The sequence below is a fragment of the Streptomyces sp. NPDC059169 genome (genome assembly GCF_042755225.1).
GTDB lineage: Bacteria > Actinomycetota > Actinomycetes > Streptomycetales > Streptomycetaceae > Streptomyces.
In genome coordinates this window covers 808,646-863,951 of the sequence record NZ_JBHZCF010000001.1, presented here as the reverse complement: position 1 = coordinate 863,951, position 55,306 = coordinate 808,646, and the positions used below count along the sequence as shown (strand labels likewise).

Annotated in this window: 56 protein-coding genes (1 of these 56 only partly in view); 37 read left to right on the top strand and 19 right to left on the bottom strand. The window is 70.5% G+C overall.

Annotated features, from left to right (window positions below; genetic code table 11):
* The 7 genes from ACFXOM_RS03930 to ACFXOM_RS03900 form a co-directional block, all read left to right on the top strand.
* Window positions 1–714, top strand: partial view of an MFS transporter gene (locus tag ACFXOM_RS03930; RefSeq protein ID WP_385036865.1) — the 3' portion only. Its footprint begins 513 nt before the window's first position; only the last 714 of its 1,227 coding nucleotides appear in the window; its start codon lies off the left edge, out of view; its stop codon occupies window positions 712–714.
* Complete coding sequence (locus ACFXOM_RS03925) at window positions 665–1,840, top strand: acetoin utilization protein AcuC (protein WP_384940968.1); 1,176 nt, start codon at window positions 665–667, stop codon at window positions 1,838–1,840. The genes ACFXOM_RS03930 and ACFXOM_RS03925 overlap by 50 nt, the downstream gene beginning before the upstream one ends.
* A 197-nt stretch (window positions 1,841–2,037) precedes the next feature.
* Window positions 2,038–2,853, top strand: coding sequence for a phosphatase (locus ACFXOM_RS03920; RefSeq protein WP_384948131.1), 816 nt, complete (start codon window positions 2,038–2,040; stop codon window positions 2,851–2,853).
* Window positions 2,854–2,981: 128 nt separating this feature from the next.
* Entirely contained in the window at window positions 2,982–3,191 is a 210-nt protein-coding gene (locus tag ACFXOM_RS03915) for a helix-turn-helix domain-containing protein (RefSeq protein WP_158687078.1), read from the top strand.
* Window positions 3,192–3,301: 110 nt separating this feature from the next.
* Window positions 3,302–3,400 carry a 30S ribosomal protein bS22 gene (locus ACFXOM_RS03910; RefSeq protein ID WP_003948845.1) on the top strand — a complete coding sequence of 33 codons (99 nt, stop codon included), beginning with the start codon at window positions 3,302–3,304 and terminating at the stop codon, window positions 3,398–3,400.
* A 251-nt stretch (window positions 3,401–3,651) separates the two neighbouring features.
* On the top strand, window positions 3,652–4,713 hold the full coding sequence (locus ACFXOM_RS03905) for an NAD-dependent epimerase/dehydratase family protein (RefSeq protein WP_384940964.1): 1,062 nt from the start codon (window positions 3,652–3,654) through the stop codon (window positions 4,711–4,713).
* A gap of 15 nt (window positions 4,714–4,728) precedes the next feature.
* A complete protein-coding gene (locus ACFXOM_RS03900; RefSeq protein WP_384940962.1) occupies window positions 4,729–5,826 on the top strand; it encodes a lysophospholipid acyltransferase family protein in 1,098 nt (365 codons plus the stop codon).
* A 107-nt stretch (window positions 5,827–5,933) separates the two neighbouring features.
* Here ACFXOM_RS03900 and ACFXOM_RS03895 read toward each other — a convergent pair whose 3' ends face one another.
* From ACFXOM_RS03895 to ACFXOM_RS03885, 3 genes are all read right to left on the bottom strand, one after another.
* The gene (locus tag ACFXOM_RS03895; RefSeq protein ID WP_384940960.1) at window positions 5,934–7,139 is read right to left on the bottom strand and encodes a DUF5667 domain-containing protein; all 1,206 of its coding nucleotides are present in this window, start codon (window positions 7,137–7,139) and stop codon (window positions 5,934–5,936) included.
* A 298-nt stretch (window positions 7,140–7,437) separates the two neighbouring features.
* A complete protein-coding gene (locus ACFXOM_RS03890; protein WP_384940958.1) occupies window positions 7,438–8,286 on the bottom strand; it encodes an ECF subfamily RNA polymerase sigma factor, BldN family in 849 nt (282 codons plus the stop codon).
* Window positions 8,287–8,693: 407 nt separating this feature from the next.
* Entirely contained in the window at window positions 8,694–9,641 is a 948-nt protein-coding gene (locus ACFXOM_RS03885; protein ID WP_384940956.1) for an HAD family hydrolase, read from the bottom strand.
* 126 nt (window positions 9,642–9,767) lie between these two features.
* On the opposite strand from ACFXOM_RS03885, the gene ACFXOM_RS03880 reads away from it, so the two are divergent.
* From ACFXOM_RS03880 to ACFXOM_RS03850, 7 genes are all read left to right on the top strand, one after another.
* On the top strand, window positions 9,768–10,043 hold the full coding sequence (locus ACFXOM_RS03880) for a glutaredoxin family protein (RefSeq protein ID WP_384940954.1): 276 nt from the start codon (window positions 9,768–9,770) through the stop codon (window positions 10,041–10,043).
* A gap of 271 nt (window positions 10,044–10,314) precedes the next feature.
* A complete protein-coding gene (locus ACFXOM_RS03875) occupies window positions 10,315–11,103 on the top strand; it encodes a redox-sensing transcriptional repressor Rex (RefSeq protein WP_384940953.1) in 789 nt (262 codons plus the stop codon).
* Window positions 11,100–12,455 (top strand): glutamyl-tRNA reductase, encoded by a 1,356-nt coding sequence (locus ACFXOM_RS03870; RefSeq protein WP_384940951.1) that lies wholly within the window; start codon window positions 11,100–11,102, stop codon window positions 12,453–12,455. Before ACFXOM_RS03875 ends, ACFXOM_RS03870 begins: the two co-directional genes overlap by 4 nt.
* A complete protein-coding gene (hemC, locus tag ACFXOM_RS03865; RefSeq protein WP_384940950.1) occupies window positions 12,452–13,429 on the top strand; it encodes a hydroxymethylbilane synthase in 978 nt (325 codons plus the stop codon). Before ACFXOM_RS03870 ends, hemC begins: the two co-directional genes overlap by 4 nt.
* A complete protein-coding gene (locus ACFXOM_RS03860) occupies window positions 13,426–15,084 on the top strand; it encodes a uroporphyrinogen-III synthase (protein WP_384940948.1) in 1,659 nt (552 codons plus the stop codon). The genes hemC and ACFXOM_RS03860 overlap by 4 nt, the downstream gene beginning before the upstream one ends.
* Before the next feature lie 180 nt (window positions 15,085–15,264).
* The gene (gene hemB / locus ACFXOM_RS03855) at window positions 15,265–16,263 is read left to right on the top strand and encodes a porphobilinogen synthase (RefSeq protein ID WP_384940946.1); all 999 of its coding nucleotides are present in this window, start codon (window positions 15,265–15,267) and stop codon (window positions 16,261–16,263) included.
* 210 nt (window positions 16,264–16,473) lie between these two features.
* A complete protein-coding gene (locus tag ACFXOM_RS03850) occupies window positions 16,474–16,746 on the top strand; it encodes a DUF1876 domain-containing protein (protein WP_384940945.1) in 273 nt (90 codons plus the stop codon).
* A gap of 67 nt (window positions 16,747–16,813) precedes the next feature.
* Here the strand turns inward: ACFXOM_RS03850 and argS are convergent, their stop codons facing one another.
* Window positions 16,814–18,580, bottom strand: a complete 1,767-nt coding sequence (argS, locus tag ACFXOM_RS03845) for an arginine--tRNA ligase (protein WP_384940943.1) — start codon at window positions 18,578–18,580, stop codon at window positions 16,814–16,816.
* Between the two features lie 201 nt (window positions 18,581–18,781).
* Between argS and lysS the strand changes: the two genes are divergently transcribed.
* Window positions 18,782–20,518 carry a lysine--tRNA ligase gene (lysS, locus tag ACFXOM_RS03840; protein ID WP_384940941.1) on the top strand — a complete coding sequence of 579 codons (1,737 nt, stop codon included), beginning with the start codon at window positions 18,782–18,784 and terminating at the stop codon, window positions 20,516–20,518.
* A 157-nt stretch (window positions 20,519–20,675) separates the two neighbouring features.
* Here lysS and ACFXOM_RS03835 read toward each other — a convergent pair whose 3' ends face one another.
* The 3 genes from ACFXOM_RS03835 to ACFXOM_RS03825 form a co-directional block, all read right to left on the bottom strand.
* Complete coding sequence (locus tag ACFXOM_RS03835; protein ID WP_384940939.1) at window positions 20,676–22,070, bottom strand: DUF2637 domain-containing protein; 1,395 nt, start codon at window positions 22,068–22,070, stop codon at window positions 20,676–20,678.
* Between the two features lie 202 nt (window positions 22,071–22,272).
* Window positions 22,273–23,007, bottom strand: a complete 735-nt coding sequence (locus ACFXOM_RS03830) for a DUF3558 domain-containing protein (protein WP_384940937.1) — start codon at window positions 23,005–23,007, stop codon at window positions 22,273–22,275.
* Between the two features lie 161 nt (window positions 23,008–23,168).
* A complete protein-coding gene (locus ACFXOM_RS03825; protein WP_385036863.1) occupies window positions 23,169–23,993 on the bottom strand; it encodes a DUF3558 domain-containing protein in 825 nt (274 codons plus the stop codon).
* Between the two features lie 196 nt (window positions 23,994–24,189).
* Between ACFXOM_RS03825 and ACFXOM_RS03820 the strand changes: the two genes are divergently transcribed.
* Entirely contained in the window at window positions 24,190–25,383 is a 1,194-nt protein-coding gene (locus tag ACFXOM_RS03820; RefSeq protein WP_385036861.1) for an RtcB family protein, read from the top strand.
* A 195-nt stretch (window positions 25,384–25,578) separates the two neighbouring features.
* Window positions 25,579–25,983, top strand: a complete 405-nt coding sequence (locus ACFXOM_RS03815) for a hypothetical protein (protein ID WP_384948142.1) — start codon at window positions 25,579–25,581, stop codon at window positions 25,981–25,983.
* A gap of 192 nt (window positions 25,984–26,175) precedes the next feature.
* Here the strand turns inward: ACFXOM_RS03815 and ACFXOM_RS03810 are convergent, their stop codons facing one another.
* From ACFXOM_RS03810 to ACFXOM_RS03800, 3 genes are all read right to left on the bottom strand, one after another.
* Entirely contained in the window at window positions 26,176–27,561 is a 1,386-nt protein-coding gene (locus ACFXOM_RS03810; protein ID WP_385036885.1) for an alpha/beta hydrolase, read from the bottom strand.
* Between the two features lie 93 nt (window positions 27,562–27,654).
* On the bottom strand, window positions 27,655–27,810 hold the full coding sequence (locus tag ACFXOM_RS03805) for a hypothetical protein (protein ID WP_385036859.1): 156 nt from the start codon (window positions 27,808–27,810) through the stop codon (window positions 27,655–27,657).
* 612 nt (window positions 27,811–28,422) lie between these two features.
* Window positions 28,423–29,190, bottom strand: coding sequence for an SDR family NAD(P)-dependent oxidoreductase (locus tag ACFXOM_RS03800; protein ID WP_385036857.1), 768 nt, complete (start codon window positions 29,188–29,190; stop codon window positions 28,423–28,425).
* Window positions 29,191–29,566: 376 nt separating this feature from the next.
* Here ACFXOM_RS03800 and ACFXOM_RS03795 point away from each other — a divergent pair, with 376 nt between their 5' ends.
* Window positions 29,567–30,109 carry a hypothetical protein gene (locus tag ACFXOM_RS03795; RefSeq protein WP_384940916.1) on the top strand — a complete coding sequence of 181 codons (543 nt, stop codon included), beginning with the start codon at window positions 29,567–29,569 and terminating at the stop codon, window positions 30,107–30,109.
* 67 nt (window positions 30,110–30,176) lie between these two features.
* Here the strand turns inward: ACFXOM_RS03795 and ACFXOM_RS03790 are convergent, their stop codons facing one another.
* Window positions 30,177–31,634: an FAD-dependent monooxygenase gene (locus ACFXOM_RS03790; RefSeq protein ID WP_384948148.1), complete on the bottom strand. Its 1,458-nt coding sequence runs from the start codon at window positions 31,632–31,634 to the stop codon at window positions 30,177–30,179.
* A 113-nt stretch (window positions 31,635–31,747) separates the two neighbouring features.
* Here ACFXOM_RS03790 and ACFXOM_RS03785 point away from each other — a divergent pair, with 113 nt between their 5' ends.
* Window positions 31,748–32,320: a TetR family transcriptional regulator gene (locus tag ACFXOM_RS03785; protein WP_384940976.1), complete on the top strand. Its 573-nt coding sequence runs from the start codon at window positions 31,748–31,750 to the stop codon at window positions 32,318–32,320.
* Window positions 32,321–32,677: 357 nt separating this feature from the next.
* Here ACFXOM_RS03785 and ACFXOM_RS03780 read toward each other — a convergent pair whose 3' ends face one another.
* Window positions 32,678–33,412 carry a Mut7-C RNAse domain-containing protein gene (locus tag ACFXOM_RS03780; RefSeq protein WP_384940912.1) on the bottom strand — a complete coding sequence of 245 codons (735 nt, stop codon included), beginning with the start codon at window positions 33,410–33,412 and terminating at the stop codon, window positions 32,678–32,680.
* Between the two features lie 492 nt (window positions 33,413–33,904).
* A complete protein-coding gene (locus tag ACFXOM_RS03775; protein WP_384948151.1) occupies window positions 33,905–34,738 on the bottom strand; it encodes a DUF6597 domain-containing transcriptional factor in 834 nt (277 codons plus the stop codon).
* Window positions 34,739–34,801: 63 nt separating this feature from the next.
* Between ACFXOM_RS03775 and ACFXOM_RS03770 the strand changes: the two genes are divergently transcribed.
* Window positions 34,802–35,374, top strand: coding sequence for a TIGR03086 family metal-binding protein (locus tag ACFXOM_RS03770; protein ID WP_384940909.1), 573 nt, complete (start codon window positions 34,802–34,804; stop codon window positions 35,372–35,374).
* Here ACFXOM_RS03770 and ACFXOM_RS03765 read toward each other — a convergent pair.
* Complete coding sequence (locus ACFXOM_RS03765; RefSeq protein ID WP_385036855.1) at window positions 35,289–35,687, bottom strand: hypothetical protein; 399 nt, start codon at window positions 35,685–35,687, stop codon at window positions 35,289–35,291. The genes ACFXOM_RS03770 and ACFXOM_RS03765 overlap by 86 nt on opposite strands.
* A gap of 369 nt (window positions 35,688–36,056) precedes the next feature.
* On the opposite strand from ACFXOM_RS03765, the gene corA reads away from it, so the two are divergent.
* The 5 genes from corA (at window position 36,057) to ACFXOM_RS03740 (ending at window position 40,006) form a co-directional block, all read left to right on the top strand.
* Window positions 36,057–37,157, top strand: a complete 1,101-nt coding sequence (gene corA, locus ACFXOM_RS03760) for a magnesium/cobalt transporter CorA (RefSeq protein WP_384948157.1) — start codon at window positions 36,057–36,059, stop codon at window positions 37,155–37,157.
* A 349-nt stretch (window positions 37,158–37,506) separates the two neighbouring features.
* Window positions 37,507–38,445: a MarR family transcriptional regulator gene (locus ACFXOM_RS03755; RefSeq protein WP_384940903.1), complete on the top strand. Its 939-nt coding sequence runs from the start codon at window positions 37,507–37,509 to the stop codon at window positions 38,443–38,445.
* 41 nt (window positions 38,446–38,486) lie between these two features.
* The gene (locus tag ACFXOM_RS03750; RefSeq protein ID WP_384940901.1) at window positions 38,487–38,861 is read left to right on the top strand and encodes a roadblock/LC7 domain-containing protein; all 375 of its coding nucleotides are present in this window, start codon (window positions 38,487–38,489) and stop codon (window positions 38,859–38,861) included.
* Between the two features lie 5 nt (window positions 38,862–38,866).
* Complete coding sequence (locus ACFXOM_RS03745) at window positions 38,867–39,295, top strand: hypothetical protein (RefSeq protein ID WP_384940899.1); 429 nt, start codon at window positions 38,867–38,869, stop codon at window positions 39,293–39,295.
* Between the two features lie 360 nt (window positions 39,296–39,655).
* Window positions 39,656–40,006, top strand: coding sequence for a hypothetical protein (locus ACFXOM_RS03740; RefSeq protein ID WP_384948162.1), 351 nt, complete (start codon window positions 39,656–39,658; stop codon window positions 40,004–40,006).
* An 8-nt stretch (window positions 40,007–40,014) separates the two neighbouring features.
* Here the strand turns inward: ACFXOM_RS03740 and ACFXOM_RS03735 are convergent, their stop codons facing one another.
* Entirely contained in the window at window positions 40,015–40,590 is a 576-nt protein-coding gene (locus tag ACFXOM_RS03735) for a hypothetical protein (RefSeq protein ID WP_384940883.1), read from the bottom strand.
* Window positions 40,591–40,714: 124 nt separating this feature from the next.
* On the opposite strand from ACFXOM_RS03735, the gene hemL reads away from it, so the two are divergent.
* The 8 genes from hemL to ACFXOM_RS03695 all read left to right on the top strand — a co-directional run bounded on the left by hemL (window position 40,715) and on the right by ACFXOM_RS03695 (window position 48,934).
* The gene (hemL, locus tag ACFXOM_RS03730; protein WP_384948165.1) at window positions 40,715–42,031 is read left to right on the top strand and encodes a glutamate-1-semialdehyde 2,1-aminomutase; all 1,317 of its coding nucleotides are present in this window, start codon (window positions 40,715–40,717) and stop codon (window positions 42,029–42,031) included.
* The gene (locus tag ACFXOM_RS03725; protein WP_384940879.1) at window positions 42,028–42,708 is read left to right on the top strand and encodes a histidine phosphatase family protein; all 681 of its coding nucleotides are present in this window, start codon (window positions 42,028–42,030) and stop codon (window positions 42,706–42,708) included. Before hemL ends, ACFXOM_RS03725 begins: the two co-directional genes overlap by 4 nt.
* 115 nt (window positions 42,709–42,823) lie before the next feature.
* Complete coding sequence (locus ACFXOM_RS03720; RefSeq protein ID WP_384948168.1) at window positions 42,824–44,068, top strand: hypothetical protein; 1,245 nt, start codon at window positions 42,824–42,826, stop codon at window positions 44,066–44,068.
* Window positions 44,069–44,145: 77 nt separating this feature from the next.
* Window positions 44,146–44,754, top strand: coding sequence for a TlpA family protein disulfide reductase (locus ACFXOM_RS03715; protein ID WP_384940875.1), 609 nt, complete (start codon window positions 44,146–44,148; stop codon window positions 44,752–44,754).
* Between the two features lie 43 nt (window positions 44,755–44,797).
* On the top strand, window positions 44,798–45,535 hold the full coding sequence (locus tag ACFXOM_RS03710; RefSeq protein ID WP_384940873.1) for a cytochrome c biogenesis CcdA family protein: 738 nt from the start codon (window positions 44,798–44,800) through the stop codon (window positions 45,533–45,535).
* Window positions 45,536–45,538: 3 nt separating this feature from the next.
* On the top strand, window positions 45,539–47,287 hold the full coding sequence (locus ACFXOM_RS03705) for a cytochrome c biogenesis protein ResB (protein ID WP_384940871.1): 1,749 nt from the start codon (window positions 45,539–45,541) through the stop codon (window positions 47,285–47,287).
* A complete protein-coding gene (gene ccsB / locus ACFXOM_RS03700; protein WP_384940869.1) occupies window positions 47,284–48,366 on the top strand; it encodes a c-type cytochrome biogenesis protein CcsB in 1,083 nt (360 codons plus the stop codon). The genes ACFXOM_RS03705 and ccsB overlap by 4 nt, the downstream gene beginning before the upstream one ends.
* Before the next feature lie 37 nt (window positions 48,367–48,403).
* Window positions 48,404–48,934, top strand: a complete 531-nt coding sequence (locus tag ACFXOM_RS03695) for an SRPBCC domain-containing protein (protein ID WP_384940867.1) — start codon at window positions 48,404–48,406, stop codon at window positions 48,932–48,934.
* Here the strand turns inward: ACFXOM_RS03695 and ACFXOM_RS03690 are convergent.
* From ACFXOM_RS03690 to ACFXOM_RS03680, 3 genes are read right to left on the bottom strand one after another with little or no spacing between them, the layout of a single operon-like run.
* Window positions 48,921–49,859 (bottom strand): isopenicillin N synthase family dioxygenase, encoded by a 939-nt coding sequence (locus ACFXOM_RS03690; protein WP_384940865.1) that lies wholly within the window; start codon window positions 49,857–49,859, stop codon window positions 48,921–48,923. The two genes, ACFXOM_RS03695 and ACFXOM_RS03690, sit on opposite strands and share 14 nt — an antisense overlap.
* Window positions 49,849–50,313, bottom strand: a complete 465-nt coding sequence (locus tag ACFXOM_RS03685) for a nucleoside deaminase (RefSeq protein WP_384940863.1) — start codon at window positions 50,311–50,313, stop codon at window positions 49,849–49,851. The genes ACFXOM_RS03690 and ACFXOM_RS03685 overlap by 11 nt, the downstream gene beginning before the upstream one ends.
* A gap of 47 nt (window positions 50,314–50,360) precedes the next feature.
* Window positions 50,361–50,753, bottom strand: coding sequence for a PLD nuclease N-terminal domain-containing protein (locus tag ACFXOM_RS03680; RefSeq protein WP_384940861.1), 393 nt, complete (start codon window positions 50,751–50,753; stop codon window positions 50,361–50,363).
* A gap of 90 nt (window positions 50,754–50,843) precedes the next feature.
* Here ACFXOM_RS03680 and ACFXOM_RS03675 point away from each other — a divergent pair, with 90 nt between their 5' ends.
* Genes ACFXOM_RS03675 through ACFXOM_RS03665 form a run of 3 tightly spaced genes read left to right on the top strand, consistent with a single transcriptional unit; the run spans window position 50,844 to window position 53,802 of the window.
* A complete protein-coding gene (locus tag ACFXOM_RS03675; protein ID WP_384940859.1) occupies window positions 50,844–52,295 on the top strand; it encodes a menaquinone biosynthesis decarboxylase in 1,452 nt (483 codons plus the stop codon).
* Entirely contained in the window at window positions 52,292–53,194 is a 903-nt protein-coding gene (gene mqnP, locus ACFXOM_RS03670) for a menaquinone biosynthesis prenyltransferase MqnP (protein ID WP_384940857.1), read from the top strand. The genes ACFXOM_RS03675 and mqnP overlap by 4 nt, the downstream gene beginning before the upstream one ends.
* 26 nt (window positions 53,195–53,220) lie before the next feature.
* Complete coding sequence (locus ACFXOM_RS03665) at window positions 53,221–53,802, top strand: Uma2 family endonuclease (RefSeq protein ID WP_384940855.1); 582 nt, start codon at window positions 53,221–53,223, stop codon at window positions 53,800–53,802.
* 11 nt (window positions 53,803–53,813) lie between these two features.
* Here the strand turns inward: ACFXOM_RS03665 and ACFXOM_RS03660 are convergent, their stop codons facing one another.
* Entirely contained in the window at window positions 53,814–54,428 is a 615-nt protein-coding gene (locus tag ACFXOM_RS03660) for a rhomboid family intramembrane serine protease (protein WP_384940854.1), read from the bottom strand.
* Window positions 54,429–54,518: 90 nt separating this feature from the next.
* On the opposite strand from ACFXOM_RS03660, the gene ACFXOM_RS03655 reads away from it, so the two are divergent.
* Complete coding sequence (locus ACFXOM_RS03655) at window positions 54,519–55,184, top strand: UbiX family flavin prenyltransferase (RefSeq protein ID WP_384940852.1); 666 nt, start codon at window positions 54,519–54,521, stop codon at window positions 55,182–55,184.
* Window positions 55,185–55,306 lie beyond the last annotated feature (122 nt).

Below are 55,306 nucleotides of genomic sequence, written 5' to 3'. Positions count from 1 at the left end.
CTGCTGCCGGCTGCCCTCGCAGGGAGCCGGTGGTACGCGGACGACCCACACCCGCTCTCCGACGGGTCGGTGCCGGGGACGGATCGGGCGAGCGCAGCGCCGGCGTTCGCGGTGTTGCTTCCGCTGTGTCTGGTGATGACGTTCGCGTACATCGGGGACTCGACGGTCTCCAACTGGAGTGCGAAGTACCTCCAGGACGTGTTGGGCGGATCGGAGGAATTGGCGACCCTCCCATACAACGCCTTCATGATGACGACGTTGCTGGGTAGGGCCGTGGGGGATCTCGGCGTGCGGCGGTTCGGCGCGGTGGCGGTCGTGCAGACCGGCACGGTGTTGGCCGCCGCCGGGTTCGCGGTGGTGGCCCTCGCACCCGGTCCCTGGGTGGGGCTCGGAGGCTTCACCTTGTTGGGACTCGGGCTGTGCGTGATCGTGCCGCAGACGTTCGCCGCAGCGGGACGCGCGTTCCCCGGGCACAGCGACGCCGCAGTGGCTCGTCTCAACGTCTTCAACTACGTGGGCTTCCTGATCGGGTCGCCCTTGGTCGGCGCGCTCGGGGACGCATGGAGCTACCGGGGAGCGATGTTCGTACCCATGCTGCTTGTGCTCGTGACATTGGCCTACGCCCGTTCGTTCGCATCGGAGTCCGACCGATACGGTGGCGTTCATGAGCGGCCGCGCACGGTTGATGTGGGACGAAGCGGTAACGAAGTATGACTTCGGGGCCGGGCACCCGATGGATCCGGTCCGGCTCGCGCTGACCATGGGGTTGGTGCGGGCGTACGGCCTGGACCGCGCGGTCGACGTTGTGGCGGCCAAGCCCGCCGGGCAGTCGACGCTGCGGCTGGTGCACCGGGAGGACTACGTGGCGGCCGTGCGGGCCGCCTCCGAAGATCCCCGGTCAGCGGACCAGGCATACGGTCTGGGGACCATGGACGATCCGGCGTTCGCCGGGATGCACGAGGTGTCCGCGCTGATCGCGGGGCAGTCCGTGGGGGCGGCCGAGGCGGTGTGGCGCGGGGAGTCCGCGCACGCCGTCAACTTCGCCGGCGGACTGCACCACGCCATGCCCGGGGCTGCGGCCGGTTTCTGCATCTACAACGACGCGTCGCTGGCGATCGCACGGCTGTTGGAGCTGGGGGCGGAGCGGGTCGCCTACGTGGACGTCGACGTGCACCACGGGGACGGGGTCCAGACGACGTTCTGGGACGACCCGAGGGTGCTGACGATCTCGCTGCACGAGCATCCGCGACTGCTGTTCCCGGGCACGGGATGGCCGGAGGAGACGGGTGGTGCGGGTGCGGCCGAGGGCGGAGCGGTGAACGTGGCGCTGCCGGCGGGCACGGGCGACGAGGGGTGGCTACGGGCGTTCCACGCGGTGGTGCCCGAACTGCTGGCGGACTTCCGGCCGCAGGTACTCGTGACGCAACACGGGGCGGACACCCACTTCGAGGATCCGCTGGCCCATCTCGCGGTGTCGCTGGACGCCCAGCGGATGGTCCAGGAGGCGTGCCACGCGATGGCGCACCAGTACGCCGAGGAGGGGCGCTGGGTGGCGCTCGGCGGCGGTGGGTACGCCGTGGTGGACGTGGTGCCGAGGTCCTGGACGCATCTCGTGGGGATCGCGGCGCACGCGCCGGTGGAGCCCGAGTCGGTGGTCCCGCCGTCCTGGCGGGACGAGGTGTACGCGCGCACGCGGCAGGTGGCGCCGGGGCGGATGACGGACGGACGCACGCCCGAGTGGCGCGCCTGGGACCGAGGTTACGATCCGGCGGACCGCCTGGACCAGGCGGTGCTCGCGACGAGGCGTGCGGTGTTCCCGCTGCGGGGGCTGTTGCCGTAGGGCCTGCTTCCGTGGGGCGTGCTTCCGTGGGGCGTGCTTCCGTGGGGCGTGCGGGCGCCGGGGCCGGGGGCCGTGGCGGGCGCCGTCGGGATCCGGGCGGTCCATGTCTCCCGTCCCGGACGGCCGCGTTACGCCGATCGTGCGGATGTGCCGGGGATCGCGGTGCGCGGGAGTGCCCCTGCGGGAGCATCGACCGTGTGTTGAGCAAGGGAGCTTTACGGGCGCATCTGCTGGCGGCCCGGTTGGCTGGACCGGTGGCCACCCCGCGGGAGCGGAGCCTGCGCAGCTACCGGCTGTTCGCCGCACGGGACCCACGGGCCATGCTCGGACTCGATCCCGAATGGGTATGGAACGAGCGAGACTTGATCGCTTTGATGGCGGACAAATGCGGGGTCTCCGGCGATCCGGGCCATGTTTCCGGGCAGGACGTGATCGACCCCGAGAGGACGTTGGGCGGCCTCGATGCCTTTGCCGAGCGGCTCTCCGTCGTGGCGCGAGGGCGGGGCGCGGTGCTGTTCGGGACCGGGCACCCGGATCGTCTGCTCGGCTTCTACGCCGATCTCGCAGACGCTCTGTCGGCGGCGGGCTGTTCCGTCCTCACACCGGCGCAGGGGCGATGTGTCGACATAACGACCCGGTTCGGCGTACGCACGTACAACCTTGACTACGTACGGGGCGTCGCGCTGGTGCGGGAGCCGGGGGTGCGGGAGAGCGGGAATGAGACCGGCGCGCACACCCACTCGCCCCTCCCGGTTCGGGTCGCACTGGAGGGTGTGGCGGAGGCTGGAGGGCCGCTGCCCGAGCTGGTCATCGGCGATCACGGATGGGTTTGCGGCGCAGGTCAGCTGGGTTTTGACACCATCGGCCTGGCGGACGTCGACGACCCCGCGCTGTTCGTCGGCGAGGCCGAGGGGAGGGTGTCGGTCGCCGTTCCGCTTGACGACGCCGTGCGGTCTGATTACTACCGGCCGCTTACTCGCTATGTACTCAATCGAGCGTGTCTGTCACAGTAAACGGCCGATGGCTGCTCCTCTTCCCCACTCGCATCACCCGCCCCTAGTCTGGTGAGTGAGCGCACCGCGACGAAGAGTCACCGGAGGGGAAGCCGGTGTGCGTCGTGTGCGGAAGGTACAGGTGGGTCATGGCTGCTGGCGAGAGGCCTCTCAACGAGGTCAAGTTCCTTACCGTGGCGGAAGTCGCCTCGGTGATGCGCGTGTCGAAGATGACGGTGTACCGCCTGGTGCACAGCGGTCATCTGCCGGCGATCCGGGTGGGGAGGTCTTTCAGGGTTCCGGAGCAAGCGGTTCACGAGTATCTCCGCGAGTCTTTTGTGGGGGTCGAATCCGCCTGAGGCTCCCCTCGGATTACTGGCTCGGAGCTCGGACCGGTAGGCTAGGCCGACGTAGGTCGTGTGGGCCCAGACGCCCCGCACCGAGTGAAGAGAAGTGAGCGAGGGTAGTCGTGGGCTCTGTTATCAAGAAGCGGCGCAAGCGGATGGCCAAGAAGAAGCACCGCAAGCTGCTCAAGCGCACGCGCGTTCAGCGTCGCAACAAGAAGTAGGCGGCGGCTGTCCGCTGAGTCGTGGCCCTCCCACCCGTGCGGTGGGAGGGCCACGGTGCGTTCCGGGGCGCCGGAGTTCCACGTCCCGACCGCCGGGTCCTCCCGGCCGATTTCCGCCGCCCCTCCGGCACGGCACCGCATTGTCGTGCGTTGGGACCAAAGAGCGGGGAAGAAGGCCCTGCGGTCATCACAGCGCAACATCAACCCGCTACGGTGACGCATAGCCAGGACCGAAACGGAAGGCGCTGATCTTGGGCAAGGTCGTGCTCGTCACCGGTGTGGCCCGGCAGCTCGGGGGCCGCTTCGTACGCCGTATCCAGCGGGACCCCGAAGTGGACCGGGTGGTGGGCGTGGACGTGGTGACGCCCACGCACCAGCTCGGTGGAGCCGACTTCGTCAGGGCGGACATCCGCCAGCCCGCCATAGCGCGGGTGCTCGCCGAGCACGCCGTGGACACCGTCGTCCACATGGACGTGACGGGGACCCCCCTCGGCACCGGCGGTCGGGCGTCGGTCAAGGAGACCAACGTCATCGGCACGATGCAGCTGCTCGGGGCCTGCCAGAAGTCTCCGACCGTCAGACGTCTGGTCGTGAAGTCCAGCACGAGCGTGTACGGCTCGGCTCCGCGCGATCCGGCGGTCTTCACCGAGACCACGCCGCCCAAGTCCCTCCCGAGCGGCGGCTTCGCCAAGGACACGGTGGAGGTCGAGGGGTACGTGCGCGGCTTCGCCCGGCGCCGGCCGGACGTGGCGGTGTGCGTGCTTCGGTTCGCCAACATCCTGGGGCCGCGCGCGGACTCCCCGCTCGCCGACTACTTCTCGCTCCCCGTCCTGCCCACGGTCCTCGGCTACGACCCGCGCCTGCAGTTCGTCCACGAGGACGACGTCATCGAGGTGTTGCGGATCGCCTCGCACGAGCCCCGCCGCGGGACGCTGAACAGCGGCACGTTCAACGTGGCCGGCGACGGCGTACTGCTGCTCTCCCAGTGCTCGCGGAGACTGGGCCGCCCCACGGTGCCCGTGTTGCTCCCAGCCGTCACGTGGGTCGGGTCCGCACTGCGCACGGTCGGGGTGACCGACTTCTCGCCCGAGCAGATCAGGCTCCTCACGCACGGCAGGGTGGTCAGTACCGTCCAGATGCGCGAGACCCTGGGCTTCCACCCGGCGTACACCACTGCCGAGACCTTCGCCGACTTCGTGCGCAGCCGTGCCCCGGGCCTGCTGCCGCCGGAGAAGCTGGCCAGGGCGGTCGACAGGGTCGCTGCCCTGCCGCTGGCCGGCGGGCCCGGAAACACCCCTCAGAGCGCCGGATAAGGAGCGCGAGCAACGATGGCGGACGCCAAGGTCATTCCGTTCGACGACGACCGGTCGCGCAACGGTACGCCGCAGCGCTCGGTGCGCAGGCGCACTGCGGGAGGCAGGCGGAAGGCCCCTGCCGACGCGGCGCGTGACATCCCGGTCGGCAGCGTGCCGGGGCAGTTGGGCGGGGAGCGTGCAGTGCCGAAGGACGCCTCCACGGCCTCCACGGCCTCCGCTGCGTCCGCCGGTGACGAGGCGGCGGCGTCCGGAGGGCAGGCGGCGGGTGCCGCGGCCTGGGACCGGCGCATCGCGGGTGGGTTGGCGTTCCTCCGGCGCCGGATCACCGGCGACTACGAGGTCGACGAGTTCGGCTACGACAAGGAGCTCACCGACCAGGTGCTCATGTCACTGCTGCGGCCGTTGTACGAGAAGTACTTCCGGGTCGAGGTGAAGGGCATCGAGAACATCCCGTCGAAGGGCGGGGCTCTCGTCGTGGCCAACCACTCCGGGACGCTGCCGCTGGACGGGTTGATGATGCAGGTTGCCGTCCACGACAACCACCCGGCAGGCCGGCACCTCCGGCTGCTCGCAGCGGACCTGGTCTTCATGCTCCCGGTGATAAACGAACTGGCACGGAAGGCGGGTCACACCCTCGCCTGCGGCGAGGACGCGGAGCGGCTGCTGCAGCAGGGCGAGGTGGTCGGCGTCATGCCGGAGGGCTTCAAGGGCATCGGGAAGCCGTTCGGTGAGCGGTACAAGCTGCAGCGCTTCGGGCGCGGCGGCTTCGTCTCGACGGCGTTGCGCGCGGGCACGCCGATCGTCCCGTGCTCGATCGTGGGGGCCGAGGAGATCTACCCCATGATCGGGAATGCCAAGACACTGGCGCGGCTGCTGGGCTTCCCGTACTTCCCGATCACGCCGACGTTCCCGTGGCTCGGGCCGCTCGGCGCGATGCCGCTGCCCACGAAGTGGACGATCCAGTTCGGTGAGCCGATTCCGACGGACGGATATCCGCCGGAGGCGGCGGAGGACCCGATGTTGATGTTCAACCTGACGGACCAGGTACGCGAGCAGATCCAGCACACGTTGTACAAGCTACTGGTGCAGCGGCGCTCGGTCTTCTTCTGAGGCCCTCGGGCACCGGCCCCCGCCCCGTGCGCCAGAGCGGTACGTCGGCGCACGGCAGGAGACACCGGAGTGGGGAAGGCTGACTTTCCCCACTCCGGTGTCCGGGGTCAGTTCTCTCCGTCGCTCTCGATGCCCAGGCCCGGCAGCAGGCCGGGAAGGATCGGCGGGAGCGTCACATCCGGAACCGGGTCCGTGGTGTCCTCACCCGTCTTGCCGCTCGGCGACGGGGAGGCGCTGTTCTGCGGGGGATCGAGCAGACCGCCCGTGTTGCCGCCGATCAGGCCGTCGTCGGACGCCGAACCGGAGCCGGACGGCTGAGGTTGGTCGCCGTCCTGAGGAGCGCCCGAAGAGACCGGGGGCGACGTCGAGGGGTGCGCTCCGGACGTCCCCGAGGAATCGTGTGGGGACGCCCCGCGGCGCTCCGCAGCGCCGCCGTGCCCCTGCTCGGGGGTGCGGGGCAGCAGCGACTGGAGCGGGCCGACCTCTTGGTCTATGGCGTCGAAGACCGAGCTCACCTCGTTGCCGACGTCGGTGAGCTGGACCGGCAGCCGGTCCCGCAGCCCGTCCCACACCGTGCGGTGCGAGCGGGCGAAGGAGGACAGGGTGGCGATCGGACCGAGTGAGCCGTCCCGCTCGTACGCGAGGTGGAGCAGCCGGTGGCCCTCGGAGACGTCGTGGTGCATCCCGTCGAGTGCACGCCTGACCTCCCCTACGGACTCGTGGTCGAGCTCGCCGGCCCGGCCCCGCTCCATCAGGCGGCGGGCCTCGTTGAGCCGGGTCGAGGCCTGGTCCAGGTAGAGCTCCCCGCGGTCCGCGTCATCGTCGGCCAAGCCGATCTTGATGTCTTCCATGCCTCGCTTGAGCCCGTAGAGCGAATCACCGGGGAGGGCGTCGGAGCTCGCCGCGGCCACCCCGCCGAAGGCCCCGGCCGCCACGCCGACGGTGAGCCCGCCCGCGGCGAGGCCCTTGGCCCATCGGGAACGCGGGCGCAGCTTCCGGAGCGGGGAGGCGCGGTGGGCGCCACGCCCGGAGGCCCGCTGCTCCGGCACCGTAGGGCCCCGGGACACACCACCCTCCGCGAACATCGCCTCCATGGCGGCCACGAGCTGGGCCCGCTGCACCACCTTGACCTCGGGGTCCAATTCCGGCTTGGGCAGCTCGCCGAGGCCGTTCGCCAGGGCCAACAGCCTTCCCTGTTCGGCCCGATCGGCCGAATCCTCGGGCTGCTCGGCCGCCGTGTCCCGGAGCGTCTGGTCCTCCAGGGCCTGGGCGAAGGCGTTCGCCCGCCGGTGCGCCGAAACGTTCGCGATCACAGGCGGCACCTCCTCTCGTCATGACGGTCGACTCCCCGAGGGGTCCGGAAGGTTGCACGCCTTGAGCACATCCACACGAACGAGTGAGTGGCTGCGGGCATGGCGTGACCGCAGGGAGCCTGCATTCCGCACAACGAGCGGCTCGGCAGTTGGGTTACGCGCGGAGGATGATCGGACCAGTGCGTCATCGAAGGCTCACGAATGGTGAGTTGAGGGGTGGACGGGCCGGGGGCGGGACGCGTGGGGGAGATGTGGGGGTGTGGGGCTCAGAGGCGTCGCGGGCGGGATGGACGGTCGGTCAGCGGGCATCTTCGGGAAGCAGCCGGGCCAGGGTGCGCACGGCGCGGTACTGGAGGGTCTTGATCGCTCCCTCGTTCTTGCCCATGACGCGGGCGGTCTCGGCCACCGAGAGGCCCTGCAGGAACCGCAGGGTCACGCACTCCTGCTGCTGCGGGTTGAGCTTTCGGACGGCTTCGAGCAGTGCCGCGTTCGAGAGTGATTCGAGCACCGAGTCCTCGGGGCTGCGCTCGACCTCGTTGGCGTCGAGCATCTCTCCGGTGGTCACTTCGAGTCGGAACCGGCTCGACTTGAAGTGGTCGGCGACCAGATTGCGGGCGATCGTGACCAGCCAGGCGCCGAAGTCACGGCCCTGCCAGGTGAACGTGGAGATGCGGCGCAGGGCGCGTAGGAAGGTCTCACTCGTGAGGTCCTCCGCCGTCGCCTTTCCGCCGACGCGGTAGTAGATGTAGCGGTAGACGGTGTCGCTGTACTGGTCGTAGAGGCGGCCGAACGCCTCGGCCTCGCCGGCCTGCGCGCGTTCGACGAGCTCCATCATGCGCGCGCTGTCGCTGTCCGCGCTCGGGCGGCGGGCGGCCGAGGTGTCCGTGCCGCCCCGTCCTCGTCTGCCGGACTCCCTCGCGTCGCCCGTCCGCCGACCTTCGACGACTCCGCCGCGCGCCGGGGCCTTCTCGATGCCGTCGGCCAGGGCGTAGGCGGGGCCGACGGGGCCGAAGGCGGCAGGGCCCGGCGTGGCGAAGGCGGGGGCGGGGACGGCGTACGCGGTGGGGACGAAGCCGCGCAGGTGGTCGGCGATCGTTGCGCGCAGCGTAGCCAGGCCCGAGGCGTCAACCCCGACGTGTGGGTACACGGGACTCCCAGAGGCAGAGCTTCCATCACGTGCAGTGCGGGACCGTTCACTCGTCGTGGCGACGCGCGGGGTCCTGTATGCGTTTGAGGAGAATAACGCTTCGTACAGGCAGCGCTACACCCAGTTGCTCAAATCGTCGATTCCGTCGCTTCTCTTACGGCAAAGCAGCGCATTGGGGTGCACTTTGTGATCGCCGAATGATCGCTTTGCTTCGTGATCTGCTGCGGCGCGTGATGGGTTGTGCTCATGTGAGGGCATTGCGACTGGAGGGCGGCGCAGCGGGGTATGGGGCCCGGAATCGACGGGCGCCGGGCAGGGTCCGTCGTGCGTCGGACGCCGGCCCTCGACCTACCCGCTCCGCGGCCGACCGGGTGACGGGGTGCCGTCGAGCAGGCCGGAACGGGGCGTCAGCGACGGCGGCGGTGCAGGGCAACGGCTGCCGCGGTGCCCCCGGCGATCGCGCCGACGCCCGCCGCAGCGGGGATCCCGACCTTGGCGGCCTTGCGGCCCGTGCGGTAGTCGCGCAGCCGCCATTCGCGTTCGCGTGCGTAACGGCGCAGCTTCGTGTCGGGGTTGATGGCGTAGGGGTGTCCGACGAGCGAGAGCATCGGGATGTCGTTGTGCGAGTCGCTGTAGGCCGCACAGCGCGCCAGGTCCAGGTTCTCGGCGGCGGCCAGCGCCCGTACGGCCTCGGCCTTGGCGGGGCCGTGCAGCGGCTCTCCCACCAGCCGGCCCGTGTAGACGCCGTCGACGGACTCGGCCACCGTGCCGAGCGCGCCGGTCAGTCCGAGCCTTCGGGCGATGATCGTGGCCGTCTCCACCGGGGCCGCGGTGACGAGCCAGACCTTCTGTCCCGCGTCCAGGTGAGCCTGGGCGAGCGCCCGGGTGCCCGGCCAGATGCGGTCCGCCATGTACTCGTCGTAGATCTCCTCGCCGATCGACATCAGCTCCGAGACGCGGTGCCCCTTCACGATGGAGAGCGCGGACTCGCGCACGTCCTGCATGTGGTCCGGGTCCTCGACGCCGGCGAGCCGGAACCAGGTCTGCTGCCAGGCGAACCTCGCCAGCTCGCGGCGTTGGAAGAACTTCCGCTTGTACAGTCCGCGTCCGAAGTGGAAGATCGCTGCGCCCTGCATCACGGTGTTGTCGAGGTCGAAGAACGCGGCGGCGCGGTCGTCCCCGACCACGGGGAACTCCGGCTCGGCGGACTCCTCGCCGGTCGCCTCCGCCGTCGCGGCTTCTGCTTCGAACGCTTGCGAGGTCTTGCGCGCTGCCTCGGCGGCGGCCTCGCCTGCGAGCACGCTCCGGGCAGTCGCGGAGCGCCTACGGGGGGTGAGCCATCCCAGTGCGGCCATGTCGTGAGCATAGCCAGTCCGTTCGGCACTTCCCGACCCGCCGGGATGCGAAGGCGTGAACTCTCGACGGCCGGATTGTTAAACGGACCATTCGGGCGCGTGCCACGGGGGCGGAGAATGGAGGGCATGAGTCCACTGTTGCGGCGCACGAAGAAGAAGGCCGGCGAACGAGTCGTCACCCTGATCGGGAAGCCCGGGTGTCATCTCTGTGACGACGCCCGTTCGGTGATCCGGGCCGTGTGCGCGGAGACCGGCGCGTCCTTCGAGGAGAAGGACATCACTCAGGACCAGGAGCTGCACCGCGCGTACTGGGAGCAGATCCCGGTGGTCCTCGTGGACGGGGAACAGCACACGTTCTGGAGGGTGGACGCCGGCCGACTCCGCCGGGAGCTGGGGGCGTAGCCCGTCCGGCCGGTACCATCGTGGCCGTTCGCAGGGGTCGCGGGGGCGTGGGCGTAAAGGAGCGTGTGCCGCATTGGCCCCATCAGTTTCTCTACGGTCGGGAGCGTCGAGTGGTTCCGGAACGGCGCGATCTGCTCGCGTGACCCCGGTCACTTTGCACGGACAAAACGGACACCATCTTTGTGCACGCGTTCACAAAGACATAGCCTGCTGTCGACGGGGCGGTCCTGGGACGCATGGCCGCCAGCCTCGCTCATCCCGCAGGAGCACCGTGGCAACTGGCCGAACTCACCGACCGGCGACTCGCAGCCGAGGAATCCCCGAGGCCACTGTCGCCCGTCTCCCGCTGTACCTGCGCGCCCTGACCGCGCTGTCGGAGCGCTCCGTGCCGACGGTCTCGTCCGAGGAGCTCGCGGCGGCGGCGGGCGTGAACTCCGCCAAGCTGCGCAAGGACTTCTCCTACCTCGGCTCCTACGGCACCCGGGGCGTCGGGTACGACGTCGAGTACCTCGTCTACCAGATCTCCCGCGAACTCGGCCTCACCCAGGACTGGCCGGTCGTGATCGTCGGTATCGGCAATCTCGGCGCCGCGCTCGCCAACTACGGCGGCTTCGCGTCCCGTGGCTTCCGGGTGGCCGCGCTGATCGACGCCGACCCGGCCATGGCCGGGAAGCCGGTCGCCGGCATCCCGGTCCAGCACACCGACGACCTCGAGAAGATCATCACGGACAACGGGGTCTCCATCGGAGTCATCGCGACCCCGGCGGGCGCCGCACAACAGGTGTGCGACCGGCTCGTCGCCGCCGGAGTGACCTCGATCCTCAACTTCGCCCCCACCGTGCTGTCGGTGCCGGACGGCGTGGACGTGCGCAAGGTCGACCTCTCGATCGAGTTGCAGATCCTCGCCTTCCACGAGCAGCGCAAGGCGGGCGAGGAGCCCGAGGGCCCCGAGGGGGAGTCCGGACCCGTCGCGCCGCCCGTCGCCGCTCGCGACGTCGCGGCCGGATCCGCTGACCGGAAGGGACCCGACGGCGACGTGCCCGCCGTGATGCCGGCATGAGCCTCCTGGTCGTCGGACTCAGCCACCGCAGCGCCCCGGTCAGCGTGCTGGAGCGGGCCTCGCTGTCCGCGGACGCGCAGGTCAAGCTGCTGCAGGACACGCTCGCCGCGGAGCCCGCGGCAGAAGCGGCGCTCCTCGCCACCTGCAACCGGGTCGAGCTCTACGCCGACGTGGACAAGTTCCACGCCGGCGTCGCCGAGCTGTCCACCCTGCTCGCCCAGCACAGCGGCGTCGGGCTGGAAGAGCTGACCCCTTATCTCTACGTGCACTACGAGGACCGTGCCGTCCACCACCTCTTCTCGGTGGCGTGCGGCCTGGACTCGATGGTCGTCGGCGAGGGCCAGGTCCTCGGCCAGATCAAGGACGCCCTCGCGCTCGGCCAGGAACTGCACACCGCGGGGCGGCTGCTGAACGACCTGTTCCAGCAGGCTCTGCGGGTGGGCAAGCGCGCCCACAGCGAGACCGGGATCGACCGGGCCGGGCAGTCGCTCGTCACCTTCGGGCTGGAGCAGCTCTCCGGCGGCGTGCCCGTCGAGGCATGGGCGCACGGCAGGCGGGCGCTCGTCATCGGTGCCGGGTCGATGTCGTCCCTCGCCGCCGCGACGCTGGCCCGGGCCGGAGTCGCCGAAGTCGTGATCGCCAACCGCACCCGGGGCCGGGCCGAGCGCCTGGTGGAGATCCTCACCGGACCGGGCGGTACCGGCGTGACGGCCCGCGCCGTCGACATGGCTTTCGTCGGCGAGGAGTTGACACGTGCCGACGTGGCCGTCTCCTGCACCGGCGCAGCCGGACTCGTGCTGCGGGCCGACGCGGTGGAAGCCGCGGTCGGGGAACGCGAGGGTCCCCTCGCACTGCTCGACCTCGCCATGCCCCGGGACGTCGACGCCGCCGTACACCGGCTCGCCGGGGTCCGTCTCGTCGACATCGAGTCGCTCGCCGAGGCGTCGGTGGACGCCCCGATGGCGGCGGACGTCGACCGGGTGCGCGGCATCGTCGCCGCGGAGGTCGCCGCCTTCGGCGCGGCCCAGCGCGCCGCGCACATCACGCCCACCGTGGTCGCGCTGCGCACCATGGCCGCCGACGTGGTGGCCGGTGAGGTCGCGCGACTGGAGGGGCGGCTGCCCGAACTCGACGACAAGCAGCGCGCCGAGATCACCCAGACGGTGCGCCGCGTCGTCGACAAGCTGCTCCACGCGCCCACCGTGCGCATCAAGCAGCTCGCCGCCGAGCCCGGTGGCGCGGGCTACGCGGACGCGCTGCGCACACTCTTCGACCTCGACCCGGACACGGTGGCGTCCGTCAGCCGGGCCGACGTGAACGACGCCGATCTGAAGAACCGAGGGCGAGTATGACCGAGAGGGCTTTGGGTACCGACCGGCCCCTGCGGCTCGGGACCAGGCGCAGCAAGCTCGCCATGGCCCAGTCCGGACAGGTGGCGGAGGCGGTGCGGCAGCTGACCGGCCGCCCCGTTGAGCTCGTCGAGATCACCACGTACGGCGACACCTCCCGCGAGCACCTGGCGCAGATCGGTGGCACCGGCGTGTTCGTCACCGCGCTGCGTGACGCGCTGCTCGCGGGCGAGGTCGACTTCGCGGTGCACTCGCTGAAGGACCTGCCGACCGCGCAGCCGGACGACCTGGTGCTCGCCGCGATCCCGCAGCGCGAGGACCCGCGTGACGTGCTGGTGGCACGCGACGGGCTGACGCTCGGCAGGCTTCCGCAGGGCGCCCGGATCGGCACCGGCTCGCCCCGCCGGATGGCGCAGCTCAACGCATACGCACGGTCGCACGGCCTGGAGATCGAGACCGTGCCGATCCGCGGGAACGTCGACACCCGCATCGGATTCGTACGGAACGGGGAACTGGACGCGGTCGTTCTCGCCGCAGCCGGCCTGAACCGTATCGGGCGGATCGACGACGTGACCGACTTCCTGTCGGTCGACTCGATCCTGCCCGCCCCCGGCCAGGGGGCCCTGGCAGTGGAGTGCACGGCGGCCGACGCCGCGCTCACTGCCGCGCTCGCCGGACTCGACGACCCGTTCACCCGGGCCGCCGTGACCGCCGAGCGATCCCTGCTCGCCGCCCTGGAGGCCGGCTGCAGCGCACCCGTGGGGGCGCTCGCCGACCTGCTCGCGGACGGACAGGATGTTCATGAGATGCGCCTGCGGGGTGTCGTCGGTACGACCGACGGATCCACGCTGGTGCAGCTGTCCACCACCGGTCCCGTGCCCTCGTCGCAGGACGAAGCCGTGGCGCTCGGTCGCGAACTCGCGGCCGAGATGCTCGCCAAGGGTGCGGCCGGTCTTATGGGGGAGCGAGCACTTTGAGCCCCACCACCTCGAACGTTCCGGTCGTTCCCGCGCACGGGCACGTCACCTTCCTCGGCGCCGGTCCCGGCGACCCGGGTCTGCTGACGCTGCGCGCCGTGGAGGCGCTGGCGGGCGCGGACGTACTCATCGCCGAGCCGGACGTCCTCGACGTCGTCCGCGGCCACGCGCGCGCCGGTGTGAGCACGCCTGAGCTGACGATTGTTGACGATGCGTCAACGGCCGCCGGTGTCCCCGTGTTGAGGGACACGGCCAATCTTGTCATGGAGGCCGCGCGGGGCGGCAAGCGGGTGGTCCGTGCGGTGGGCGGTGACCCCGGGCTGGACGGCGACGCCGGCGCGGAGATGCTCGCCTGCGCGGCCGAGGGGATTCCCTTCGAGGTCGTGCCGGGCGTCGCGACGGCGGTGGGCGTGCCCGCGTACGCCGGGGTGCCGCTGCGCGACGCGCAGGGGACGGACGTCCGCTTCATCGACGCCCGCACCGCGGACGCCCGTTGCTGGACCGAGGTCGGCGTCTCGGACGGGACCGTCGTGGTGTCCACGACGTTGGACGCGGTGTCGGCCGCCGCGGGTGAGCTCGTGACGGCCGGGCGGAAGCCCGACACCCCGCTGACGGTGACGGTGGCCGGTACGACGACGCGGCAGCGGACGTGGACCGCGACGCTCGGCACCATCGCGCAGGTTTTCAAGCAGGGCAAGGTGCTGCCGTCGCCCGAGGGCCACCGGCCGGTCATAGCCGTGGTCGGCGAGCGCAGTGCCGCTGCCCAGCGCGACCAGCTCGCGTGGTTCGAGTCCAAGCCGCTGTTCGGCTGGAAGGTCCTCGTGCCGCGGACGAAGGAGCAGGCGGCTTCGCTCTCCGACCAGCTCAGGTCCTACGGTGCGGTGCCGCACGAGGTACCGACGATCGCCGTCGAACCGCCGCGCACGCCCCAGCAGATGGAGCGTGCGGTCAAGGGGCTCGTGACCGGCCGCTACGAGTGGATCGCCTTCACCTCGGTGAACGCCGTGAAGGCGGTGCGGGAGAAGTTCGAGGAGTACGGGCTCGACGCCCGTGCCTTCGCCGGGATCAAGGTCGCGGCGGTGGGCGAGCAGACGGCGCGCTCCTTGATCGAGTTCGGTGTCAAGCCGGACCTGGTGCCGAGCGGTGAGCAGTCCGCCGCCGGGCTGCTGGAGGACTGGCCGCCGTACGACCCGGTGTTCGACCCGATCGACCGGGTGTTCCTGCCGAGGGCCGACATCGCCACCGAGACGCTGGTTGCGGGCCTGATCGAGCTGGGCTGGGAGGTCGACGACGTCACGGCCTACCGGACCGTGCGGGCATCGCCGCCGCCGGCGGAGACACGTGAGGCGATCAAGGGCGGCGGGTTCGACGCGGTTCTCTTCACGTCGTCGTCGACCGTACGCAACCTCGTCGGTATTGCCGGCAAGCCGCACAACGTGACGGTGATCGCCTGTATCGGCCCCGCCACCGCCAAGACGGCGGAGGAGCACGGGCTGCGGGTGGACGTGCTGTCCCCCGAACCGTCGGTGCACAAGCTGGCCGAGGCGCTCGCCGAGTTCGGGGCGCGGCGGCGGGACGCGGCGGTGGAGGCCGGGGATCCGGTGACGCGGCCCAGCGAGCGGCGTCCGGGAGCGCGCAGGCGCCGCACCACGTGACGGTTGTGCCCGAGGGGTGCACGACGTGAGGGAGAAGGGGCCACGGGATCTTTCCGTGGCCCCTTCTGCTACGGCCCCTTCTGCCAGGGGCACTCGGGCGCTGCTCGCGACCGGGCGGCGGCAGGAGCAGGGACACGGTGTCGGTAAAAGCGGTCCCCGTACGGGCGTAGCGTGGTGGGCATGACTGTGTACGGATCCTTCCCCGGGTCGCGGCCGCGGAGGCTGCGTACCACTCCCGCGATGCGGCGCATGGTCGCCGAGACACGGCTGCATCCCGCCGATCTGATCCTTCCGGCGTTCGTGCGGGAGGGCGTCGGCGAGCCCGTGCCGATCGCGGCGATGCCGGGGGTCGTCCAGCACTCGCTGGACACTCTGCGGAAGGCGGCGGTGGAGGCCCGCGAGGCCGGGGTCTCCGGGATCATGCTCTTCGGTGTGCCCGAGGACGCGAAGAAGGACGCGGCCGGGACCGCCGGCACGGACCCCGATGGGATCCTCCAGGTCGCCGTCCGCGCCGTGCGGGAGGAAGTCGGCGACGATCTGGTGATCATGTCCGACCTCTGCCTGGACGAGTACACCGACCACGGGCACTGCGGCGTCCTGGATGCCGAGGGACGCGTGGACAACGACGCCACGCTGGAGAGGTACGCCGAGATGGCGCAGGTCCAGGCCGACGCGGGAGTCCACGTCGTCGGCCCCAGCGGCATGATGGACGGTCAGGTCGGGGTGGTTCGGGATGCGCTGGACACCATCGGCAAGGAGGACGTGTCGATCCTCGCGTACACCGCCAAGTACTCTTCTGCCTTCTACGGCCCCTTCCGCGAGGCCGTCGCCTCCTCCCTGAAGGGCGACCGCAAGACGTACCAGCAGGACCCCGCGAATCTGCGGGAGTCCCTGCGGGAGCTCGCGCTTGACCTGGAGGAGGGCGCGGACATGGTCATGGTGAAGCCCGCGGGGCCCTACCTCGACGTCCTGGCGAAGGTCGCCCAGTCGGTGGACGTGCCCGTGGCCGCGTACCAGATCAGCGGTGAGTACGCGATGGTCGAGGCTGCGGCGGAGAAGGGCTGGATCGACCGGGACAAGGCGATCCTGGAGACCCTGACGGGGATCAGGCGCGCGGGCGCGCAGATGATCCTGACGTACTGGGCGACGGAGGCCGCTCAGAAGATCGGCCGCACGTAAGGCGCCTCGGGACGGAGTGTCGCGCAGCCCGTGGAGCTCCCGCCGGAACCCGTTCCGACGACACGTCCAGTGGTGCGGGGCGTCGAGCAGGGAAGCGACCCTGGGGGCCGGCACCGACATTCCCGTCACCCGCGGACCCCGACCGGCGGGAAGTGGTGATCAGGCGCCCGGCGGCGCACCCTGAAGGGGTACCGCTGGAGGTGATCCGCCATGCAGACGCTCGTCGGATGGCACGTCGAGATGGAGTTCCTCGAGGACGGCGACAAGACCAGGGCGGCGGCGATGCTCCGTCTCACAGACGGCACGGAGCTCCGCGGCCACGGCCACGCGAGCCGTCACCCGTCCGATCCGGGGCAGCTCCGGGTCGGCGAGGAGATCGCGGGAGCGCGTGCGCTGATGGACATCGCGCAGACGCTCCTGAAGAAGGCCCACGCCGAGATCGAGGAGACCACGGGTAGGCCCGCGCATCCGCTGACGCGGTGACGCACGCGGACGACCCCTTGAACCCGCCGGACGGGCGTCGGGGTCGTCCGCGTGCGTGCGGGTCGTGTCAGAGGCGCTCGGGCGTCCGGATGCCCAGCAGGGCCATGCCCTGTTGAAGGGTGCGGGCGGTCAGGTCGATGAGGAACAGGCGGTTCTCGAAGACCTCCGCCGTGTTGTCCTCGCTGATCACCCGGCACTGGTCGTAGAACGTCGTCAGGTGGGAGGCCAGCTGGTAGAGGTACGCGGCCAGCTTGTGCGGCTCGTACGCCTCCGCGACCTCGGCAAGGACCTCCGCGAACCGGTCCAGGTGCAGACCGAGCGCCCGCTCGGCCGGGGCGAGCGCCAGCTCCGGGTGGGACCGCGGCTTCACCTCACCGGCCTTGCGGAGGATCGACCGGATACGGGCGTACGCGTACTGGAGGTACACGGACGTGTCACCGTTGAGCGACACCATCTGGTCGAGGTCGAACTTGTAGTCGCGGACCGCCGACGTCGACAGGTCGGCGTACTTCACCGCGCCGATGCCGACGTACCGGCCGTTGACGGCGACCTCCTCGTCGCCGAGGCCGGCCTTGACCTTCTTCTCCGCCACGACGGCGGTCGCCCGCTCGATGGCTTCGTCCAGCAGGTCGACAAGCCGCACCGTCTCGCCCTCACGGGTCTTGAACGGCTTGCCGTCCTTGCCGAGGACCGTGCCGAAGGCCAGCTGCACGGCCTTGGTCTTCTCGTTCAGCCAGCCCGCCCGGCGTGCGGTTTCGAAGACCATCTTGAAGTGCAGTGACTGCCGGGCGTCCACCACGTAGAGGAGGGTGTCGGCGCCCAGGTTCTGCACCCGGTCGCGGATCGCGGACAGGTCGGTGGCCGCGTAGCCGTAGCCGCCGTTGGACTTCCTGACGATCAGCGGGACCGGGTTGCCGTCAGGGCCCTTCACGTCGTCGAAGAACACGCACAGTGCGCCCTCGGAGCGGACGGCGACACCCGACTCCTCCAGCAGGCGGCAGGTCTCGTCGAGCATGTGGTTGTAGCCGGACTCGCCCACGACGTCGGGGTCGTCGATCTCCATGTCGAGCTTGTCGAAGACCGAGTAGAAGTAGATCTTCGACTCGTCGACGAACCTCTGCCAGAGAGCCAGGGTCTCCTCGTCGCCGGACTGGAGCTCGACGACACGGCGCCGGGCCCGGTCCTTGAATTCCTCGTCGGCGTCGAACAGGGCGCGCGAGGCCTTGTACAGCCGGTTGAGGTTGGACATGGCCTCCTCACCGGAGACGGCGGACTCGTCGTCGTGGTCCAGCTCGTGGGGGTGCTCGATCAGGTACTGGATGAGCATGCCGAACTGGGTGCCCCAGTCGCCGATGTGGTGGCGCCGGACCACCTTCTCGCCGGTGAATTCCAGGATCCGCACCATGGCGTCACCGATCACCGCGGAGCGGAGGTGACCGACGTGCATCTCCTTGGCGACGTTCGGCTGGGCGTAGTCGATCACCGTGGTGCCGGTTCCGGACCGCGGCACGCCGAGCCTGTCGTCGGCCGCCCGGGCGGCGAGGGTCCTTACGATCGCCCCGTCGGTGATCGTGACGTTGAGGAAACCGGGGCCCGAGACCTCGACGTCCCTGACCACGTCGCCCGCGTCGATCGCCTCGACGACCTTGGTCGCCAGCTCCCGCGGGTTGCCCTTCAGCTTCTTGGCGAGCGCCAGGATGCCGTTCGCCTGGAAGTCGGCCCGGTCGCTACGTCGCAGCAGCGGGTCGGCGGAACCGGCCTCCGGCAGGGCTGCCGAGAGGGCGTCCGCGAGGCGCTGCTGCACGGTCGAAGCGAGGGAAGGGACCGAGGCCATGAGCTTCCGTTTCCTTGGAGTGGGCGTCTGTGGGTAGCCGGTGATGTCTAATTCGGTAGCCAAGTGTCCCACGGGGCAGGAACCTGTTTCTCCACCGTTTCCCCTCCGACCCATCGCGCCCCTGTGGACAACCCAGGGGCCGGTCGTTCCGTCTGGGAGAATGGCTAACGCCAGTTTCGACAGACTCAAGCATCCAAGGACGTGCCGATCGTGGCTCAGAGCAGCACCGAGACCGACTGGGTCTCCCGTTTCGCGGACGATGTCATCGCCGAGTCGGAACGGCGTGCGCCCGGGAAACCGGTGGTGGTTGCCTCTGGCCTGTCCCCGTCCGGGCCCATCCACCTGGGCAACCTGCGCGAGGTCATGACACCGCACCTGGTGGCGGACGAGGTGCGCCGCCGGGGGCACGAGGTCCGCCACCTGATCTCCTGGGACGACTACGACCGCTACCGCAAGGTGCCGGCCGGGGTCCCGGGCGTGGACGACTCCTGGGCCGAGCACATCGGCAAGCCGCTGACCTCGGTGCCGGCGCCCGCGGGCTCCACGCACCCGAACTGGGCCGAGCACTTCAAGGCCGCGATGGTCGGGTCGCTGGCCGAGCTGGGCGTCGAGTACGACGGGATCAGCCAGACCGAGCAGTACACGTCGGGTGTGTACCGCGAGCAGATCCTGCACGCGATGAAGCACCGGGCCGCCATCGACGGCATCCTCGACCAATACCGGACGAAGGCCAAGGTCCAGGCGAAGAAGCAGCAGAAGCCGGTGGACGAGGCCGAGCTGGAGGCCGTGGAGGGCTCCGGCGCGGCCAACGAGGACGACGGCAGCAGCGGCTCCGCCGGCTACTTCCCGTACAAGCCGTACTGCGGCAACTGCGAGAAGGACCTGACGACCGTCACCGAGTACATCGACGCGACGACCGAGCTGACGTACTCCTGCACCGCCTGCGGCTTCTCCGAGACGGTCCGGTTGACCGAGTTCAACCGCGGCAAGCTGGTCTGGAAGGTCGATTGGCCGATGCGCTGGGCGTACGAGGGCGTGATCTTCGAGCCGAGCGGCGTCGACCACTCGTCGCCCGGATCGTCCTTCGTGGTGGGCGGGCAGATCGTCCGTGAGGTCTTCGACGGGGTGCAGCCGATCGGTCCGATGTACGCCTTCGTGGGCATCTCCGGCATGGCGAAGATGTCGTCGTCGCGTGGTGGTGTGCCGACGCCCGCGGATGCGCTGAAGATCATGGAGGCGCCGCTGCTGCGCTGGCTGTACGCCCGCCGCAAGCCCAACCAGTCCTTCAAGATCGCTTTTGACCAGGAGATCCAGAGGCTCTACGACGAGTGGGACAAGCTGGAGTCCAAGGTCCAGGACGGTTCGGTGCTGCCGGCCGACGCGGCCGCGCACTCCCGCGCCGTGCGCACCGCGTCGGCTGAGCTTCCGCGCACGCCGCGGCCGCTGCCGTACCGGACACTCGCATCCGTCGTCGACATCACCGCCGGCCACGACGAGCAGACCCTCCGGATCCTCAGCGAGCTGGACCCGGCGAACCCGCTGGCGTCGCTGGACGAGGCGCGCCCGCGACTCGACCGGGCGGAGAACTGGATCACCACCCAGGTCCCCGCGGACGCACGGACGGTCGTGCGTTCGGAGCCCGACGCCGAGCTGCTCGGCTCCCTCGACGACGAGGGCCGCGAGTCCCTGCGGCTCTTGCTGGAGGGGCTTGACTCGCACTGGTCCCTGGACGGGCTCACCACGCTCGTCTACGGCGTGCCGAAGGTGATGGCCGGCCTGGCGCCGGACGCCAAGCCGACGCCGGAGCTGAAGGTGGCCCAGCGTTCCTTCTTCGCGCTGCTGTACCGCCTGCTGGTGAGCCGTGAGACGGGCCCGCGGCTGCCGACGCTGCTGCTGGCCGTCGGGGCGGACCGGGTGCGCAAGCTGCTCGCGGCCTGACGCCGGGTGCCCCGCGCGGCACCGTGGAGTACAGCCGGAGGGCCCTCACCCGTCAGGAGTGAGGGCCCTCCGACTGTGCCGGGGTCGTGTCGTGGCGTCGTCGTGCCGCGAGGTCCGCCCGCACGGACGGGGTGCGGGTGGTGCGGCCGAGGCACGCCTAAGCGATGTGTTCGGCCTCCAGATCAGCCTGGTAGCGGCTCTGGAAGTCCTGGTTCAGCCGGCGCAGCAGGCTTGCGCTGCGCGGGTGGTTGATGCCGTGGACGTCGGCGAGGTGTATGTCGAGCTGGTCGTTCGTCGGGAACGCCCCGTGACGGTCGACGTACTCCTTGAAGACCGGGTACGCCAGCTCGGCGAACTCCGCGTCCTCCAGGTCCGACGGCTCACCGGCCGCCGCTGCCGGCTCGGCGGCGTTCCCCGGCCGGGGTGCGGGCACGGCGGCGTTCCCCGGCCTGGGTGCGGGCACGGCGGCTTCGTCCGCGGGTCCCCGCTCCGTGCGGGGAACGGGGACGGGAGCTCCGGCACCGGAGCCCGGCCCGGGAACGAAGGGGGGCGGGGCCGGTTCCCCACCGGCGGAGGAGGGGGCGGCGTACGGCTCCGGGGAGGACGGAGCACCGTAGGGCTCCGGGGCTGGAGCCGGCTCCACGTCGTAGGACGGGTCGTAGCCGCCCTCGTAGTGTTCCTGCGATGCGTGGGGTGCCGAGAACCACGGGCTCTCGTGGGTTTCAGGCACGTCCGGAAGCTGCTGTTCCTGGACGGGCCCGGGCGGGTCCCGGCGCACGGCGGGGGCCCCGGGCAACCCGGCGGCCGGCTCCGCACCACGGAGTACGGGCGGGGCGAGAGGGGCCTTTGCGGGTTGCGGGGGCAGCAGCGCGGGCTCGATGCCGGCGGCGGACAGTCCCGCGGGGGCGGTCTCGGCGAGCGGTACGCCGTAGCGGGCGAGTCGCAGCGGCATCAGCGCCTCGACGGGGGCCTTCCGCCTCCAGGCGCGCCCGAAGCGCGCCTGGAGGCGGGCCTGGTAGATCAGCCGGTCCTGTTCGAGCTTGATGACCTGCTCGTACGAACGCAGCTCCCACAGCTTCATCCGGCGCCAGAGCCGGAACGTGGGGACGGGGGAGAGCAGCCAGCGGGTGAGGCGCACGCCTTCCATGTGCTTGTCCGCGGTGATGTCCGCGATCCGGCCGACCGCGTGCCGAGCGGCCTCGACGGCGACGACGAAGAGCACGGGAATGACGGCGTGCATGCCGACGCCGAGCGGATCGGGCCAGGCGGCCGCGCCGTTGAAGGCGATCGTCGCCGCCGTCAGCAGCCAGGCCGTCTGGCGCAGCAGCGGGAACGGGATACGGATCCAGGTCAGCAGCAGATCGAGGGCGAGGAGGACGCAGATGCCCGCGTCGATGCCGATCGGGAAGACCAGGGAGAAGTTGCCGAACCCTTTCTTCTCGGCAAGCTCGCGAACGGCCGCGTACGACCCGGCGAAACCGATGCCGGCGATGATCACCGCTCCGGCCACGACCACGCCGATGAGTATCCGGTGTGTGCGTGTCAGCTGCATCGCGGCCACCCGCGATCCCCTCCCGATATCGATTTCTGGGCGCCCGTGGCGCGGCCCAAGCCTGGCACACGACACCGGAGCCCGGGCCCTCGGGGAAGCCCGGGCTCCGGTCCGGATGGCGGGCTCCGGCCCGCCGGTCTCCGGCAGGCCAGGTGGCCGGGCAGGAGCCCGCCCACCCGTCGGCGGACAGGCCCCCGACCCGCTAGTTGGCCTTCGTGACCGCTGCCGCAGCCTCCTTGGCGGCGGTCACCGCGTCCTTCATCAGCGCTGACGGGTCCGGCGTCTTCGCCCCGGCGTAGCCGGCACCGTTATAGCTCAGGGTGACCACGACGTTCCCCGTACGGGCCACGATCGTCGCGTACTTGAAATCTTCACCGGTCTTCGTCAGCCCGAAGGCGATCGCCGTCGCCTCGTCGCCGACCCCCGCCGCCGGGGAGTCGTTGACGTTCTTGGCGCCTTCCGTGGCGCGCGTCTTGGCGACTTCCTTCGCGTACGCGTCCTTGGCGCGCTGCTCCCCGCTGCCGAGGCCCGCGTCGGACGCGTAGCGCAGGAAGGACACGTCGAGCCAGCGGTAGTTCGATCCCTTGACGCCCTTGTCCTCCAGGCCGTTCCAGGAGCAGCCGCCGCGGGCGCTCGTGTCGCTGGAGGCGCCGGCCGTGCCGCCCTTGTTCTTCACCTTCGGCACGAGCTCCTCGATCGTCTTGGGAGACAGGGCCTTGCAGGGTTCGGGGAGCTTGGCGAACTTCGCCGGCGCAACGGACGGGGTGGACTGCTGCACGCTCGGGGAGGCCCCGGAGGAGGACGAGCCGGCCGGAGAGCCGGTGGACGAGCTCGAGTCCTTGCTGTCGGATTCCGACGAGCAGCCGGCGACGACGAGCATCACCGGAACGGCGGCGCAGGCGAGTATGCGGGTGAGTCGCGGGGCTGATCGGTGCATGGTTCCTTCACTCGGTTGTCGTACGGTCCGCCGGCGGTACCGGGCGGACTGTCCGGGGCTTCCGGGCGGCCACAGTACGCCGACACGGTACGACGCCGACGTCGTCCGACGGGACCCGCGCGCTCGATCGTCGCGGCCGGTGGACCGGTCCGCCGCACGCGCTACTCGTTGAACCGCTCGGCCAGCTTCCGGGCCAGGGCCTGGGCCTTTTCCTGTAGTTCCCCGCTGTCGGGGACCTCGGTCGTACGGGCCGGCTGCTCGCCGTACTCGACGGTCACGATCGCATTGGATGTGCGGAACACCACGCTCACGGTGCGGTGCTGCGCGGTGGAACCGGCACGGTCGAGGACGTCGTTGAGGAAGGCGGCGTCGCCGAGTCCTTCGAGTGCTCGGGGAGCCAGGCCCGAGGGAGCGGCGGGCCTGCCACTGGGGGTGGGACTGCCACTGGTCACGGGGCTGCCCGCCGGTGCGGGGCCGGAGGCGGTGGCCGGCGCGCCCGGTGACGGGGTGGTGCCGGACGTCGTGTTCGTGGTGCTGGGCGCAGGGGGTGCGGTGAGCCCGGCCGCGCTCTGCTTCCCGGAGAAGACCTCCTGGGCGCGGTCTTCGTCGCTGACGGCCGGGTCGTAGGAGACGACGCGTTCGACGTCGATGCGGAGGTGGTGGGAGGCATCCCGGGAGTCGGCCTTCCAGCTGCAGCCGACGCGGCGGTCGTTGTCGTAGGTGACCGCCGCCGTACCGCGGAGGGCCTTCTCCTGCTGCTCGGCGGGCATCTCGGCGATGCCCGGGAGCATTTCCAGGAGCATGGCGTGCTGGACGGCGCCGCAGGGTTCGTAGAGCGTGCGGTACTTGCCGGGCGGCGCAGCCGGGCCGGTGGTCTCCCCGGCCTTGGCGTCGGTGGAGGGGTCTGCTCCGTCGGTTCCCGTGGTGCAGCCGGCGACGAGCGTCGCGAGGAGCACTGCCAGAACGGGCACGTACCTCTTCCGCACGTTCCCAGGCTCCTTTCTCCGCCTTCTGCCTGCCGGTCTGTTCCGCCCCCGTGGGGAAAACAGCTTGCCGCCCGGTGCGGGCCGCTGGAGACAATGTGTATCGCACACGCCGCCGCGGATGCCGGTCGGCTGTGCCTTTCATTGGCCTTGGCTCTGCTTTTTGCGTTGTAAGGCTTTTCGGGGGAATTGAGGAAGTATGTCGTATGTAGAGGTGCCGGGAGCCAAGGTCCCGATCCGGATGTGGACGGACCCTGCCGCGGTGGAGAGCGGCGCGATGCAGCAGTTGCAGAACGTGGCGACGCTGCCGTGGGTCAAGGGGCTCGCCGTGATGCCGGACGTGCACTACGGCAAGGGCGCCACCGTCGGCTCGGTGATCGCCATGCACGGCGCGGTCTGCCCGGCGGCGGTCGGCGTCGACATCGGCTGCGGGATGTCCGCAGTGAAGACCTCCCTCACCGCCAACGAACTGCCCGGGGACCTGTCGCGGCTGCGGTCCAAGATCGAGCAGGCCATCCCCGTCGGTCGGGGCATGCACGACGACCCCGTGGACCCGGCCCGGCTGCACGGACTCCAGGCCGCGCGCTTCGGCGACCTCTGGGAGCGGTTCGACGGGGTGGCGGACGCGGTCGCATTCCGTCGTGAGCGGGCCACGAAGCAGATGGGGACGCTGGGCAGCGGCAACCACTTCATCGAGTTCTGCCTGGACGAGGTCGGCTCCGTCTGGCTGATGCTGCACTCCGGATCGCGGAACATCGGCAAGGAGTTGGCCGAGCACCACATGGGCGAGGCCCGGAAGCTGCCGCACAACCAGGACCTGGTCGACCGCGACCTGGCCGTCTTCGTCGCGGACACCCCGCAGATGGCGGCGTACCGGAACGATCTGTTCTGGGCCCAGGAGTACGCGAAGTACAACCGTGCCGTCATGATGGCGCTCTTCCAGGACGTGGTGCGCAGGGAGTTCCGCAAGGCGCGCGTGACCTTCGATCCGGTGATCTCCTGCCACCACAACTACGTGGCGGAGGAGCGGTACGAGGGAATGGACCTGTTGGTCACCCGCAAGGGAGCGATCAGCGCGGGTTCGGGGGAGTGGGGGATCATCCCGGGTTCGATGGGTACGGAGTCGTACGTCGTCCGCGGTCTGGGCAACCCGAAGTCGTTCAACTCGGCTTCGCACGGTGCCGGCCGGAGGATGAGCCGGACCGCTGCGAAGCGGAAGTTCTCCACGAAGGACCTGGAGGACCAGACGCGGGGCGTGGAGTGCCGCAAGGACTCCGGTGTCGTGGACGAGATCCCGGCCGCGTACAAGCCGATCAGCCAGGTGATCGACCAGCAGAAGGACCTGGTCCAGGTCGTCGCCAAGCTCAAGCAGGTCATCTGCGTGAAGGGCTGACACGCCCGCAGGCCGCACGATCGCCGTCACGGGCACCGGCCACGATTCGCCCGTCGTCCTGCTGCGTCCGCTCGCACGGCCCGACGACCCGGTCACCCCCGCCCGTCACTGACGTTCGTTCGGGACGGTGTTCCGCTGTGGCGACCGCGCGGCAGCCGAGATGCCCTACGCCGGTAGCCTGTTGAGGGAGTTCACGTGTACGTGGACGAGCGGTCGACTTCCACCGGGGGGCACGTGGTGCGCATGCGCAGGGCCGTCATCGCCGTCCTCGCCCTGGTGGCGGTGGCGGGGTGTTCTTCGGCCGAGGACCAGCAGCGGCTGACCGGGTTGCGGGCGAACTACTGCCTCCAGCTGGGGACGTGGCAGAAGGCGCGGAACGCCGCGGGCACGACCACGCCGGAGTCCCCGGCGGACGAGAACGTCGAGGCGGCCGCTCAGGACGCCTTCCTCGCGATGCGACCGCTCCGGGAGGAGGGCGTCCGCGGAGGCCGCACCCTGGGCGAGGAGACGGTCATGGCGATCACCGGCGCCGACGCGACAGCAGAGTCGAGGGTCGTGCACTACTGCGACGACGCCGGCTTCGAGACGCTGACCCGGTAGTGGGCTCACTCCCGAGAGCCTGACTCGCTCCGTCGCCGGGACGCGGCGCGGGAAGACGGCGGGTGGGAGCCGGGCCCGCCAACGCCCTGCGGGAGGATCAGGCGGCGCGCCGGGCAGGGGCGAGCGATGTCGACTCGACGATCCCGTAGCTGTGTACCCGGCCGCCTGTTCGGGGGCGGTCGTGTGGATGCTTCAGGAGGCGGTGTCGCCGGTCCCGCCGCCGCCGGTGTCGACGCCGCCGCGCGGCCTGGGCGCGGGGAAGGGGGGCGTGTCCGGCCGGCACGTCGCCCCCACCGGCGGGAGGGTGCCGTCGATGAAGTAGCGGCTCTCGTACTCCTTGACGCAACTGCTCGGATTGATCAGTGCCGTGTGCCCGTACCCGTGGTGGGTGAGCAGGCGGGCGCTGGCCAGTTCCCCGGCCATGGCTCGGGCGTCCGCGTAGGGCGTGGAAGGGTCGTAGCTGGTACCGACCACCAGGACGGGGCGGGCCGTCGGCTTGTTCCACGGACCCAGGTAGCGGTTCGCAGCCACGACCGGCCAGGTGGCGCACGGTTCCGCGGCCCAGGTCCAGAAACGGCCGGCGTCGCCCGCCCGCAGGGCGCTGGCTTCCTCCAGAGCGTGGTACGCACTGGGATCACGCGGATTGGGGCTGTCGCCGCAGAGCACCGCAGCCGCCTGTTCCTCGCCCAGGTACGGGTTCGGACGGGGGACCGGCGGCGGGGGCGGCGCTGCGGGCGGCTCGGGAGTCCGCCCCTGCCAAAGTTCCTGCAGCCTGTCGGCGAGGTCCGCCCATCCGGGGTGGACGACGTAGAGGCCGTTCACGACGTCACCGACGGTCCGGCCGTAGGTCCAGGGGCCCACCGGGTGCTCCCGGAGGCGCTGTGTCAGCTGGTCCCACTTGTCCCGAGTCGCCTGCGGGTTCCCGGCGGAGAAGGCGCAGCGGGCGGGGGTGGTGGATCCGCACAGGGCCAGGAACTGGTCCAGGGTCGCTGCGCCGGTGCGGTCGGAGCCCATGCGCAGGAAGGTCGGGAGGGTGGGCTTCCGTGGGGAGCCACGATCCGTCCAGGCCGTGGGGTCGATGTCGCTGTCGAGGACCATGGCGCGGACCCTGCCGGGGAACAGGTTGGCGTAGGTGGCGCCGAGGATCGTGCCGTAGGAGATCCCGAGGTAGTTCAGTCGTGGTTCGCCCACGGCCTGGCGTAGCTGATCGAGGTCGCGGGCGGTGTCGGCGGTCGACACATGGCGCAGGAGGTCGGGGTCACGTTGCCGGCAGCGCCGGGCCAGGTCCTTGTACGCGGCGATCCAGGCCGTCCGCTCCTGCTCGCCCGCCGGGAAGCCGGCCGGTTTGCTCGCCGTCCAGGCTTCGGCCGCCGCGGGGTTCGTGAAGCAGTTCACAGCGGTGCTGCTGCCGACTCCACGGGGATCCCAGCTGACGATGTCGAACCGTTCCCGTACTTCTCGGGGGAAGAGCTCGTACTCCTGCGGGAACTGCACCGTCCCGGGCCCGCCAGGGCCGCCGGGGTTGAAGAAGAGGGTGCCGATGCGCCGTTCGGTGACGGCCGCCTCCCGTTTGATCACTGCCAACTCGATGGTGCGGCCCCCGGGGCCGTCGTAGTCCAGCGGGACCTCCGCGGTCGCGCAGTCGAACGGGCTGCCCTGGACGCAGGGTTGCTAGTCCAGCTGCGGAGCGGGCACCGAGGGCGGTGGTCCGCCGGTCACGGCGAGGTCCGGCCCGGTGTACACCGTCGAGCAGACCGCAGTCACGGCGATGACGGCGATGAACGCGGCCGTTCGACCCCGGCACGCCGGGGGGCTGGGTATCGGCATGTCTCCCCCTTCGGAGCTGGGCGCCGGTGCCGTGGGCGCGCCGGACGGCGGCATGTTCCCGCGTCCACCAGATCCCGCCGCGTGCGTGCGCGCGCGTCGGCTTCAGCCGAATGGCCGAGTCATCGGCACCGAGGCCGGTGCCCCTTCGCAGGCGCGGGGCCCGCGCGCGTCGTGGTCGGACACGTGCCGCTTCGCACGTTGCCCTTCGCACGTTGCTCACGTTGCCCCCTCCGGCCGGGGAGGCCCCATCGGTCGGGGCTGTGGTCGTGACCGCGGGCACGATCGCGTCGAGGTGCGTGTCCGGGGCGGGGCGGGTTCCTTCCGCGACGGCGACCACGACCGGGCGGGGGGTGGCAGGGCAGGGGGAGCCGGGCGCCGGCGTGGGGGCTCACTGTGCGCATGCTCGCCGTGGGGCGACCCTGCCGGCCCCGCTGTCCGGGCGTACGGTTCGGACCCCTCGGCCAGTGGGTGCCACCGGCCGAGGTGACCCGTCCCCCGTGTACGCGCGGTCCTGCTCGGCGCCGGACCAGCGGGCGGGCGCCGGGCCGTGCCCCGTCACCACGCCCGGGTCGGCGGGCGCGTCACGCGACCGGCGGCTCGCCGTACGGGAGGTCAGTGCTCGCGGTGAACCTTGGTGTTGGAGGCCTGGGCACGCGGTCGGACGATCATCAGGTCGACGTTGACGTGGGGTGGGCGGGAGACGGCCCAGGTGATGGTCTCGGCGACATCCTCGGCGGTGAGGGGCTCGGCGACGCCCGCGTAGACCTTGGCGGCCTTCTCGGTGTTGCCGCGGAAACGGGTGGTCGCGAACTCCTCCGTCTTGACCATGCCGGGCGCGATCTCGACGACGCGGACGGGGGCGCCCACGATCTCCAGACGGAGGGTCTCGGCCAGCACGCGGGCGCCGTTCTTCGCCGCGACGTACCCCGCGCCGCCTTCGTAGGTGCCGTGGCCGGCCGTGGAGGAGAGGACGACGACGGTGCCGTCGCCGCTGGCGGTGAGAGCCGGGAGCAGGGCCTGGGTAACGTGGAGCGTTCCGAGGACGTTGACCTCGTACATCCGGCGCCAGTCGGCCGGGTCGCCGGTCGCCACCGGGTCGGCGCCGAGTGCTCCGCCGGCGTTGTTGACCAGCACCTTGACCGGTCCCGAGCCCTCCAAGGAGGCGGCGAACGCGTCCACGGCGCCGCGGTCGGTGACGTCGAGTGCGTGGGCGGTGGCTTGATGGCCGGTGTCGGTCAGCTCGGCGGCGATGTCCTCGATGCGGTCCTTGCGGCGGGCGGTGAGGATCACGTGGTAGCCGACCGCGGCCAGCCCGCGGGCGGTGGCGGCGCCGATTCCGCTGCTCGCTCCGGTGACGACGGCGATGGGGGCGGCGGTCATGGAGGCTCCTCGGTCAGCTGATCGATTCAGGAGTCAGGATATGCCGCGGTCGGTGACTGCACCGTGCACCCGTGGGCGGGGCCGCCCCGCGGTGCGGGGTGGCCCTAAGGGCCTGGGAGGGGGATCAGCGCCGGGTGCCCCGCCGGGCGGGCCGGTAGCCGTCGTCAGCCGTGCCGCCGTGGGCACCGCCCCGGCCTCCTCCGCTGTTCCGCCGACCGGTGGGCCGTCGGTCTGGAAGCCCGGCGACTGCCCCGAGCGGCGTCGCGCGCGGTCGCTCTCGTCGAGCTTCCGGCGTTGGGGTGACGTTGGGGCGCCCTGGGACGCGCCGGATTGACAGGGGGTCAGCTTTGTGGGCGCCAATCGGTATCTTTCGGGCATGCAGGTGATGCGGAGGAGTCTGATCGTGGTGTCCGTCGCTGCGGTGGTGGTCCTGGCCACAGGTGCGGGGGCGGGTGCGGGCACGGCCGTCCGGGCGGAGGCAGCCCCTGCTGCGGAGGCGGTCGAGGTGGCCGAGGTGGCCGAGGCGGACGTGGCGGTCGAGGCGGACGTGGCGCACCACGGCTACGCCTGGCTCTGGGACGGCCGGATCGGGGTCTGGGCGGAGAGCAGTAATGACGGCCCCGGTCAGGTGGCCGACGCGACCGTGCGGTTGGCCTTCTCGGTGCCGTTGAGCAGCAGGCTCCAGCTGCCGCCGTCGTGCCTGAGGGGCGGGGACCGTGTGGTCCTGTGCCGCACGGGCGCCCTGCCGGTGGGTGGCAGGCCGAAGGGGATCAGCCTGGATCTGAGGGCTCTCGGGAAGCCCGACGAGCTGGTCATGGCGGTGTCGACGGCATGGAGCGACGGAGCGGTGGACCGGAATCGCGCGAACGACGAGCACCGCGTGCTGGTCCTTGCGACGGCTGACGGATACGTCTTCTGAACCCGGGGCGGTCCCGGCCGACGCGCCCCGGGGGGTGGTGACGGTCGGTGCCGGGCGCAGCCCCGCCTCATTGCCGTGCCCATGCGACATATCCGTCCGGGCGGATCAGCAGGGACGTCCGCCGCGGCGTACGCCAGTGGGCCGGGGTGACGGGGCCGGCTGCAGCGGGCGCCCCTTGCGCGGCGCCGTCCGTGCCCTTCGGGGTGATCAGGACGAATCCGCCCGTCCGGAGCAGTTCGTAGAGGCGGCCTTCCGCGAGTTCGACGTCGGGGACCCGCCGCCCGGTCAGCCGGTGGGCGCCGCGCGGCCGGCCGTAGGAAATGCCGATCCCGGAGATCATGCCCATCGCCTTGTCCGCTGCGGGCCGGACCGAGCTCAGGAGCAGGGCGGCGGAGGAGCGCGCCAGGCGTTGGAGCGGTGTGTGTGCCATGGCGAGCCGGACGATCGCGCCGCTGCTGCGCAGGACCATCGCGCCGACCGGGTGCCGTTCGGACTGGTAGCTGTCGAGGAGTGCGTCGGGCTCCGGCGCCCCGCCGCGCACGGCAGCCGCAAGCTTCCAGGAGAGGTTCGCCGCGTCCTGCAGGCCGGTGTTCATCCCCTGCCCGCCGGCCGGGGAGTGGACGTGCGCCGCGTCGCCCGCGAGGAAGACACGACCCAGCCGGTACGCGGGCGCCTGCCGCTCGTCGCTGTGGAAGCGGGAGATCCAGCGGGCGTCCTTCATGCCGAAGTCGGTGCCGAGTGCCCGACGTGCGATGTCCCGCACCTCTTCGAGGTCCACGGGCTCGCCGTCCGGTACCTGATGGCTTCGCCGCCACCCCATGACCCGGTACCAGCCGTCGCCGAAAGGCGCTATGAAGGCGAACGCCTCGCCCGTGCCGTTGACCGCGAGGACGTCGTCGGGCTCCTGCGCGAGGCGGACGTCCGCCAACACGATGGATCGGACGACCGATGCACCGGGGAAGGGGAGGCCGAGGGCCTCGCGCACGGAGCTGCGAACGCCGTCCGTCCCGACGAGGTAGCGCGCCCGCAGGGAGGTCTCCGGGGGCGTGGAGCCGGTGGTGTGCAGCTTCGCGGTCACCGAGTCGGCGTCCTGGTGAAGGTCGCGCAGCTCCGTGTCGTAGCGGATGTCCACCCCCGCGGAGACTGCTCGGCGCTCCAGCAGCCGTTCCACCTCGTACTGCGGCGTGATCAGCAGGAACGGGAAGCGGGAGCGCAGTCGGGAGAGGTTCAGTGAGAGGTGGCGGAAGAACTGCAGCCCGGTGATCGTCGTGCCGGTCTTCAGCAACTCGTCGGCCAGGCCCCGGGCGTCCAGCAGCTCCAGCGTGCGGGCGTGCACGCCGAATGCGCGGGTCATGTTGCTGGTCTCGTGCGAGCGGCGCTCGACGACCGTGACCCGGAGCCCCGCGCTTGCGAGGTCGCCCGCGAGCAGCAGGCCGGTGGGGCCCGCACCCACGACGATCACGTCGGCGTCGGGACCGCCTGGGGTGGTCGTGCCCTCACCGCGTGTGCCGGGTGTCCCGCTCATGACTTCCTCCCGTCAACGACTGTTGGCCAACGCTTGTTGGTCAACGCTTGTTGGCAACCTTAGATCGGCTGCCCTCGTGCGTCAACACCCGTTGGCCTACACTTGTTGGCGTGATACCGGAAACAGACGTAGCACCGCGCCGTTCGGACACCACGCGTGCGGCGATCCTCGAAGCCGCGCGCGATCGCTTCGCCGCGGACGGGTACGAGAGGGCCACCATTCGCGCCATCGCCAGGGACGCCGGCATCGACCCGTCGATGGTGATGCGGTACTACGGCAACAAGGAGCGGCTCTTCGCTGCGGCGTCCGACATACGGCTCCGGCTGCCGGAGCTGGGTGCGGTGCCCGGCAAGCACGTCGGCGCCGTCCTGGTCTCCCACTTCCTCGACCGGTGGGAGGACGACGAGGTGCTGACGGCGCTCTTGCGCGTCGGGGTCACCAACGCCGCCGGCGCCGAGCGCATGCAGGACGTCTTCCGGGACCAGCTGCTGCCGATAACGTCCGGAGTCTGCCCGGTCCCCGCCGAGGCTCCCCGGAGGGCGGCGCTGGCCGCCTCGCAGATCATGGGCATGGCGCTGGCCCGCTATGTACTGCGCATTCCTCCCTTGGTCGAGATGCCCAAGGAGGAAGTGATCGCCTGGCTCGCGCCCACCGTCCAGAGGTACCTGACGGCCGAGGCCCCGTAGGCGAGCCCTCGGCGCAGCCCAGCACCGCCGGCGGCCTCCCGCGGGCCGGGCCCACGGCGGTTCCTCGGTGCACGGTCGGTGTCCGCACGGTCGGTGTCCGCACAGTCGGTGTCCGCGCGGCGCGCGTGGCCCGGGACACCTGGCGCCCGCCCGGGGGCAGCCCGGACGCCGGCAGGGGGCGGGGGTGAGTGGAGTCGGCGGACGGGGCGCTGGACGGCCCCGGCGGGACGGGTGGCGCAGCCCCCCGTCTGCCGCGCCCCGTCGGTCGCCCGGTGGAACCGGTGTGTCGGTCCCCGTGGGACGGTGTGTGACGGCTCCCCAAGGCCACCAGGCCACTGAGCCACTGGCTACTGACCCCTAGGCCACCGCGCCGCCGAACTCGCGCAGGGCGCCTTCGACGATCGCCTCCAACCGAGCGTGGTGCGCGCCGCGCCAGTAGACCCGCTCGCAGTCCGTGCACTGGGCGAACACGTCGTACGAGCGCTGCGTGCCCTGCTCCAGGTGGTGCTCGACGGATCCCTTGTCGGCGTCGGCCAGAGGGCCGTTGCAGGCCGTGCAGCGGGTCCACGGCGCCAGGACGGGCGCGAACCGCTGGAGCACGTCGCGGAGCTGCTCGTCGGGGCGGTCGCTGTAGACGTACGCCCCTGCCCACAGTTCCCGGCGGCGCAGCAGCCCGCGGTCCCGCGACAGCATCACCCGCCGCTCGCGGGCGGACAGCGTGGCCAGCGCCGCGTCACCGATGTCCTCGCTCTCGTACGCCGCGTCGACGCCGAGCAGCCTCAGTCGCCGGGCGAGAGTGCCCAGGTGGACGTCGAGCAGGAAACGGAGCGGGGCGCCCGGTACGCGCTGGGGGCGCTCGACGCCCAGCACCTCGACGTGCTCACCGGCGGTCGGGACGTGCGACGCCGGGGCCGGGCGGCCGTCCACCAGCAGCCGCCCCGCTTCGGTGAGGGGGACACCGAGCGACTCGACGACGTGACCGAGGGTCGAAGAGCCGTCGGTGACGAGCGGCGTCCGGCCGTCGCGGCGCTCCGCCGCGACGAAGAGCCGCAGCTCGGGGGCGAAACTGATGTGGATCTCCGGTCCGTTCACGCCGTCAGCATGCCATCGGGTGGACGGGGCGGGCCACGGCTTTCCGCGCCGGCACGGTGGCGTCCGACCAGCTGGCTGGGGGGGGAGTGGTGGTCGGCCGCGGGTCGCCCGGTCCTTCACCCGTGCCGCCGCGACGTCGTGACGTGTGCTGCCGCCGGCCCGGAGGAGGGCCGGCCCGACGGGCGACGGAGAGCGTCGCTTCGCGAGGCGGCCCGTTCGGCGGGATCGCGCCGCCCTTCCCGTCAAGCTGATCGGGACCGGGTGGCGGCCGGGTGTCCGTTCGGGGACCCTGTCGGTCAGGTGCGGCCCGGGTCGTCCCGTCGCGGGCGTCGTGTCGGCGGCGGCGCCCGGAGCGCAGCCGCCACCGCCGCCCGGTCGACGCGGCCACGGCAGGTGATGCCCATCGGGCGGCGGTCCGACCAGCCGCGCCAGGCAGCCCCACGGCAGTTGGCGTCGCCTGCGTGTCGCCTGTGCGTCGCCCGCGCGCCGGCCTCAGCGCTGCTGCGCCCGGTACGCCGTCGGCGGCACCCCTACCGTGGCCGTGAAGTCCCTGACGAGGTGGGCCTGGTCGCTGTAGCCCAGTTCGGCGGCGAGCGTCGCCCAGTCCGGCTCGTTGCCCGGCCTCCCCTCCGCCTCGGCACGCTCCAGGGCCTCGTGGATGCGGTAGCGCAGGACGACCCACTTGGGCCCCACGCCGACGTACGCGGCGAAGAGCCGTTGCAGCGTGCGCGCCGACACGTCCTCCAGTGCAGCGAGTTGGCCCACCCGGCGGATCGTCCGGTCCCGACGGACCCGCTCGACCAGTGCCGTTGCGCGCTCCGCCTGCGGATCGGCGGCGGGGCGGAGCCCGAGCAGGAAGGCGTCGAGCGCCGCGACGCGGGCGTCCTCCTCGTCCGGCGCGACGACGGCGTCCGCGTCCGCGTCCGTGAGGACGTCATCGACGGGTACGCGGCGTCCCGTCCACTGGGAGACCGGCCACTGCGGCGCGAAGGGTCGGAAGCCGCCCGGCCGGAACTGTACGCCGCAGACCCGCCCCCGCCCCTCCAGCTTCTTGGTGAAGAGCTCACGGCCGACCCCGGCCACCTCGCCCCAGGGTGCCTCGTCGCCGTACCGCTGGAAGACCACGTTCACGCACGGATGGGGCACCACGTGGGAGGCGTACGGCTCGGCGAGGTCCCAGTCGATCAGCCAGTAGTGCTCGAGGTAGGGCCGCAGCGGAGGGGCGGCCTCCCGGCGACGGAACCGCACGCGAGCGAAGAGCTCGCGGGCGTCGACGATGCCCCGCGTGTCGCTTCGCGGGCCGTCTCCCGCCTGAGGCTCGGCCATGTCCGGATCCTATGTCGCGTTCGTTCAAGACGCAGGGGGCGCGGCTGCCTAGGGTCCGGGGCCATGAAGGCCATCAGTGAACTGCTCGACGCCACGACCGCGCGTGCCTTGCCGGTGGTGCGCGCGGTGACCCCGGACCAGCTGACCGCTCCGACCCCCTGCGCGGACTACGACGTACGCGCTCTGGTCAACCACCTCCTCCAGGTGATCGTGAACTTCCGAGCGCTCGCGGCGAAGCAGGACGCCGACTTCTCCACCACGCCCGACCTGACCACCGGGGACTGGCAGGGCGCGTTCGAGGAGGAGGCCGCGCGGCTGGCGAAGGCCTGGGCCGAACCGGGTGCGGAGGACGGCACGTCGGGCTCCCTGGGGTTCCCGGCCAGGACCGTCGGCCACATGGTGCTCGGCGACCTGACCGTGCACGCGTGGGACCTGGCCCGGGCGACCGGTCAGGCGTACGACCCGGATCCGGACGTCGTCACGGAACTCGATCGCGCGTTGACGGAGATGGCGCCCACGGCCCGCGCATGGGGGGCGTTCGGCGAGCCCGTCAGCCTGCCGGAGGACGCTCCGGCGTTCCATCGGGTGCTGGCGACGACGGGCCGTGACCCGCACTGGAGCCCGCGGGCGAAGTGACCCGGTCGGCGTCCCGGCAGCCCCTGGAGGCGGCGGTGTTCGGGCTGCCGGCAGCTCCGGCGGCGCGCCGGGCCTGCTGCGGGCCGTCGGCGTCGTACAACCCGGCGAACCGGGCGTACGCCCCCTGAACGATGTCCGCCGCCTCGACCAGCATCTCCCGTTCCGCGGCGCGCGCGGCGGCGTGCGTGCAGCGGGCGGGGTACGGCGAAGTCCGCGCCGGACGTCTGCGCCGCCACCAGCTCTCGCACACCGCGTAGACGCCGCCGGCACAGACCGTCAGCGGGATGCACAGGACCAGCAGGACGTCGGCCACGCGGGCCTCCTCGGGGTCACGGCAACGGGAGCACTCCGGCCGATCACGGGACCGGTGTGTCCACCACGGGGGTCATGGTGGACATCGGCCGTCAGGGCGATGTGCTGGAGTGCGTTCACTGCTCAGACGGGTGTCCGGACCCTCGGTGTGTGCGCGCCACACCTTCGGGGAAGCCTCGCTGGCAGGACCCCGGCACCGCCCCCGGCGGGGGCCGCTCCGAACGAGCCCGCGGCCGCCCCGCGTCGATCTGCAGCCGCTGTGGGCCCCGCTCTTCATGGACAAGAGGGTGTGGGCCGTACAGGGTTGCGGGAGCGAGTGCCGAGGCCGATGAGTCCGGCAGCCCCTGTCCGCCCGGGAGCCCAGGTGTCGATGATCCGCAACCTCCGCCGCGCGGTGCGTCGCGCGTACCGCCGCACGGTCGACCTGAGCCATCCGGCGCGTTCACCGCTCGGCAGCTCCGTCGTCAACTGCGTGGGCTACGCGGACGGTGTGCGGCAGGTCGGCAACTGCCCGGCAGAGGAAGCCCTGCGGCGGGTGCGCAAGGAGAACCTGGCGGCACCCGAGAGCAACAGCTTCGTCTGGATCGGTCTGCACGAGCCCGCCCGCGACGAGTTCGCCTCGCTCGCCGAGCTGTTCGGCCTCCATCCGCTGACCGTGGAGGACGCCGTCAACGCCCACCGTAGGGCCAAGGTCGTGCAGTACGACGACACGCTGCTGGCGGTCTTCAAAACGGTCGGGTACGCGGAGCACGACCACCTGGCTGCCACCAGCCAGGTGGTGGAGACCGGTGAGATCACCGTGATCACCGGCCGGGACTTCGTGATCACCATCCGGTACGGGCGGCACGGCTCGCTCGGGCCGCTGCGCGAGGCCCTGGAGGCGGTGCCCGCGCAGCTCGGCAAGGGCCCGTCGTCCGTGCTGCACGCCATCGCCGACTTCGTGGTCGACGAGTACCTGGTCGTGGCCGACGCCGCGCAGGACGACATCGAGGCCGTGGAGACGGCCGTCTTCTCCGAACAGGCCGGCCGCGGGGATGCCGGGCGGATCTACCAGCTGAAGCGGGAACTGCTGGAGTTCAAGCGGGCCATGTCGCCGCTGAGCCGGCCGTTGGAGGCCCTGGCCACCCAGCCCGCCCCGCTCGTCGACGCCGACATCCGGCCGTATTTCCGGGACGTCTGCGACCATCTCGCCCGTGCCAGTGAGCAGGTCCACGCGTACGACGCGCTCCTGGACTCGATACTCCAGGCACATCTGGCGCAGATGACGTTCGGGCAGAACGAGGACATGCGCAAGATCACCGCGTGGGCGGCGATCGTGGCCGTACCGACCATGGTCTGCGGGGTGTACGGCATGAACTTCGACCACATGCCGGAATTGCGCTGGACGTACGGCTATCCGGCCGCGCTCACCGTCATCGCGGTCGTCTGCTTCGTGATCCACCGGGGCTTCCGGCGCAACGGCTGGCTCTGAACCCGCCCGCTCCGCACGGCCGGGAGCCGGAGCAGAGGGAGGGACCGCCAACCGGTTCCCACGGGGACGGCCGCATCACGGTCGGCATCTGCGCGATGCCGCTCCGGCGGACACGGGTGCCGCACGTGGCAGATGCTCCCGACCGACGGTAACCGTACGTAGCTGATCGAAATTCCATGGGTGGAACGACTGGTGATCAGCGGAAGTTTGCAGCTTCTGTCACATTGTGTCACCGACAGAGGAATCGCCTTCACGGCTGATACATATACCCCCTCGGGGTCATATGTCAGTCACCCGTGCGAATTTCGTGCGTGTCGGGCACGAGCGGGTTCCAGGTCAAGGGGGAGTGGTGTCGGACATTCGCGAATCCCTTCACCGAGCCGGGCACGGCGTGCTCTCTCTCGCACTGACCCAGTGCCGAAGTGACAAGACCACCACGGCTCTTCGGGTGCGGGGCAGGCCCGGCGGTGTGTTCCATCTACGGCAGGGAACCGTGGTCGCGGTCGAGAGCCCGGGAGCCCCTGGGGTCGAAGTGCTTCTCCTGCGCTCCGGTCGGGTGAGCGAGGCGGACTGGTCCGCGCTGTTCCCCGCGCCGGCCGCTGCGGAGACCGCGGATGCCGAACTCGTCACCCGCGGGCACATCGGCGCGGCCGAGCTTCAGGTCGTCTCCGCGATGGCCTTGCAGGACGCAGTATTCGCCGTCGTCGCGGGAGACATGACCGATTGCGTTGCCACACACGACAGTGGCCCGGAGGGCCCCCTCGCGCCCGGCGACGATCCACTGCGGCTGCTGGACACCGCCGCCAGGAAACTCGCCGGGCTCGCCGCGCTGCCCCATGCCGTCCTGCCCGACCGCGAGCGGGTCGTCGCCGGGCAGGGCGTCAGCGGCTCGGTGGAGGAACTGGCGCCGCACAGGCGCGAGATCCTCTTCCTCGCCAACGGCCGGCGCACCCCGCGGGACATCGCCTTCGCGCTAGGCCGCGGCGTCTACGGCGTGACCGTCGAGACGTCCCGCATGCTCGGCGAAGGGCTTCTGGAGCGGGCCACGCGCGGTGCGGGGGCGATCGGCGTGCCCAAGGTATGGGCGGAGCACGCACCGGTGCCACGCCATGAGACCGCCGCCGTGGACACCGTGCGCGGTGGGGAAGCACTGCCCCGCCGCACCCCCGGAGCCAGCGGATTCAGGTCGAAGACCCTCGTCCATGAGGAATCCGCAACGAGTTGGAAAGGGCTCTTCCGACTCAGGAGCCGTACCCGGGCGGCGGAATTCAGGGTCGCCGACTCCTGATGACCCCGGGGAATCACGCACACGTGCGAGGAGGTATGTGAATGGATCACGAGGCGTTGGCCGGTGAGCTGAAGGAACTTCGCGACCAGATATCAGGAATCACCGATACGGTCATCGCCGCCGTGGACGGACTGCTCATCGCGGCCGACACGGAGGACAACATCGAACCGAACGGACTCGCCGCGCTCGCCGCGGCCAAGATGGGCATTGCCCAGCGTACGGCGGCGGCCACGGGCCGCGGGGCCCTGCAGCGCACGGTGGCTTGCGGGAGCAAGGGCTGCGCCGCGGTGTACGCGGTGGGGGACACGGCCCTGATGGTGATCGTCGGCGACGAAGGGCTCGACGTCGAACGGCTGCACCGGGAATCCCAGCCGATGCTGAAGCGCATCGGAGCCATCCTCTCCGAAGGGAAGTGACGAACATGGCCACGAAGCGCATCACGGGGTTCTCAGACCAGATCATGGCTCTGGTGAAGGCTCTGAGAGCCGAGACGCCCGACTGTGTCGCGGCAGGTGTCGTCGACATGGCAACCGGCATGCTCCTGTCCTACGAGACCGTCGACACCCACCCCACGGAGGTCTTGGACCTGCTCGCGGGCGCGACGCTGGACCTGTTCCAGGGACGCACGGTGCTGATGATCGAGGACGTCTTCAAGGAGCGACGAGGAGTCCAGAACGATCACCACTACTTCCAGGAAATCCTGGTGAACAGTGAAAACCTCACCCACCTGTTCATCCGGATGAACAACAGCCAGGACGTCGTCGCTGTCGCGGTATGCCGCAAGTCGGTCAATGTGGGCATGCTCTTCGCCCAGGCCAGACGCGTGGTGAAGGAGTACGGAGGGATCTGAGCCGCAGCGGATCCGGGGGCCAGCCCCCGGATCGTCACTCCGTTCATCACGCTGCCACAATCCCCGGACGCTGTCGTCACGTTGGCGGGTATGGCGGGTATGGCGGGTGAACGGTTCTCCGGATTCAGCTGCCGAGTCGATCGAACGCCCGGAATCCTGCCGTTGGCGCGACGCCCTGGACCGGGCCGCGAAGGCCCACCCTGCCGATCGGCACCGCGCCGTCAGCCACCGCGCCCGCTGTGACAACGTCCGCAGTCGGGCGGCGGCGCGTCATCGCCGTCGACGGCACAGCGCTCCAGGGTCGGCCGTCTCACCTCGGCGTGAAGGCACCTGCTCTCCGCGGGTACCCACGGCCGCGCCGTGCCCCTCACCCAGGCCGAGGTCGGTGCCACGACGAAGGAGACCACGCAGGTCCGGCCACTGCCGGCGTCGCTGGAGTCGGCCGACGCCGCCGTCACCTTCGACGCGCCGCGCTCGGACACGGCGAACGCCTCCTGGCTGGTCGAGGCAGAGAAGGCCCACTCCATCGCCGTGATCAGGACCAGCCGGCCGACACCGCTTGCAGCCGGGCCCGCGGCCCTGCCACGGCGGGACGTTCCCGTCCGGCACACCGCCTCCGCCGCCTCGTCGACGCGAAGAGGCGGGCGCCTGCCGGCCGCTCCCGGTGCGTTGACGAGGGCGGGGCCCCGAAATCCCGCCCGCTACCAGTGAAAACCAGCTCAGGGCCACACCAGGCAGTACGGCTGATGCCCCGCCTCGTGCAGACGATGGCTGAAATCCTGCCACTCGTGCAGCAGCTGGTAGACGTTGAACGCATCTCGCGGGCCGCCCCTGTCCGGGACCGTCGACCAGATGAACGCCGCCGCGCCCACCGACTCGTCGCCGATGCCGCGCAGGGGGTCGACCACGGTCATGGGCAGCTTCACCACCGCGTAGTCGGGGTGGAGCACCACCAGCTCCAGGGGCGGCACCCTGTGCAGGGGCATGCCCTGGATCCCCGTGAGGACCATGGCGGCTATCGTTTCTGGCTTGATCTTGGTGAACATGCCGCCCATGCCGAGCTCGTCACCGCCGAGCTCCTCCGGGCGCATCGAGATCGGCACGCGGGCCGCCGTGGCACCGTCCGGGGCGCCGAAGTACTTGTAGGTCACCCCCATGGGGCTGCCGCCCCCCAACGGGCTGCCGCCCTTGCCTGCCATGGGCTCGTCAGCCTCGTGCCGCCGGTGCCTCCCCCGTCGGGCAGGCTCGGGACCCAGGTCATCGGTTCCCTCGCCCAGTCCGCCACCGCGATGCATATCTCCACCCGACTGCTTTTAGGACGCACAGCCCTGCCGCGCAACCCGATCATCGTGACAGTGACCTCCCCCACGAACGTGCAGTGAAACACCTGTCCGCAGATCCGTCCGGGCCTCTGACACCATGGATTCCGTGAGCTTTCCCTATGACGCCCCAGTTTCGCAGACGCTTTTCGACCGCGCGTCCCTCGTGACGCCCGGCGGCGTGAACTCTCCTGTCCGCGCTTTTCGTGCCGTGGGCGGTACGCCCCGGTTCATGGTGTCCGGTTCGGGTCCGTACCTGACGGACGCCGACGGGCGCAGTTACGTCGACCTCGTGTGCTCCTGGGGTCCGATGATCCTCGGGCACGCCCACCCCGAGGTCGTCGCCGCCGTCCAGGAGGCCGTCGCCCGCGGTACCTCGTTCGGCACGCCGGGTGAGGGCGAAGTCGCGCTCGCCGAGGAGATCGTGGCCCGGGTCGCCCCCGTCGAGCAGGTGAGGCTCGTCTCCTCCGGTACGGAGGCGACGATGTCCGCGATCCGGCTGGCCCGCGGGTTCACCGGGCGCGCCAAGGTGATCAAGTTCGCGGGCTGCTACCACGGACACGTGGACGCGCTGCTCGCCGCGGCGGGTTCCGGCGTGGCGACCTTCGGCCTGCCGGACACCCCTGGTGTCACGGGCGCCCAGGCGGGCGAGACGATCGTCCTGCCGTACAACGACCTGGACGCGGTGCGCGCCGCCTTCCGGGCGCACCCGGGCGAGATCGCCTGTGTGATCACGGAGGCGTCGCCGGGCAACATGGGCGTGGTCCCGCCGCTGCCCGGCTTCAACCAGGGGCTCAAGGACGCGTGTGCCGCGAACGGCGCGTTGTACATCTCCGACGAGGTGATGACCGGTTTCCGCACCAGCAGGTCCGGCTGGTTCGGCGTCGACGGCGTCGTCCCCGACCTGCTGACGTTCGGCAAGGTCATGGGTGGCGGCTTCCCGGCCGCGGCGTTCGGCGGCCGTGCCGACGTCATGGGCCACCTCGCTCCGGCCGGGCCGGTCTACCAGGCCGGCACCCTCTCCGGGAACCCGATCGCGACCGCCGCGGGCCTCGCCCAGCTGCGGCTGCTCGACGACGCCGCCTACGCGAAGGTCGACCGGGCTGCCGAGCAGGTCCGGGACCTCGTGACCGAGGCCCTGTCGAAGGAGGGCGTGGCGCACCGGCTCCAGACCGCCTCGAACATGTTCTCGATCTTCTTCACCGACCGCGAGGTCCGTGACTACGAGCAGGCGAAGCAGCAGGAAGCCTTCCGCTTCAACGCCTTCTTCCACTCGATGCTCTCTCAGGGCGTCTACCTCCCGCCGTCCGCCTTCGAATCCTGGTTCGTGTCGACCGCCCACGACGACGCGGCGATCGCACGGATCGCCGCCGCACTGCCCGCGGCCGCTCGCGCCGCTGCGGAGGCCGTCGCATGACCAGTACGGAAAAGACGGTCGTCCATCTCATGCGGCACGGGGAAGTGCACAATCCCGACGGGGTGCTGTACGGGCGCCGACCGGGGTACCACCTGTCCGATCTCGGCAGGCAGATGGCCGATCGGGTGGCCGAGCACCTGGCGGAACGTGACATCACTCACGTCGTGTCCTCCCCGCTGGAGCGGGCCCAGGAAACGGCGACCCCCATCGCCAAGTCGCACGGGCTCGACCTGGGCACCGACGAGCGGCTGATCGAGGCGGCGAACGTCTTCGAGGGCAAGACCTTCGGAGTGGGTGACGGTGCGCTGCGCAAGCCGAGCAACTGGAAGCACCTGACCAACCCGTTCCGGCCGTCCTGGGGCGAGCCGTATCTCGACCAGGTGGTGCGGATGATGGGCGCGCTGGACGCGGCGCGCGACGCCGCCCGCGGGCACGAGGCCGTCCTGGTCAGCCACCAACTGCCGATCTGGATCGTGCGCAGTTACGTGGAGCGGCGCAGGCTCTGGCACGACCCGAGGCGCCGGCAGTGCACCCTCGCGTCGTTGACGAGCTTCACCTACGTCGGCGACAAGATCGTCTCGGTCGGCTACTCGGAGCCCGCTCGGGACCTCGTCCCCGCTCATCTCCTCGCCGGGGCCAAGCCGGTGAAGGGAAAGTCGAAGGCATTTGGCGCATGACTCCCTGGTAGCGATTCATTTTTTGTGCTAGTCCCTGGAACCTTCGCGTTGCGCGCGCCATCTAACCCTCTGGTTGTACGGCGGCAGTGAACGCGATGGAATCGGGGACGGCGGTATGCGCAACATCAGCCGACGGAGCATGTTGGGAGCAGGACTCGGTGCCGCAGCGGCGATCGGAATCGCCGGCTGCGGCCCCGACTCAAGCAACGACACAGGGGGCAAGGCAAGTGCCGGCAGTGGCGGCGGGGGCGAAGGGTCCGGCTCTGACGAGAAGCCGGTCCGCCTCATAGGTGACGGCTCGACCGCCGACACGGGAAAGCAGCCGAAGCAGCCGGAGAAGCCGGTCCCGCTCGAACCGGGGCAGACCCCGCCGCAATTCGTGGTCTTCTCCTGGGACGGGGCGGGTGAGGTCGGTAACGGCCTCTTCCCACGCTTCCTGGAACTCGCCAAGAGCCACGGTGCGGCGATGACCTTCTTCCTGTCCGGGCTCTATCTGCTGCCCGAGGCGAAGAAGACCCTCTACAAGCCGCCGAACAATCCGGTCGGCGCGTCCGACATCGGCTATCTCACCGACCCGCACATCAAGGAGACGCTGAAGTACGTCCGGCAGGCCTGGCTCGACGGCCACGAGATAGGCACGCACTTCAACGGGCACTTCTGCAGCGGGTCCGGTTCGGTGGGCAATTGGACCCCCGCCCAGTGGCAGAACGAGATCGACCAGGCTGTGTCCTTCGTCACCCAGTGGAAGACGAACACCGGCTGGAGGGACCTCGATCCACTGCCGTTCGACTACCACAAGGAACTCGTCGGCGGCCGTACGCCGTGCCTGCTGGGTCAGGAGAAGCTCCTCCCGACCGCGAAGAAGCTCGGTTGGCGATATGACGCGAGCTCACCCGGCGGTCGGCAGAAGTGGCCGGAGAAGCGGGACGGCGTCTGGGACCTGCCACTGCAGGCCATGCCGTTCCCCGGGCACTCCTTCGAGGTGCTGTCCATGGACTACAACATCCTCGCCAACCAGTCGCAGAATTCGACGAAGGGCATGCCTTCCCGTTATCCGGGTTGGCGCAAGCAGGCGACCGAGTCGTACCTCAAGGGATTCACGCGCGCCTACGAGTCGAATCGCGCACCGTTCTTCATCGGCAACCACTTCGAGCAGTGGAACGGCGGGATATACATGGACGCCGTCGAGGAGGCCCTGAAGGGGATGGCGGGAAAGAAGGACGTGCGGCTCGTGTCCTTCCGTCAGTTCTGCGACTGGATCGACGTCCAGGATCCGAAGATCCTCACGCAGCTGCGCACGCTGGAGGTCGGCCAGTCCCCCGCGGGCGGTTGGAAGACCTTCCTCAAGGCCACTGCTTAATCGTCCTTGACACCGGGCGTTACGGGCACCCGGGGGGGCGCGGAAGATCCCCAGAAGGCTCATGCGAAACTTTTCACATGAGCCTTATCCGCGCCCCCCGAGTCACCTTGCCGGCCATCGGTGTCGCAGTACTGGCGGCCGCACTCACGCTGTCGGCGTGCAGTGGCGGCACGACCGGCAAGTCCGGTGGTGGTGGCGACACCAACTTCGTGGCCAGCAACGGTGGTATCTCGACCGTGGCCAAGGGCAAGCGCGTGGACGCCCCCGTGCTGAGCGGCAAGGACCTCTCGGGCAAGCCGCTCAGCCTCGCCGACTACAAGGGCAAGATCATCGTGCTGAACCTCTGGGGCTCGTGGTGCGCGCCCTGTCGAGCCGAGGCGCCCTACCTCACCAAGGTCGCGAAGGAGACCAAGAGCAAGGGCGTGGAGTTCGTCGGGATCAACACCCGCGACCCGCAGACCGGCCCGGCGCTCGCCTTCGAGAAGGAATTCCAGGTCGGCTACCCGAGCTTCCACGACCCGAGCGGCAAGATGGGCCTGAAGTTCCCCAAGGGCAGCCTCAGCCTGCAGGGCATTCCGTCCACGGTCGTCGTCGACCGCGAGGGGAAGATCGCAGCCCGCGCGCTGACGGCGCTCGACGACAAGCAGCTGCACTCCATGATCGACCCGCTGGTCGCGGAGAAGTGATGCGCGGCCTTGCCAGGGGCGGCGGCCGGTGGAGGGCTGCCCGGTGAACGACACGCTCATCAGCGGAGCGCTGCTGCTCGCGCTGCCCATCGCCGTGCTCGGGGGGCTCGTCTCCTTCTTCTCACCGTGTGTGCTGCCCCTGGTTCCGGGCTACCTCAGTTACGTGACCGGCGTGGCGGGTACCGATCTCGCCGAGGCCAAGCGGGGCAGGATGGCCGCCGGGGCGTCGCTCTTCGTCCTCGGCTTCTCGGCCGTCTTCGTCTCTGGCGGAGCGCTCTTCGGCTTCTTCGGCTGGACCCTGGCCGAGCACCGGGAGGTGCTCACCACGGTCCTCGGCGTACTGATGATCCTCATGGGGATCTTCTTCATGGGGCTGATGCCCTGGTTCACCCAGCGGGAGTTCCGGTTCCACAAACGCCCGGTGACGGGCTTGGTGGGGGCGCCGCTGCTGGGTGCGCTCTTCGGGATCGGCTGGACCCCGTGCATCGGCCCGACGCTCACCGTCGTCAACGGGCTCGCCACCAGCGAAGCCAGCGCCGGCCGCGGCGCCCTGCTCTCGGTCGCCTACTGCTTCGGTCTCGGTCTGCCGTTCATCCTCGCCGCCGTCGCCTTCCGCAAGGCGCTGGGCGCGTTCGGCTGGGTGAAGCTGCACTACGCGTGGGTGATGCGCATCGGCGGCGGCATGATGGTCGTCACCGGTCTGCTGCTGCTCACAGGTGCGTGGGACATCCTCGTCCAGGACATGCAGGGCTGGGCCAGCGGTTTCCAGGTGGGGATCTGATCCATGAGCAGGACTGACACGACGGGGAGCACCACCGACCCGGAGCCCGTCGATCACGGCGAGCTCGCCACGGCCGGTGAACAGCTGTCCACGGCGCCGCAGGAGAAGTCCGTGCCCGGCTCCTTCGGCGGCTCGCGGGCGCCCGGTGCCGCCGGGGCGCTCGCTTGGACGCTCCGGGAGACGGTCGGCTGGGTGCGCTGGTTCTGGCGGCAGCTGACGTCGATGAGGGTCGCGCTGATCCTGCTCTTCATGCTCTCCCTCGGGGCGATCCCGGGCTCCCTCATCCCGCAGAACAGCGTGGACGAGTTGAAGGTCCGCACCTGGAAGGCGAACAACGAGTTCTGGACGCCGGTCTTCGAGAAGCTCCAGCTGTTCGACGTCTACAGCTCGGTCTGGTTCTCGGCGATCTACCTCCTGCTGTTCGTCTCGCTCATCGGCTGCATCGTGCCCCGCACCTGGCAGTTCGTCGGCCAGCTACGAGGCCGACCCCCGGGCGCGCCCAAGCGGCTCACCCGACTGCCCGTGTACGCGACCTGGCGCACCGAGGCCGCTCCGGAGGCGGTGCGCGAGGCCGCGCTGGCGATGCTGCGGAAGCGCCGGTTCCGTGCGCACACCGCCGGTGGGGCGGTCGCTGCTGAGAAGGGCTACTTCCGTGAAGTGGGCAATCTGCTCTTCCACGTCGCGCTCATCGTGATGCTCGTGGCGTTCGCCGCCGGACAGCTGTTCAAGTCGGAGGGCGGCAAGTTGATCGTTGAGGGTGACGGCTTCGCGAACACCCTGCCCCAGTACGACGACTTCAAGTCCGGGTCGATGTTCAGCGTCGACGACCTGGTTCCGTTCAGCTTCTCCCTGGACAAGTTCACCGCGACGTACGAGACGGGCGGGCCGCAGCGGGGAACGCCACGCACCTTCGAGGCCGCGGTGACCTATGCCGAGGGGGCCGAGGGCAAGGACCGGAAGTCCGTCATCCGGGTCAACGAGCCCTTGGAGGTGGACGGTTCCAAGGTCTACCTGATCTCGCACGGCTACGCACCGGTCGTCACGGTGCGCGACGGCAGGGGGCAGGTCGTCTCCCGGCAGGCCGTACCGCTGCTGCCGGTCGACAACAACATCACCTCCACCGGTGTCATCAAGGTGATGGATGGATACCGGGACAAGAACGGCAAGAAGGACCAGCTGGGCTTTCCTGCCTTCTTCGTCCCGACGTACGCGGGCAAGGGCAAGGGGCAGATGTTCTCCCAGTTCCCGGCCCTGGTCTTCCCTGTCCTCAACCTGAGCGCCTACCACGGAGACCTGCGCGTCAACGGTGGTGTCCCGCAGAACGTGTACCAGTTGGACACCCGGAAGATGACGCCGTTCAAGGACGCGTCCGGCCAGGTGTTCAAGAAGTCGCTGATGCCGGGCGAGACGATGACGCTGCCCGGCGGGGCCGGCTCGATCACCTTCGAGAAGGAGATCAAGGAGTGGGCCAGCTTCAAGATCTCCCAGCAGCCGGGCAACGGCCTGGCGCTCTCGGGCGCGATCGCCGCGATCGCCGGACTGGCGGGCTCGCTGTTCATCCAGCGCCGCCGGGTCTGGGTGCGGGCCGTGCGGGGGGAGGACGGTCTGACCGTCGTCGAGATGGCGGGGCTGGGGCGGAGCGAGTCCGCCAGGCTCCCCGAAGAACTGGCCTCCCTGGCCGAAACCCTGCACGCCCAGGCGCCGACGGCGTCCGAACCGAACGAACCCACCTCCCGAGGGGCTGAGAAGTGATCCTCGCCGCCGCCACCAACGAGAGCCTCGCTCAGTTCAGCAACGTGCTGATCTACTCGGCGATGGCCGTGTACACCCTGGCCTTCCTGGCGCACATCGCCGAGTGGGTACTCGGCAGCCGCAGCAAGGTCGGCCGGACCGCCGCCGCGCTCACCGCCGGGGCGGGGGCCGCTGCCGCCCCGCAGGTCCGCGTCGCACAGAAGGGCGGCGGCACGGCCGTCCTGAACCGGCCGGAGATCGTCACGCGGTCCGCGGCCGGCGCCCGGGACGTGCCGGACGGCCCCGGCGCCGCCGCCGGTGACCAGCAGGGTGACGTCTACGGCCGGATCGCGGTCTCGCTGACGGTCCTGGCCTTCCTGGTGGAGGCCGCGGGTGTCGTCGCCCGCGCCCTGTCGGTCCAGCGCGCCCCCTGGGGCAACATGTACGAGTTCTCCACCACGTTCTCCACCATGGTGGTGGCCGCGTACCTCGGCTTCCTGGTCGCGAAGAAGAACGTCCGCTGGATCGGGCTGCCGCTGGTCACCACCGTCCTGCTCGACCTCGGCATCGCCGTCACGTGGCTCTACACCGAGAGCGACCAGCTGGTCCCTGCGCTGCACTCCTACTGGCTGTGGATCCACGTGTCCACGGCGATCTTCTGCGGCGCGGTGTTCTACCTGGGTGCCGTCGGCACCCTGCTGTACCTGTTCCGCGACTCCTACGAGAACAAGCTGGCGAACGGCGGCAACCCGGGAGGCTTCGCCCGGTCGGTTCTGGAGCGTCTCCCGTCCGCCGCCAGCCTGGACAAGTTCTCCTACCGCATCAACGCCGCGGTGTTCCCGCTGTGGACGTTCACGATCATCGCCGGAGCGATCTGGGCCGGCGACGCCTGGGGCCGCTATTGGGGCTGGGACGCCAAGGAAGTGTGGTCCTTCATCACCTGGGTGGCGTACGCCGCGTACCTGCACGCGCGCGCGACGGCGGGCTGGAAGGGCCGCAAGGCGGCGTACATCGCGCTGATCGCCTTCGGCTGCTTCCTCTTCAACTACTACGGCGTCAACATCTTCGTGAACAGCCTCCACTCGTACGCGGGGGTCTGAGGTCGCGTTCCCGGCGCCGCCGGGCAAAGCTGGTGCCATGACGGAAGCGATCCCCCACGGCACCAGCGAGACGCGCGACGGCGACACCCACGTGCTGCACTTCCTGTTCCTGCTGCCGCACCCCGTGGTGCGCGTCTGGTCCGCCGTGGCCACGCCCGAAGGACTGCCCCAGTGGCTCGCCGCTGCCGACCTGTTGGAGACCCATTTGGGCGGCTCCGTACAGCTCCGCTGGCTGAACGCGGCACCCGGGGAGGAGCCGACCGCGGTCTCCGGACGGGTGACGGCGTGGGACATGGAGTCGGTCGCCGAGTACACCGTCGAGGTGTACGGCCGGATCCGCTTCCACATGGAGCCCGCACCGGCGGACTCCCTCGCGACGGTCCTGCGCTTCACCAACGAGTTCACCGGCACCGACGAGCAGAGCCTCGACAACCTGGCGGGCTGGCACCAGCATTTCGAGTACCTCGCCCGGGCGCTCGACGGGCACCCCACGGACGGGGCGGCCTGGGCCGCCTGGACGCCGGACCGCTTCCGGGAGCTGCGCGAGGAGTACGTCAGCCGGCCCTGATCGCGTCCAGCTGGGCCCGCAGGTAGCGGTGCGAGTCCGTGCCGCGCACGTCCGTCCCCGGATCGCACTCGTAGAAGTACACCAGCGAGATCAGCTCCTCCGCCGGAGCGGCCGCGGGCGGCGGCAGCACCCGGTGGCGCCCGGAGCACCAGCGGCCGTCCGTCCAGCGGGCCATGAGGTCCCCGATGTTGACCGTGAGTGCGTCCTGCACGTACGGAGCGTCCTCCCAGCCGCCCTCGTCCGTGAAGACCTGGAGCCCGCCCCTACCGGTCTGCCGGTCGAGCACGGTGACCGTACCGAAGTCGGTGTGCGGACCGATCCGGAACTGGCCCGGCTGCGGCTCGCCGACGACGTTCCGCCCCGGGTACCAGTTGATGTTGAAGCCCCACGTCGGATGGCGGGTGTGCCGGGTGAAGAAGTCCCCGGGTCCTCCCAGGGCGATGCCGAGCAGTTCCAGAAGCCGGTCCGAGAGCGTCCGCATCTGCGCGAGGTACGCCTCCACCGCCGGTCGCAGTGCCGGGACCTCGGTGGGCCAGGTGTTCGGCAGGAACCACTCGGCATCCACCGCGCGGTCACCGGTCGGCTCGTCCGCGGCGAACGACAGCGACTCCTTCAGGTCGGGCGGCGTCTGCGTGCCCTCCGCGTAGCCGTTCGCCTCGGCGCCGGGCCCCAGCCAGCCGCGTTCTCCGACCCGAACCGCGTACGGCTCCTTGGCGGCGGGCGGCAGCCGGAAGAACCCGCGGGCCAGCGTCCGGATCTCCCGACGCAGCCGCGGATCCACGCCGTGGCCGGTGACCAGCAGGAATCCGGCGTTGCGCAGCGCGCCGTCCACGGTGGCCGCGGTACGGGCCCTGGCCTCGGGATCCCCGTCGAGCCAGCCGCCCAGGTCGATCACGGGGATCACGGGAACGCGGTCAGTCGCCATCGCCGATGTCCTCACTCCACAGGTCGGGGTGCTTGCCGATGAAGTCGTGCATCAGGGCCGTGCACTCGGGGTCGTCCAGGACGACGACCTCCACGCCGTGCGCGGCGAGCCAGCCGTGGGCTCCGGGGAAGGTCCGTGCCTCGCCGATGACGACCCTGGGGATGGCGAACTGGCGGACGAGGCCGGAGCAGTACCAGCAGGGGGAGAGCGTCGTCACCATCGTCGTCCGGCGGTACGACCTCCGACGTCCTGCCGCACGGAACGCCGCCGTTTCGGCGTGCACCGACGGATCGTCGTCCTGGACCCGGCGGTTGCGGCCACGGCCGAGGACCGTGCCGTCCGGCCCGTACAGCGCCGCCCCGATGGGGATGCCGCCCTCCGCGAGGCCCGCTCGCGCCTCGGCAACCGCGGTGCCCAGCCACCGCCGGTCCTGTTCCCGGTCGAAGAGGTCCATGACGTCACGCTCCAGTGCCGGGCCCGCTCCCCGGCCTCGTGGGCCCGTCAGGAGGAGCTGTCGGGGTCGCCGCCCTGCTCGCGTCGCTTCAGCTCCTCCTCGCGGCGGCGCAGGTCCGCCTCCCAGTCCTTGAGGAGTTCCTCGTCCTTGTCCTTCCGATCCTTGAGCGAGGCGAGGAATTCGGGGTTGTCGTCGGGTGCGACCCACGCCGTGCGACGGTTGCGCTGCCACGGGGCGGGGGCAGCCCCGCCCGCCGCGCCGCGCCGCGCTTTGCCGGCGGCCAGCCAGACGACCGGGCCGACGATGGAGAACAGCAGGATGATGATCACCCAGACGACCTTGGGCAGGTGCTTGACCTCGTCCTCGGAGGTGTTCAGGCAGTCGATGAAGGCGTAGATCGTCAGCGCCAGGATCAGGATGAACGGCAGGTACCTGAGCATTGCGGAGCGCATCCCCCCGGGAAGCGACGGAGGGCCCGCGGAAGGCCCCGGTGACGGGTCCAGGGTAGTCGGTGACAGATACTGGGGCGTATGGCTTATGACGATCTTCGCTCGCTGCTCCGCGCCCTGGAGCGCGAGGGCGACCTCAAGCGCATCAAGGCCGAAGTCGACCCGCACCTGGAGGTCGGGGAGATCGTCGACCGGGTCCAGAAGTCCGGGGGCCCGGCGCTGCTCTTCGAGAACGTGCGCGGTTCCTCGATGCCGCTCGCGATGAACGTGTACGGCACCGACCGCCGGCTGCTCAAGTCGCTGGGCCTGAAGTCGTACGACGAGATCAGCGCGAAGATCGGCGGGCTGCTGAAGCCCGAGCTTCCGCACGGCTTCGTCGGTGTGCGCGAGGCCTTCGGGAAGCTGGGTTCGATGGCACACGTGCCGCCGAAGAAGGTGAAGGACGCCCCGGTGCAGGAGGTGGTCCTGCGCGGCGACGACGTCGATCTCGACCTGCTGCCCGCGCTGTTCACCTGGCCCAAGGACGGCGGCTCCTTCTTCAACCTGGGCCTCACCCACACCAAGGACCCCGAGACCGGCGTCCGCAACCTCGGCCTCTACCGCCTGCAGCGTCACGACAAGCGCACCATCGGCATGCACTGGCAGATCCACAAGGACAGCCGCAACCACTACCAGGTGGCCGCACGCCGCGGAGAGCGACTGCCGGTCGCGATCGCCTTCGGCTGCCCGCCGGCGGTGACCTACGCCTCGACGGCCCCGTTGCCCGGTGACATCGACGAGTACCTCTTCGCGGGCTTCGTGCAGGGCAAGCGGATCGAGATGGTCGACTGCAAGACGGTGCCGCTGCAGGTCCCGGCGCAGGCGGAGGTCGTGGTGGAGGGCTGGCTGGAGCCCGGGAAGACGCTCCCCGAGGGGCCGTTCGGCGACCACACCGGTTTCTACACGCCGCAGGAGGACTTCCCCGCCCTCACCGTCGACTGCGTCACGATGCGCAAGCGGCCACTGCTCCAGTCGATCGTGGTGGGCAGGCCGCCCACGGAGGACGGCCCGCTCGGCCGCGCGACGGAGCGCTTCTTCCTGCCCCTCCTCAAGATCATCGTGCCGGACATCGTGGACTACCACCTCCCGGAGTCCGGCGGTTTCCACAATTGCGTGATCGTCTCGATCGACAAGAAGTACCCGAAGCACGCGCAGAAGGTCATGCACGCCATCTGGGGCGCCCACATGTTGTCGCTGAGCAAGCTGGTCGTGGTCGTCGACTCCGACTGCGACGTCCACGATCTGCACGAGGTGTCCTGGCGTGCACTTGGCAACACGGACTACGCCCGCGACCTGACGGTGGTCGAAGGACCGGTGGACCATCTGGACCACGCTTCCTACCAGCAGTTCTGGGGCGGCAAGGCAGGCATCGACGCGACGAGGAAGTGGCCCGAGGAGGGCTACACGCGTGACGGCGGATGGCCGGACATGGTCGAGTCGGACCCGGCCACGGCGGCCCTGGTCGACCGTCGCTGGAAGGAGTACGGCCTGTGAGCGCGTCCGCAGCGGCGGTTGCGGGGCCCGGCCGGACCAGGGCGTTCCTGCGGCTGGTGATGATCGAGCACTCGGTCTTCGCGCTGCCGTTCGCCTACATCGCCTCGCTCACCGCGATGTTCCAGCTGGACGGCACGGTCCACTGGGGCACGTTGCTGCTCGTGACCCTCGCGATGGTGGGCCTGCGGACCTTCGCGATGGCCTGCAACCGGATCATCGATCGTGAGATCGACGCCCGCAACCCCCGCACGGCGGGGCGGGAGATCGTCACGGGGGCCGTGTCGGTGCGTTCCGCCTGGACCGGGTCGGGCGTCGCCCTGGTGGTCTTCCTCGGTGCGGCTGCGCTGCTGAACCCGCTGTGCCTCGCGCTCGCGCCGGTCGCGGTCGTGCCGATGGTGGTCTATCCGTACGGGAAGCGGTTCACGAACTTCCCGCACGCGATCCTGGGCATCGCCCAGGCCATGGGCCCGGTCGGGGCGTGGATCGCGGTCACCGGAACCTGGTCCTGGGACGCGGTGGTCCTGGGCCTCGCGGTCGGTGTCTGGATCGGTGGCTTCGATCTGATCTTCGCGTGTCAGGACGTCCAGGCGGACCGGGCGCAGGGCGTGTTGTCGGTCCCGGCCCGCTTCGGAGTTCCCGCGGCCCTGTGGGGGGCGCGGGCCTGCCACGCGGTGACCATGGGCCTCCTCGTCTGGTACGCGCTGGCCACCGGTGCCGGGACGTTCTTCTGGCTGGGGCTGGCGACCGTCGCCGTGGCGTTCGTCTACGAGCACACGATCGTGCGGCCGCACGACCTGTCCCGACTGAACCGGGCGTTCTTCACCGTCAACGGCTTCATCGGGATTGCCCTGTTCGTGTGTGCGCTGCTCGATCTGATCGTTCGAGGTCTGACCGTCTAGCTAGCGTGCGGCCTACCATCGAGTGCATGGACAGGGAGGCCGATGTGACCATCTCGGAGACCGACCGCCTGCACTCACAGCTCAGCCGGCTCGAGGACATGTTCCCGGGTTACCGGACGGAGATCGTCGAGGGCGCCATCGTGATGAGTCCGGTCAAGCCGCACCACAACCAGACGATCTGGAAACTGTGGAGCGCGTTGGAGGGCCAGCTCTCCGACGAGTGGGGTTTCATCAGCGACGTCAGCGTCCCGTTCGACGAAGAGAACGAGTTCTGCCCCGACCTCGCCGTGATCCCGAAAGCCGAGTCGGCGAAGAACCTCAGCGCGTACCCCCCTGACCTCATCGAGCTGGCCATCGAGGTGGTTTCCCCGGGGAGTGTGCGCAACGACTACGAGATCAAGGACCGGGCGTACGCACGGCGCGGCATTCCGAACTACCTGATCTTCGACCCTTATAAAGCGCACTGTGTGACGCTCTGGAATCCGGGCCCGGACGGGTACCTCGGCCGGGACACACTTTCCTACGGAAAGACCGTCGTCGTGGAGACCGGCATCGGCAAGCTCTCACTGGACACCGCCGAGCTGCCGGTGGACCCTGGCGCCTCCTGACGGTCCGTCCGCTAGGCCATGACCGGGGTCGCGGCCCGGGAGCGGCGGCGGAAGGCGAAGGCGGCGGCCACGCCCGCGACCAGCCCGACGAGGTGGCCCTGCCAGCTCACCGCCGTGTTGCCGGGGGAGATGCCGAGCAGGATCGAGCCGCCCCATATCGCGCCCACGACCAGACCTATGCCGATGTCCAGGGGCTTGCGGTCCACGAAGCCGCGCGCCAGCAGGTAGCCGAAGAGGCCGAAGACCACCCCCGATGCGCCCGCCGTGTTCGAGTTCGCCGGGGAGATCAGCCAGACGCCGAGACCGTCGGCCACGACGATCAGCGCGACGACGCCGAGGAAACGGCGGATGCCGCCGAGCGCGGCCAGGAACCCGAAGACCAGCAGGGGGACCGTGTTCGACGCGACGTGCGCGAAGCCGAAATGGAGGAACGCCGCGGGCACGATGTCACCCAGTTCGGCGGGGTCGCGCGGTGTGATGCCGTGTCCATCGAGCGAGTGGCCCGTCGCCACGTCGACGGCTTCGAGTACCCACAGCAGCGTCACCCAGCCGAGCATGAGCTTTGCGGCGGTCTTCGCCCGTTCGACACGGCCCACGCCGGGCTCCGTGCCCCATGTCCCTGTCATCGCGACCCCCTGCGCTCCTGCGTCTCCCCCGGAAACGTCCGGGGTACCTTACTCAGTTCCGCCCGCCCTCGGCCGGATAGGCTCCATGCCATGACTGACGCCAACCGCACCCCGTGGGTCGTCGGGGTCTCCGGGGCGTCCGGGACCCCGTACGCCGCGGCGGTGCTCCGCGGGCTGCTCGACGCGGGCGAGAGCGTCGATCTCGTGGTGTCGCGAGCCTCGCGGCTCACCCTGCTCGACGAGACCGGGATCGCGTTCCGGGATGCGCACTGGCGGGACGACCTGCGGGACTGGCTCGGCCGCGGCGCCGACGGCAAACCGGACGCCTTCCGGGCCGACGTGACGGACGTACGGCACTGGGCGGCGGGGGACCTGGCCGCCGGGCCGTCCTCCGGCTCGTACCCCGTCAAGGGGATGCTGATCGTGCCGGCCTCCACGGCGTGCGTCGCGGGCGTGGCGCTCGGTCTGTCGAAGGACCTGCTCCAGCGCACGGCGAGCGTGACGCTGAAGGAGCGGCGGAAACTGGTGGTCGCCGTGCGGGAGACCCCGCTGAACGGGCAGACCCTCCGGCACCTCGTGGCGCTCGACGAAGCGGGCGCCGTGGTGCTGCCCGCGTCGCCCGCCTTCTACTCCGGAGCTACGCACATCCAGGACCTGGTGGACTTCGTCGCGGGACGGGTGCTGGACGCGGCGGGCGTGCCGCACCGGCTGTACCGGCGTTGGGAGGGGGAGCTGGGTGGCTCCAGGGCCGACTAGGCCCTCCGGAAGGTGACCGGTGTCGCCGGTCTGCAGTTCGCTCGTTCGACGAAGGGTGCCGGGTGTCTACCCTGCGCGCCTTAGATTTAACACGTAAAATTGCGGTAGCGATGAATAATGGA

Coding starts and splice junctions, on each gene's coding strand:
- ACFXOM_RS03925 (WP_384940968.1), top strand. CDS start 665: ATGAGCGGCCGCGCACGGTTGATGTGGGACGAAGCGGTAACGAAGTAT.
- ACFXOM_RS03915 (WP_158687078.1), top strand. CDS start 2,982: ATGGCTGCTGGCGAGAGGCCTCTCAACGAGGTCAAGTTCCTTACCGTG.
- ACFXOM_RS03900 (WP_384940962.1), top strand. CDS start 4,729: ATGGCGGACGCCAAGGTCATTCCGTTCGACGACGACCGGTCGCGCAAC.
- ACFXOM_RS03885 (WP_384940956.1), bottom strand. CDS start 9,641: ATGGCCGCACTGGGATGGCTCACCCCCCGTAGGCGCTCCGCGACTGCC.
- ACFXOM_RS03880 (WP_384940954.1), top strand. CDS start 9,768: ATGAGTCCACTGTTGCGGCGCACGAAGAAGAAGGCCGGCGAACGAGTC.
- ACFXOM_RS03870 (WP_384940951.1), top strand. CDS start 11,100: ATGAGCCTCCTGGTCGTCGGACTCAGCCACCGCAGCGCCCCGGTCAGC.
- hemC (WP_384940950.1), top strand. CDS start 12,452: ATGACCGAGAGGGCTTTGGGTACCGACCGGCCCCTGCGGCTCGGGACC.
- hemB (WP_384940946.1), top strand. CDS start 15,265: ATGACTGTGTACGGATCCTTCCCCGGGTCGCGGCCGCGGAGGCTGCGT.
- ACFXOM_RS03850 (WP_384940945.1), top strand. CDS start 16,474: ATGCAGACGCTCGTCGGATGGCACGTCGAGATGGAGTTCCTCGAGGAC.
- argS (WP_384940943.1), bottom strand. CDS start 18,580: ATGGCCTCGGTCCCTTCCCTCGCTTCGACCGTGCAGCAGCGCCTCGCG.
- ACFXOM_RS03835 (WP_384940939.1), bottom strand. CDS start 22,070: ATGCAGCTGACACGCACACACCGGATACTCATCGGCGTGGTCGTGGCC.
- ACFXOM_RS03830 (WP_384940937.1), bottom strand. CDS start 23,007: ATGCACCGATCAGCCCCGCGACTCACCCGCATACTCGCCTGCGCCGCC.
- ACFXOM_RS03820 (WP_385036861.1), top strand. CDS start 24,190: ATGTCGTATGTAGAGGTGCCGGGAGCCAAGGTCCCGATCCGGATGTGG.
- ACFXOM_RS03805 (WP_385036859.1), bottom strand. CDS start 27,810: ATGCCGATACCCAGCCCCCCGGCGTGCCGGGGTCGAACGGCCGCGTTC.
- ACFXOM_RS03800 (WP_385036857.1), bottom strand. CDS start 29,190: ATGACCGCCGCCCCCATCGCCGTCGTCACCGGAGCGAGCAGCGGAATC.
- ACFXOM_RS03795 (WP_384940916.1), top strand. CDS start 29,567: ATGCAGGTGATGCGGAGGAGTCTGATCGTGGTGTCCGTCGCTGCGGTG.
- ACFXOM_RS03790 (WP_384948148.1), bottom strand. CDS start 31,634: ATGAGCGGGACACCCGGCACACGCGGTGAGGGCACGACCACCCCAGGC.
- ACFXOM_RS03775 (WP_384948151.1), bottom strand. CDS start 34,738: ATGGCCGAGCCTCAGGCGGGAGACGGCCCGCGAAGCGACACGCGGGGC.
- ACFXOM_RS03770 (WP_384940909.1), top strand. CDS start 34,802: ATGAAGGCCATCAGTGAACTGCTCGACGCCACGACCGCGCGTGCCTTG.
- corA (WP_384948157.1), top strand. CDS start 36,057: ATGATCCGCAACCTCCGCCGCGCGGTGCGTCGCGCGTACCGCCGCACG.
- ACFXOM_RS03750 (WP_384940901.1), top strand. CDS start 38,487: ATGGATCACGAGGCGTTGGCCGGTGAGCTGAAGGAACTTCGCGACCAG.
- ACFXOM_RS03745 (WP_384940899.1), top strand. CDS start 38,867: ATGGCCACGAAGCGCATCACGGGGTTCTCAGACCAGATCATGGCTCTG.
- ACFXOM_RS03735 (WP_384940883.1), bottom strand. CDS start 40,590: ATGCATCGCGGTGGCGGACTGGGCGAGGGAACCGATGACCTGGGTCCC.
- hemL (WP_384948165.1), top strand. CDS start 40,715: ATGGATTCCGTGAGCTTTCCCTATGACGCCCCAGTTTCGCAGACGCTT.
- ACFXOM_RS03725 (WP_384940879.1), top strand. CDS start 42,028: ATGACCAGTACGGAAAAGACGGTCGTCCATCTCATGCGGCACGGGGAA.
- ACFXOM_RS03720 (WP_384948168.1), top strand. CDS start 42,824: ATGCGCAACATCAGCCGACGGAGCATGTTGGGAGCAGGACTCGGTGCC.
- ACFXOM_RS03715 (WP_384940875.1), top strand. CDS start 44,146: ATGAGCCTTATCCGCGCCCCCCGAGTCACCTTGCCGGCCATCGGTGTC.
- ACFXOM_RS03705 (WP_384940871.1), top strand. CDS start 45,539: ATGAGCAGGACTGACACGACGGGGAGCACCACCGACCCGGAGCCCGTC.
- ACFXOM_RS03695 (WP_384940867.1), top strand. CDS start 48,404: ATGACGGAAGCGATCCCCCACGGCACCAGCGAGACGCGCGACGGCGAC.
- ACFXOM_RS03690 (WP_384940865.1), bottom strand. CDS start 49,859: ATGGCGACTGACCGCGTTCCCGTGATCCCCGTGATCGACCTGGGCGGC.
- ACFXOM_RS03685 (WP_384940863.1), bottom strand. CDS start 50,313: ATGGACCTCTTCGACCGGGAACAGGACCGGCGGTGGCTGGGCACCGCG.
- ACFXOM_RS03680 (WP_384940861.1), bottom strand. CDS start 50,753: ATGCTCAGGTACCTGCCGTTCATCCTGATCCTGGCGCTGACGATCTAC.
- ACFXOM_RS03675 (WP_384940859.1), top strand. CDS start 50,844: ATGGCTTATGACGATCTTCGCTCGCTGCTCCGCGCCCTGGAGCGCGAG.
- ACFXOM_RS03665 (WP_384940855.1), top strand. CDS start 53,221: ATGGACAGGGAGGCCGATGTGACCATCTCGGAGACCGACCGCCTGCAC.
- ACFXOM_RS03660 (WP_384940854.1), bottom strand. CDS start 54,428: ATGACAGGGACATGGGGCACGGAGCCCGGCGTGGGCCGTGTCGAACGG.
- ACFXOM_RS03655 (WP_384940852.1), top strand. CDS start 54,519: ATGACTGACGCCAACCGCACCCCGTGGGTCGTCGGGGTCTCCGGGGCG.